Annotated in this window: 58 protein-coding genes (2 of these 58 only partly in view); 21 read left to right on the forward strand and 37 right to left on the reverse strand. The window is 59.5% G+C overall.

Features of this window, described 5'->3' with window-relative positions:
• A protein-coding gene (locus tag EL257_RS00280) for an ATP-binding protein (RefSeq protein WP_126358830.1) crosses the window boundary here: on the forward strand, nt 1-1,156 show its 3' portion. The gene continues 635 nt to the left of window position 1, outside the view; 1,156 of the gene's 1,791 nt are visible here — the last part of the coding sequence; its start codon lies beyond the left edge, outside the window; its stop codon occupies nt 1,154-1,156.
• A gap of 1 nt (nt 1,157) precedes the next feature.
• Here the strand turns inward: EL257_RS00280 and EL257_RS00285 are convergent, their stop codons facing one another.
• From EL257_RS00285 to EL257_RS00320, 8 genes are all read right to left on the reverse strand, one after another.
• Nucleotides 1,158-2,771: an EAL domain-containing protein gene (locus EL257_RS00285; protein ID WP_126358831.1), complete on the reverse strand. Its 1,614-nt coding sequence runs from the start codon at nt 2,769-2,771 to the stop codon at nt 1,158-1,160.
• Between the two features lie 75 nt (nt 2,772-2,846).
• Nucleotides 2,847-3,629: an N-acetylmuramoyl-L-alanine amidase gene (locus tag EL257_RS00290; protein ID WP_126358832.1), complete on the reverse strand. Its 783-nt coding sequence runs from the start codon at nt 3,627-3,629 to the stop codon at nt 2,847-2,849.
• A 101-nt stretch (nt 3,630-3,730) separates the two neighbouring features.
• Complete coding sequence (locus EL257_RS00295) at nt 3,731-5,791, reverse strand: GGDEF domain-containing protein (protein WP_126358833.1); 2,061 nt, start codon at nt 5,789-5,791, stop codon at nt 3,731-3,733.
• The gene (locus tag EL257_RS00300; RefSeq protein WP_126358834.1) at nt 5,788-6,666 is read right to left on the reverse strand and encodes an endonuclease/exonuclease/phosphatase family protein; all 879 of its coding nucleotides are present in this window, start codon (nt 6,664-6,666) and stop codon (nt 5,788-5,790) included. Before EL257_RS00300 ends, EL257_RS00295 begins: the two co-directional genes overlap by 4 nt.
• Before the next feature lie 14 nt (nt 6,667-6,680).
• A complete protein-coding gene (locus tag EL257_RS00305) occupies nt 6,681-7,322 on the reverse strand; it encodes a thiol:disulfide interchange protein DsbA/DsbL (RefSeq protein ID WP_126358835.1) in 642 nt (213 codons plus the stop codon).
• A gap of 3 nt (nt 7,323-7,325) precedes the next feature.
• Entirely contained in the window at nt 7,326-7,556 is a 231-nt protein-coding gene (locus EL257_RS00310; RefSeq protein WP_126358836.1) for a hypothetical protein, read from the reverse strand.
• A 21-nt stretch (nt 7,557-7,577) separates the two neighbouring features.
• Nucleotides 7,578-8,189 (reverse strand): c-type cytochrome, encoded by a 612-nt coding sequence (locus EL257_RS00315; protein WP_126358837.1) that lies wholly within the window; start codon nt 8,187-8,189, stop codon nt 7,578-7,580.
• A gap of 43 nt (nt 8,190-8,232) precedes the next feature.
• Nucleotides 8,233-8,523 carry a c-type cytochrome gene (locus EL257_RS00320; RefSeq protein ID WP_126358838.1) on the reverse strand — a complete coding sequence of 97 codons (291 nt, stop codon included), beginning with the start codon at nt 8,521-8,523 and terminating at the stop codon, nt 8,233-8,235.
• A 191-nt stretch (nt 8,524-8,714) separates the two neighbouring features.
• On the opposite strand from EL257_RS00320, the gene yihA reads away from it, so the two are divergent.
• The gene (yihA, locus tag EL257_RS00325) at nt 8,715-9,359 is read left to right on the forward strand and encodes a ribosome biogenesis GTP-binding protein YihA/YsxC (protein WP_126358839.1); all 645 of its coding nucleotides are present in this window, start codon (nt 8,715-8,717) and stop codon (nt 9,357-9,359) included.
• A gap of 282 nt (nt 9,360-9,641) precedes the next feature.
• Here the strand turns inward: yihA and polA are convergent, their stop codons facing one another.
• Nucleotides 9,642-12,446: a DNA polymerase I gene (gene polA, locus EL257_RS00330; RefSeq protein ID WP_126358840.1), complete on the reverse strand. Its 2,805-nt coding sequence runs from the start codon at nt 12,444-12,446 to the stop codon at nt 9,642-9,644.
• Between the two features lie 74 nt (nt 12,447-12,520).
• Between polA and EL257_RS00335 the strand changes: the two genes are divergently transcribed.
• Complete coding sequence (locus EL257_RS00335; protein WP_126358841.1) at nt 12,521-12,811, forward strand: DUF2782 domain-containing protein; 291 nt, start codon at nt 12,521-12,523, stop codon at nt 12,809-12,811.
• Nucleotides 12,812-12,864: 53 nt separating this feature from the next.
• Complete coding sequence (locus tag EL257_RS00340; RefSeq protein ID WP_126358842.1) at nt 12,865-13,818, forward strand: homoserine kinase; 954 nt, start codon at nt 12,865-12,867, stop codon at nt 13,816-13,818.
• A gap of 80 nt (nt 13,819-13,898) precedes the next feature.
• On the opposite strand, the gene znuA is transcribed toward EL257_RS00340, so the two are convergent.
• Nucleotides 13,899-14,828, reverse strand: coding sequence for a zinc ABC transporter substrate-binding protein ZnuA (gene znuA, locus EL257_RS00345; RefSeq protein ID WP_232013055.1), 930 nt, complete (start codon nt 14,826-14,828; stop codon nt 13,899-13,901).
• Between the two features lie 57 nt (nt 14,829-14,885).
• Here znuA and EL257_RS00350 point away from each other — a divergent pair, with 57 nt between their 5' ends.
• From EL257_RS00350 to EL257_RS00365, 4 genes are read left to right on the forward strand one after another with little or no spacing between them, the layout of a single operon-like run.
• On the forward strand, nt 14,886-15,368 hold the full coding sequence (locus EL257_RS00350; RefSeq protein ID WP_126358844.1) for a Fur family transcriptional regulator: 483 nt from the start codon (nt 14,886-14,888) through the stop codon (nt 15,366-15,368).
• Nucleotides 15,368-16,153, forward strand: a complete 786-nt coding sequence (znuC, locus tag EL257_RS00355) for a zinc ABC transporter ATP-binding protein ZnuC (RefSeq protein ID WP_126358845.1) — start codon at nt 15,368-15,370, stop codon at nt 16,151-16,153. The genes EL257_RS00350 and znuC overlap by 1 nt, the downstream gene beginning before the upstream one ends.
• A complete protein-coding gene (gene znuB, locus EL257_RS00360) occupies nt 16,146-16,934 on the forward strand; it encodes a zinc ABC transporter permease subunit ZnuB (RefSeq protein WP_126358846.1) in 789 nt (262 codons plus the stop codon). The genes znuC and znuB overlap by 8 nt, the downstream gene beginning before the upstream one ends.
• 37 nt (nt 16,935-16,971) lie before the next feature.
• Nucleotides 16,972-17,685: a PA5502 family lipoprotein gene (locus tag EL257_RS00365; protein ID WP_126358847.1), complete on the forward strand. Its 714-nt coding sequence runs from the start codon at nt 16,972-16,974 to the stop codon at nt 17,683-17,685.
• A gap of 110 nt (nt 17,686-17,795) precedes the next feature.
• On the opposite strand, the gene katE is transcribed toward EL257_RS00365, so the two are convergent.
• Nucleotides 17,796-19,937 carry a catalase HPII gene (katE, locus tag EL257_RS00370; RefSeq protein ID WP_126358848.1) on the reverse strand — a complete coding sequence of 714 codons (2,142 nt, stop codon included), beginning with the start codon at nt 19,935-19,937 and terminating at the stop codon, nt 17,796-17,798.
• A gap of 262 nt (nt 19,938-20,199) precedes the next feature.
• Between katE and EL257_RS00375 the strand changes: the two genes are divergently transcribed.
• The 3 genes from EL257_RS00375 to EL257_RS00385 all read left to right on the forward strand — a co-directional run bounded on the left by EL257_RS00375 (nt 20,200) and on the right by EL257_RS00385 (nt 22,719).
• Nucleotides 20,200-21,207, forward strand: a complete 1,008-nt coding sequence (locus EL257_RS00375; RefSeq protein WP_126358849.1) for a methionine ABC transporter ATP-binding protein — start codon at nt 20,200-20,202, stop codon at nt 21,205-21,207.
• The gene (locus EL257_RS00380) at nt 21,207-21,881 is read left to right on the forward strand and encodes a methionine ABC transporter permease (RefSeq protein WP_126358850.1); all 675 of its coding nucleotides are present in this window, start codon (nt 21,207-21,209) and stop codon (nt 21,879-21,881) included. The genes EL257_RS00375 and EL257_RS00380 overlap by 1 nt, the downstream gene beginning before the upstream one ends.
• 67 nt (nt 21,882-21,948) lie before the next feature.
• Nucleotides 21,949-22,719 carry a MetQ/NlpA family ABC transporter substrate-binding protein gene (locus tag EL257_RS00385; protein WP_126358851.1) on the forward strand — a complete coding sequence of 257 codons (771 nt, stop codon included), beginning with the start codon at nt 21,949-21,951 and terminating at the stop codon, nt 22,717-22,719.
• A gap of 585 nt (nt 22,720-23,304) precedes the next feature.
• Here the strand turns inward: EL257_RS00385 and EL257_RS00390 are convergent.
• From EL257_RS00390 to EL257_RS00410, 5 genes are read right to left on the reverse strand one after another with little or no spacing between them, the layout of a single operon-like run.
• Complete coding sequence (locus EL257_RS00390) at nt 23,305-23,940, reverse strand: SCO family protein (RefSeq protein ID WP_126358852.1); 636 nt, start codon at nt 23,938-23,940, stop codon at nt 23,305-23,307.
• Nucleotides 23,937-24,836, reverse strand: a complete 900-nt coding sequence (cyoE, locus tag EL257_RS00395) for a heme o synthase (RefSeq protein ID WP_126358853.1) — start codon at nt 24,834-24,836, stop codon at nt 23,937-23,939. The genes EL257_RS00390 and cyoE overlap by 4 nt, the downstream gene beginning before the upstream one ends.
• Nucleotides 24,824-25,903: a COX15/CtaA family protein gene (locus EL257_RS00400; RefSeq protein WP_126358854.1), complete on the reverse strand. Its 1,080-nt coding sequence runs from the start codon at nt 25,901-25,903 to the stop codon at nt 24,824-24,826. The genes cyoE and EL257_RS00400 overlap by 13 nt, the downstream gene beginning before the upstream one ends.
• A gap of 10 nt (nt 25,904-25,913) precedes the next feature.
• Nucleotides 25,914-26,507, reverse strand: a complete 594-nt coding sequence (locus tag EL257_RS00405; RefSeq protein ID WP_126358855.1) for a hypothetical protein — start codon at nt 26,505-26,507, stop codon at nt 25,914-25,916.
• Nucleotides 26,473-27,213, reverse strand: a complete 741-nt coding sequence (locus EL257_RS00410) for an SURF1 family protein (protein ID WP_126358856.1) — start codon at nt 27,211-27,213, stop codon at nt 26,473-26,475. The genes EL257_RS00405 and EL257_RS00410 overlap by 35 nt, the downstream gene beginning before the upstream one ends.
• A 70-nt stretch (nt 27,214-27,283) precedes the next feature.
• On the opposite strand from EL257_RS00410, the gene EL257_RS00415 reads away from it, so the two are divergent.
• Nucleotides 27,284-27,487: a twin transmembrane helix small protein gene (locus tag EL257_RS00415; protein WP_126358857.1), complete on the forward strand. Its 204-nt coding sequence runs from the start codon at nt 27,284-27,286 to the stop codon at nt 27,485-27,487.
• 83 nt (nt 27,488-27,570) lie between these two features.
• Here the strand turns inward: EL257_RS00415 and EL257_RS00420 are convergent, their stop codons facing one another.
• From EL257_RS00420 to coxB, 4 genes are all read right to left on the reverse strand, one after another.
• A complete protein-coding gene (locus EL257_RS00420) occupies nt 27,571-28,458 on the reverse strand; it encodes a cytochrome c oxidase subunit 3 (protein ID WP_126358858.1) in 888 nt (295 codons plus the stop codon).
• A gap of 25 nt (nt 28,459-28,483) precedes the next feature.
• A complete protein-coding gene (locus tag EL257_RS00425; protein WP_126358859.1) occupies nt 28,484-29,035 on the reverse strand; it encodes a cytochrome c oxidase assembly protein in 552 nt (183 codons plus the stop codon).
• Nucleotides 29,036-29,161: 126 nt separating this feature from the next.
• Nucleotides 29,162-30,748 (reverse strand): cytochrome c oxidase subunit I, encoded by a 1,587-nt coding sequence (ctaD, locus tag EL257_RS00430; protein ID WP_126358860.1) that lies wholly within the window; start codon nt 30,746-30,748, stop codon nt 29,162-29,164.
• Nucleotides 30,749-30,830: 82 nt separating this feature from the next.
• The gene (gene coxB, locus EL257_RS00435) at nt 30,831-31,958 is read right to left on the reverse strand and encodes a cytochrome c oxidase subunit II (protein ID WP_126358861.1); all 1,128 of its coding nucleotides are present in this window, start codon (nt 31,956-31,958) and stop codon (nt 30,831-30,833) included.
• A 370-nt stretch (nt 31,959-32,328) separates the two neighbouring features.
• On the opposite strand from coxB, the gene EL257_RS00440 reads away from it, so the two are divergent.
• Nucleotides 32,329-32,979 (forward strand): hypothetical protein, encoded by a 651-nt coding sequence (locus EL257_RS00440; protein ID WP_126358862.1) that lies wholly within the window; start codon nt 32,329-32,331, stop codon nt 32,977-32,979.
• 119 nt (nt 32,980-33,098) lie between these two features.
• On the opposite strand, the gene EL257_RS00445 is transcribed toward EL257_RS00440, so the two are convergent.
• The 8 genes from EL257_RS00445 to EL257_RS00480 all read right to left on the reverse strand — a co-directional run bounded on the left by EL257_RS00445 (nt 33,099) and on the right by EL257_RS00480 (nt 42,377).
• Nucleotides 33,099-34,625, reverse strand: coding sequence for a SulP family inorganic anion transporter (locus EL257_RS00445; RefSeq protein WP_126358863.1), 1,527 nt, complete (start codon nt 34,623-34,625; stop codon nt 33,099-33,101).
• Between the two features lie 90 nt (nt 34,626-34,715).
• On the reverse strand, nt 34,716-35,444 hold the full coding sequence (locus tag EL257_RS00450) for a carbonic anhydrase (RefSeq protein ID WP_126358864.1): 729 nt from the start codon (nt 35,442-35,444) through the stop codon (nt 34,716-34,718).
• Between the two features lie 236 nt (nt 35,445-35,680).
• The gene (locus EL257_RS00455) at nt 35,681-36,739 is read right to left on the reverse strand and encodes a PA0069 family radical SAM protein (RefSeq protein ID WP_126358865.1); all 1,059 of its coding nucleotides are present in this window, start codon (nt 36,737-36,739) and stop codon (nt 35,681-35,683) included.
• Between the two features lie 175 nt (nt 36,740-36,914).
• The gene (locus EL257_RS00460) at nt 36,915-37,157 is read right to left on the reverse strand and encodes a pyocin S6 family toxin immunity protein (protein ID WP_126358866.1); all 243 of its coding nucleotides are present in this window, start codon (nt 37,155-37,157) and stop codon (nt 36,915-36,917) included.
• A 14-nt stretch (nt 37,158-37,171) separates the two neighbouring features.
• The gene (locus tag EL257_RS00465) at nt 37,172-38,224 is read right to left on the reverse strand and encodes a colicin E3/pyocin S6 family cytotoxin (RefSeq protein WP_419866636.1); all 1,053 of its coding nucleotides are present in this window, start codon (nt 38,222-38,224) and stop codon (nt 37,172-37,174) included.
• A gap of 299 nt (nt 38,225-38,523) precedes the next feature.
• The gene (locus EL257_RS00470) at nt 38,524-39,825 is read right to left on the reverse strand and encodes a cytochrome c (protein ID WP_126358867.1); all 1,302 of its coding nucleotides are present in this window, start codon (nt 39,823-39,825) and stop codon (nt 38,524-38,526) included.
• A gap of 12 nt (nt 39,826-39,837) precedes the next feature.
• Nucleotides 39,838-41,622 (reverse strand): GMC family oxidoreductase, encoded by a 1,785-nt coding sequence (locus EL257_RS00475; protein ID WP_126358868.1) that lies wholly within the window; start codon nt 41,620-41,622, stop codon nt 39,838-39,840.
• Between the two features lie 2 nt (nt 41,623-41,624).
• A complete protein-coding gene (locus tag EL257_RS00480; protein WP_126358869.1) occupies nt 41,625-42,377 on the reverse strand; it encodes a gluconate 2-dehydrogenase subunit 3 family protein in 753 nt (250 codons plus the stop codon).
• Between the two features lie 307 nt (nt 42,378-42,684).
• Between EL257_RS00480 and EL257_RS00485 the strand changes: the two genes are divergently transcribed.
• Nucleotides 42,685-43,329 carry a tyrosine-protein phosphatase gene (locus EL257_RS00485; protein WP_126358870.1) on the forward strand — a complete coding sequence of 215 codons (645 nt, stop codon included), beginning with the start codon at nt 42,685-42,687 and terminating at the stop codon, nt 43,327-43,329.
• On the opposite strand, the gene EL257_RS00490 is transcribed toward EL257_RS00485, so the two are convergent.
• The 3 genes from EL257_RS00490 to prlC all read right to left on the reverse strand — a co-directional run bounded on the left by EL257_RS00490 (nt 43,312) and on the right by prlC (nt 47,823).
• Complete coding sequence (locus EL257_RS00490; protein WP_126358871.1) at nt 43,312-45,369, reverse strand: M3 family metallopeptidase; 2,058 nt, start codon at nt 45,367-45,369, stop codon at nt 43,312-43,314. The genes EL257_RS00485 and EL257_RS00490 overlap by 18 nt on opposite strands.
• Nucleotides 45,370-45,481: 112 nt before the next feature.
• Nucleotides 45,482-45,775 carry a YheV family putative zinc ribbon protein gene (locus EL257_RS00495; protein WP_126358872.1) on the reverse strand — a complete coding sequence of 98 codons (294 nt, stop codon included), beginning with the start codon at nt 45,773-45,775 and terminating at the stop codon, nt 45,482-45,484.
• Entirely contained in the window at nt 45,772-47,823 is a 2,052-nt protein-coding gene (gene prlC, locus EL257_RS00500; protein ID WP_126358873.1) for an oligopeptidase A, read from the reverse strand. Before prlC ends, EL257_RS00495 begins: the two co-directional genes overlap by 4 nt.
• Nucleotides 47,824-47,911: 88 nt before the next feature.
• On the opposite strand from prlC, the gene EL257_RS00505 reads away from it, so the two are divergent.
• The gene (locus EL257_RS00505) at nt 47,912-48,457 is read left to right on the forward strand and encodes a gamma carbonic anhydrase family protein (RefSeq protein ID WP_126358874.1); all 546 of its coding nucleotides are present in this window, start codon (nt 47,912-47,914) and stop codon (nt 48,455-48,457) included.
• Between the two features lie 29 nt (nt 48,458-48,486).
• Entirely contained in the window at nt 48,487-49,137 is a 651-nt protein-coding gene (locus EL257_RS00510; RefSeq protein ID WP_126358875.1) for an HAD family hydrolase, read from the forward strand.
• A gap of 115 nt (nt 49,138-49,252) precedes the next feature.
• Here the strand turns inward: EL257_RS00510 and EL257_RS00515 are convergent, their stop codons facing one another.
• Nucleotides 49,253-50,329 (reverse strand): aminopeptidase, encoded by a 1,077-nt coding sequence (locus EL257_RS00515; protein ID WP_126358876.1) that lies wholly within the window; start codon nt 50,327-50,329, stop codon nt 49,253-49,255.
• A gap of 58 nt (nt 50,330-50,387) precedes the next feature.
• Here EL257_RS00515 and EL257_RS00520 point away from each other — a divergent pair, with 58 nt between their 5' ends.
• Nucleotides 50,388-50,810 (forward strand): hypothetical protein, encoded by a 423-nt coding sequence (locus tag EL257_RS00520; RefSeq protein ID WP_126358877.1) that lies wholly within the window; start codon nt 50,388-50,390, stop codon nt 50,808-50,810.
• A gap of 40 nt (nt 50,811-50,850) precedes the next feature.
• Nucleotides 50,851-51,270, forward strand: coding sequence for a hypothetical protein (locus EL257_RS00525; protein ID WP_126358878.1), 420 nt, complete (start codon nt 50,851-50,853; stop codon nt 51,268-51,270).
• 6 nt (nt 51,271-51,276) lie between these two features.
• Here EL257_RS00525 and EL257_RS00530 read toward each other — a convergent pair whose 3' ends face one another.
• Both EL257_RS00530 and EL257_RS00535 read right to left on the reverse strand, forming a co-directional pair.
• On the reverse strand, nt 51,277-51,516 hold the full coding sequence (locus EL257_RS00530) for a DUF1161 domain-containing protein (RefSeq protein WP_126358879.1): 240 nt from the start codon (nt 51,514-51,516) through the stop codon (nt 51,277-51,279).
• Nucleotides 51,517-51,751: 235 nt separating this feature from the next.
• Entirely contained in the window at nt 51,752-52,183 is a 432-nt protein-coding gene (locus EL257_RS00535) for an OsmC family protein (protein ID WP_016772308.1), read from the reverse strand.
• A 240-nt stretch (nt 52,184-52,423) separates the two neighbouring features.
• On the opposite strand from EL257_RS00535, the gene EL257_RS00540 reads away from it, so the two are divergent.
• Complete coding sequence (locus EL257_RS00540) at nt 52,424-53,425, forward strand: LLM class flavin-dependent oxidoreductase (RefSeq protein ID WP_126358880.1); 1,002 nt, start codon at nt 52,424-52,426, stop codon at nt 53,423-53,425.
• A gap of 158 nt (nt 53,426-53,583) precedes the next feature.
• Here the strand turns inward: EL257_RS00540 and EL257_RS00545 are convergent, their stop codons facing one another.
• Nucleotides 53,584-53,808, reverse strand: coding sequence for a DUF1161 domain-containing protein (locus tag EL257_RS00545; RefSeq protein ID WP_126358882.1), 225 nt, complete (start codon nt 53,806-53,808; stop codon nt 53,584-53,586).
• A 129-nt stretch (nt 53,809-53,937) separates the two neighbouring features.
• Nucleotides 53,938-54,153: a dodecin gene (locus tag EL257_RS00550; protein ID WP_126358884.1), complete on the reverse strand. Its 216-nt coding sequence runs from the start codon at nt 54,151-54,153 to the stop codon at nt 53,938-53,940.
• 165 nt (nt 54,154-54,318) lie between these two features.
• Between EL257_RS00550 and EL257_RS00555 the strand changes: the two genes are divergently transcribed.
• Complete coding sequence (locus EL257_RS00555) at nt 54,319-54,645, forward strand: DUF883 family protein (RefSeq protein ID WP_126358886.1); 327 nt, start codon at nt 54,319-54,321, stop codon at nt 54,643-54,645.
• Here the strand turns inward: EL257_RS00555 and EL257_RS00560 are convergent.
• Complete coding sequence (locus EL257_RS00560) at nt 54,618-55,535, reverse strand: LysR family transcriptional regulator (protein ID WP_126358888.1); 918 nt, start codon at nt 55,533-55,535, stop codon at nt 54,618-54,620. The genes EL257_RS00555 and EL257_RS00560 overlap by 28 nt on opposite strands.
• A gap of 114 nt (nt 55,536-55,649) precedes the next feature.
• Between EL257_RS00560 and trpB the strand changes: the two genes are divergently transcribed.
• Nucleotides 55,650-55,858, forward strand: partial view of a tryptophan synthase subunit beta gene (gene trpB, locus EL257_RS00565; protein WP_126358890.1) — the 5' portion only. It continues 1,039 nt past the right edge of the window; 209 of the gene's 1,248 nt are visible here — the first part of the coding sequence; its start codon is at nt 55,650-55,652; its stop codon lies off the right edge, out of view.

Here is a 55,858-nt window from a genome sequence, read left to right on the forward strand (position 1 = left end):
CGGCCAAGGCAATTATGAAGTGACGCTGCCGATTTCCTCGGCCATGGAAGTCAATCTGCTGTCCCGCCGTTTCGGCTTGATGGCTGAAGCCCTGCGTGAGCATCAGGCTACCAATGTCGATGAACTGCTCGCCGGCCAGCAGCGCCTGCAAGCCGTGCTCGACAGCATCGACGATGGATTGTTGATGATCGACCGCCAGGGTCATCTCGAGCACCTCAACCCTGTGGCCCAACGCCAATTAGGCTGGGAGAACGATCGCCTCGGCCAAGGGTTGGGCGCCGCACTCGAACGCCCGGAACTCGATGCGCAACTGCATCTCGTGTTGCGTGGCGGCACGCTTGAGCGGGCGCCGGACGACCTGAGCATCGAGGTCGATGGCGAATCACGCTTGCTGACCTACAGCCTGACACCGGTCAGCCACACTCAGGGGCACATCCTCGGTGCGGTGATGGTGTTGCACGACGTGACCGAGCAGCGTGCCTTCGAGCGCGTGCGCAGTGAGTTCGTTTTGCGTGCCTCTCATGAACTGCGTACGCCGGTTACCGGCATGCACATGGCGTTCGGGCTGTTCCGTGAACGGGCGAAATTTCCTGCAGAGTCTCGCGAGGCTGACTTGCTCGATACCGTGAACGAAGAGATGCAGCGCCTGATGCAGTTGATCAACGACTTGCTCAACTTCTCGCGCTACCAGAACGGCTTGCAAAAGCTGACGCTGGCGCCGTGTTCCATCGAGGATCTGTTGGAGCAGGCGCGGCTGCGGTTTGTCGATTGCGCAGTAGCCAAGGGCATCACCCTGAATGTCGAAATTCAAGGGCCGTTGCCGCGGTTGCAGGCTGACCAGGCGCAACTCGACCGAGTGCTCGACAACCTTATCGACAATGCCTTGCGGCACACCGCCCGCGATGGCCAGATCCGTCTGCAGGCGCGGCGCCATGGCGAACGGGTGATCATCAGCGTCGAAGACAATGGCGAAGGCATTGCCTACGGCCAACAGGGACGCATTTTCGAGCCGTTCGTGCAGGTCGGGCGCAAGAAGGGCGGGGCCGGATTGGGATTGGCTCTGTGCAAGGAAATTGTCCAGTTGCACGGCGGGCGGATGGGGGTCTATTCGCGGCCGGGACAGGGCACGCAGTTTTACATGGCGCTGACGGTTTAGCTCAGGCTTCGTCGTCCATGCGTCGTCCGGCGAGACGCCGCCCACGGGTGATCAATTCAATGAATTGCACGGCGCTGAGGGCGTGGGCGAACAGCCAGCCCTGACCAAATTTGACGCCCTCACTGCTGAGCAATTTGGCTTGGGATTCCAGCTCGATGCCTTCGGCAATTACCTTGAGGTCCAGTGCCTGCGCCATATGAATGATGTGCGGCGCCACGCCACTGCTGGCGGCGTCATGGCCGAGCGCGTCGATAAACGCTTTGTCGATTTTCAAGCAGTCTACCGGCAGGGTTTGCAGGTAAGCGAGGCTGCAATAGCCGGTGCCGAAATCATCGATCAGCACCTGATGACCGACGTCACGCAAGGCTTGCAGGTTTTCCCGTGCCACCACCACGTCGATCAGCCCTCGTTCCGTCACCTCGAAGGCAATCTGCCGTGCGGCGACCCGGTGCAAGGTCAGCAACCGCGCCATCACTTCGCCGACACGCGGCACCATCACGTCGCACGCCGCGAGGTTCACCGAGATGTACAACTGCGGATTGGCGCGCAGTAACTGGCCCAGTTGTTCCAGCAAACGCTGGAGAACGAAGTCGGTCATCTGGCGGATCTGCCCGGTGTTTTCCGCCATCGGAATGAACAGGTCGGGACTGGTCAGCGTACCGTCCGGTCGGCGCCAGCGCAGCAAGGCCTCGGCGCCGACGCAATTACGGCTGTCGAGATCGAAGATCGGTTGATAAAGCACCTGCAACTCGCCACGCCGGATCGCGCCGTGCAACTCGGCGTCCAGCGACTGGCGCTGGCGTACCAGCAAAAGCACCATAAACCCGACGATCGCACCGCCCACCAGACAAGCCGGAATCATCCACCACCAGATGGCGGGCATGTGCAGGCCGCTGCGCGGTGTGATCAACACCAGCTGATATTCAGGGTTATCGGTCGGCATGCGGTAGATCAGCCGCGTTTGCGTGACCTGCAAGGCGTCGCGGCTTTTCGGTGGCCAGTGTTCGGTGGGCGGCCAGGTCTGTTCGGTGCCCAGCACCGGGATCGCTCGGCTGCCGTGATCCAGCACCACCAGCAGGCTGCTGCCTGGCGACAAATCGACCATGTCGGTCAAGTGACCGCGCGAGGTGGCTACGCGAAAATCACCGCGCCCCAGCATCAACGCGGCGCGGTTCTCATCGGGTTCAGTGGTGGTGTTCAGCCAATAGCTGTAGGTGGGGCCTGTGATATCTGGCGGGCGCACGACAGGCAGGCTTCCCTGACGTGGTCGGTTGGAACAGATCCGCGTACCGTCGCTGTAGGCGGCTTCATAGACGAAGCGATAATTGAAGGTGACTTGCTGCAGCGTTGCGATCATTTCGTCATCGCAACTGCGCAAGGGTTGCGCTTCCAGATCATCGAGACTTTCGCGCAGTTGGCCGAACAATTGTTCGAGGCGGGCCAGAAACCGCTCTCCTTGAGCGTTCATAGCCTGGCTTTCGTTGTACTCCACCTGACGCATCGCCGCGAACATACCTCCGGCGATCAGCAGCGCTGCGCTGAGCACAGCCGCGATCGTCGCCAAAAACCAAGGGCGATAGAAACCGCTACGCAGCGTCTCTCGGGTAGCAACCATATGGAATATCCGAAGAATTACCAATGAGTTATAGCTGCTGATTACGATTTCGCCCTGACCGTCGGGCGGGCGTCATTATTTTGTCTGGTTGAGAACCAGTAACAGCGCTGCGGTTTGCGTGTCGGGCGTGCCGTCGAATCGCGAAGGGCGGTAGTGCATCTGGAATGCAGCAAGGACATGACGAGTCGCAACGTCCAATTCGCCGGTTTGCGGTGTTTCATAGCCCAAGCGCGCCAGTTGCGCCTGGAACCAACTGATTTCCGGCAGCGTGTTGCGGTTGAACAGTGCTTGTTGGCGCGCCACGGCTTGTTCGTCTGGCCACAGTCCCAGACCTTCTGCGGCGAGACGTTTCCATGGAAACAGTGGCCCCGGATCCAGCTTGCGCAGTGGCGCGATGTCGCTGTGGCCGATGATATGGCGCGGACTAATGCCGTTGCGCTTGCTGATGTCCTTGAGCAGGGCTATCAGCGATTGAATCTGCGCTTCGCTGTACGGATACCACAGGCGCCCGGTTGGTGTGTCCTTGAAGCCTGGATTGACGATTTCGATGCCGATGGAACTGGAATTGAGCCACGTACGCCCTTGCCATTGGCTTTCACCGGCATGCCAGGCGCGCTGGTTTTCTTCCACGAGCTTGTAGACAGTGCCGCCCTTGTCATCGCCGATCAGGTAATGGCTGCTGACTTCGCCGTGGGTCAGCAATTGCAGTGAGCGCTCCAGTGATGCGGAGGTGTAATGAACCACTACAAATTGAATACGGCTGTCGTAATTGGCCGAAGGGTGGCTGGTGTCGTAGCGCGGACCGCTGGCGCAACCGGCGAGAATGAGCACTGAGGCAACAAGGGCGAAAATTTTCATGGCAGCGGACGGCACGCAAAAGACGATAATGCAACAGTGTAACGTACGGATTTGCCGGCCGATGCTTGACGAGTCGAATTAAACAAAATGGAACAATTGCGTCAGCCGAGCTCCACCCGATTGCGTCCTGCATTTTTCGCCCGATACAGCGCCTGATCGGCTCTCTTGAGCACAAGATCGCTGTGTTCTCCCGGCTTGAACGCTGCGAGGCCCATGGAAATAGTGATCGTCACGCGCTCGCCCTTGAAATGAAACGGGCACGCCTCGATTGCCGCGCGCAGAGTCTCCAACAGTTTCGCGCCTACGGATTGCGGGGTCGCAGGCAGTAACAGAACGAACTCTTCACCGCCGAAGCGGGCGATGAAATCCGAGACGCGCAGGCGTTTGCGGAGCACCGTGGCGATGATCTTCAGCACTTTATCGCCAGCCAGGTGACCGTAGTTGTCGTTGATCCTTTTGAAGTGATCAAGGTCGAGCATGGCCAGGCTCAGGGTGTTGCCGTGTTGCTGCCATTGGCTGATCTCATGTTCGAGTCGTTCGCTCCATGCAGCCCGATTGGGCAAGCCGGTGAGAGGGTCGATCATGGCTTTCTGGCGTTGCACTTCGAGGTTTTCCCGGAAGCCCTGGGCTTCCTGTTCCATGTGTGCGACGCGTTCGGAAAGAATTTTGAGTCTTGTCGCGACTTCCTGCTCGCGAGCATCACGCTGCTTTTGATGCTGATCCATGGTGCCGAGCAGGCCTTCGAGGTGGTTTTCCAGCACTTGCTTGAGGTCGTCCAGATCCGCCGCTTCCTGGACGCTGGTCTGCAAACCGTCGACTTGCTCGCGGATCTGCGAGTCCATTGCCCGCGCTGCCGAGCTGTTGTCGGCATGGCCTTCACTGGCGGCTTGCAGATTGCTCTGGAATGTTTCGAGGCGTTCGTTGAGTTGCTGCAGATACGCTTCGAATTCGTGCTGACCGCTGTCGGTAATCGCCAGCATCAACGTGGCGAGGTCATCGAGGATCGGCAGTAATTCGTACCAGTTCAAACCATGTTTCAGGCGCTCGCGCATCGCTTCGGCTTGCGGGCGGTGGCGCTCCGGCAGAGTCAGATCGTCGAGCAGACCGATCAGGGTGTCTTCGATATGCCGGGCCACCGAGCTGTACGACGGCTCCGGGGAATCCGGCAGGGCAAAAAGACTTTCTTGCTCGAACTGCTCCGGATCGATGGCAGCCACGGCCTGCGCGATGGGTTCGGGCAGTGGCAGGCTGGCAAAGGGCGGCGGGGTTGGATCACCGGGCTGCAGCAACTCGTCGGGGTTGAAGGCAACTGCAGCCACCGGTGGCGGGGTGATTTGCGCGACGAACTCGGGCGCAGCCTCAACGGGAGCAACGTCGGCTTCGAGCGGATCGCCTATGGCTTCGCTGACCGGCGTCGGTGGCACAACAACCGCGGCTGGCTGCGCCTGTTGAATTTCAGAGGGCGGCGCTGTCTCGATGGGCAGCGTGGGTGCTTGAACTTCGACAGCGGCCGGTGCCGGTGCTGGTTCAGAGGCTGCGACAGGAGCCGTTTTCGGTTTTTCCGTTTCGTCCTGCGCCGCCGCAGCGGCAGGCTCGGCTTCAACGATTCCCGGAGACTCAACCGGCGCGTCTTCTTGATCACGGCTGCCGAACAAGCGCTGCAACAAACCCGGGCGTCCCGGCTCGGCAGGCGTGTCCAACTGGCTCAAGGCCTTGCCCTGCAAGCCACTGAGCTCACTCAACAGCAGCGGCATTTCCCGCGCCGAACTGACGCGTGCGTCCAGTTGTTTGGCAAATTTCTTCAGCGGTTGCGCGACTTCGCGTGGCAGCGGCAACGCTTGCAGTTGCGTGACCAGCGCCGTCAGTGCCGAGCTGACCTGATCGATGCGGGTTTCCCGGCGCTGCTCGGAGTCGAGCACGGCTTTTTCCAGGCGTGGCAGCAGCGCGGCGAGGCCGGCGTCCATGTCGTCGGTGCGCACCACCTCGCGCATCTCTTTCATGCACTGGTCAACGGCTTTGTCGGTGCCCTCAGCGGCCAGCGTGCTGCGCACCAGACCGCGACGCAGCAGGTCGAGTCGTGCAGCCCAGCGTCGTTCGAGTTTGTCCTGCTGTTCGATGCTCTTGAGGTACTTTTCTTTCCAGCGCTGGGCTTCGTCGCTCATTCAGGGGTTCCGCGAAGGGCAGGACTCAACGCGGGCAATGCATCGGCCGTGAGCGAACCCGGCAGACGAATCTCTACCGCGACCGGCAGGTGATCGGAAATCGGTTGCGCCAGCACTTCGACCTTTTCCAGCGTCAGGGTCGGGCTGAGCAAAATATGATCAAGGCAGCGCTGTGGGCGCCAGCTGGGGAAAGTCGCTTCCACCTGCGGGGCCAGCAAGCCGAGATCGCGTAACGGTGAATCTTGTAGCAGATCGCTGGCATGGGTGTTCATGTCACCCATCAATACTTGATGTTTGTAGCCGCCGATCAAATCGCGAATGTAGGCCAGTTGCAGGCTGCGCGTTCGCGCTCCGAGCGCGAGATGCATCATGACCACTACCAGCGCTTCCGGACCTTCGCCGAAACGCAGCAGGATCGCGCCGCGTCCTTTCGGGCCGGGCAGCGGGTGATCCTCGATCGCCCACGGTTTCAGGCGACTGAGCACGCCATTGCTGTGCTGGGCCAGTCGACCGAGATTGCGATTGAGTTGTTGATACCAGTAGGGGAACGCGCCGAGATGGGCGAGGTGTTCGACCTGATTGACGTAGCCCGAACGCAGGCTGCCGCCGTCGGCTTCCTGCAGGGCGACCAGATCGAAGTCGCCAAGCAGGTCGCCGATCTTTTGCAGGTTGCCTGAGCGCCCGGTGTGCGGCAGCAGATGCTGCCAGCTACGGGTCAGGTAATGGCGATAGCGCTCGGTGCTGATGCCGACCTGGATGTTGAAACTGAGCAAACGCAGACGCTGGTCCGCAGGCAGGCCTGTGGCCGCCAAATGATGTTCGTTGACCTGCGGGTCATGCAGGCCAACGACGCGTGCGGATTTCCAGCCGCGCATGGCAGTCGCCGCGCTTAGTTGGCAGCAGCCTTGGTTGCCGCTCGCTCTTTGGCGACCAGTTGGTCAGCCAGTTGCAACGCTTGCTCGGCACCACCGGCGGAGCCGATGTCGAAGCGGTACTTGCCATTGACGATCATGGTTGGCACGCCAGTGATCTCGTATTTCTTGGCCAGCTCGCGAGCCTTGATGATCTGGCCTTTGATCGCGAAGGAATCGAAGGTGGCGAGGAACTTGTCCTTGTCCACGCCTTGGGTGGCGAGGAAGTCAGCCATATCGTTTTTATCGGTCAGCTTCTTGTGTTCTTTCTGGATCGCGTTGAATACCGCGGCATGCACCTTGTGCTCGACGCCCATTGCTTCCAGCGTCAGGAACATCTGGCCGTGAGCATCCCACGGGCCGCCGAACATGGCAGGAATGCGCACGAAGTTGACGTCGGAAGGCAGTTTTTCAACCCATGGATTGATCACCGGCTCAAAGGCATAGCAATGCGGGCAGCCGTACCAGAAGAGCTCGACCACTTCGATCTTGCCAGGCTCTGCCACCGGCACCGGGTTGGCCAGTTCGACGTAAGGTGCGGCAGGGGCTTCGGCGGCCTGAGCGGTGACGCCGAACAGGCTGGCAGCGACGAGGGCGGCGCTGATGATCAGATTACGCATGCTTTACTCCTGGACAATTTTGGTCGCCTCGCGCGACCTGTTTTCAGACAGATCCTGGCGGGCATGAGTGCTGTAGTGTAACGGCAGCGGCCACAAAAAAGGGCGGCCAAAGCCACCCTTTTTATACTTGCTGCGACGGATTAATCGAGCGTTAACGTTGCGCTCTTGCATTAAATCACGTAACTCCCTGCAGGAGCTGCCGAAGGCTGCGATCTTTTGATCTTCAGCCTTCATCCAGCGCTCGCCCCGGCGCGCTTAGTGCAGACCCTGAATGTAACTGGAGACTGCAGCAATGTCCTCGTCGCTCAGCTTGCGCGCGATGGTGCGCATGGTCATCGCGTCGCCGTCATTGGTGCGTCCAGCCTCTTCCTTGCGGAAGTCGGTGAGTTGCTTGGCGATGTATTGAGCGTGTTGGCCACCCAGATGCGGGAAACCGGCAGGGGCGTTGCCGGCGCCATTTGGCGAGTGGCAACCGGTGCAGGCTGGCAGGCCTTTTTCCAGATTGCCGCCGCGGAACAGCGCTTCACCGCGAGCGACGATCTTCGGATCGGCGGCGCCGACGCTGCCTTTCTGGCTGGCGAAGTAAGCGGAGATGTCGGCCAGATCCTGATCATTCAGGTTGGTCAGCAGCCCGGTCATTTCGAGAACGACGCGCTTGCCCGACTTGATGTCGTGCAATTGCTTGTTCAGGTAGCGTTCACCCTGACCCGCCAGTTTCGGAAAGTTTGGCGCCATGCTGTTCCCGTCCGGGCCATGGCAGGCTCCGCAGACGGCGGCTTTCGCCTGGCCTGCTGCGGCATCCCCGGCAGCATGCGCGAAGCCTGAGATTCCCACGGTCAACAGCAGACTCACGATCAATTTCTTCATCAGCTAATCCAACTACGGCTAAGGGTTAAGTTATGGACCGGGTTTACTCGCTCATCCAAAGGATGATGGCTTGGTAATCCTCGGCACTGCAGTCCATGCACAAACCACGCGGCGGCATCGCCTTGAAACCCTGGGTCACGTGTTGCACCAGCGTCCCCATACCTTTCGCCAACCTCGGCGTCCAAGCTTCCTGATCGCCTCTTTTGGGCGCCATGGGCAGTTGGCCAGAATGACAGGCAGCACAAACACGGTTGTACACTGCTTCCGGATCCTGTGTAGCCTGTGCGCTGTAAAGCGGCATCAAGACTCCGGCAGCCAGCAGCCATTTCGTCATAAAACGACCTATTCAGGGTTGAGAGCGTTCTGCGTTCTGATGCGCAATCAAGGTCTGTCGCTCTCGTGAACTTCATCCTTCGCTGGGACAAAGCACACACAAAATCTGCGGCATTATATACTGGCGTCACTGAAACGGAAGCGACACCGCGTTCCGCGCCCAATCCCGGCGCCGCCCACATCGGAAATCCCATGCAACTCAAGAATCCCATCCTCGGCCTGTGCCAACAGTCCACATTCATGCTCAGTGCCGCCAAAGTCGATCAATGCCCTGACGACGAAGGCTTCGAAGTGGCATTTGCCGGGCGTTCCAACGCTGGCAAATCCAGCGCCCTGAACACCCTGACTCACGCCAGCCTGGCGCGCACCTCGAAAACTCCGGGTCGCACACAGCTGTTGAACTTCTTCAAGCTAGACGAAGATCGCCGTCTGGTCGACCTGCCGGGCTACGGTTATGCAAAAGTACCGATCCCGCTGAAGATGCACTGGCAGCGTCACCTTGAGGCCTACCTCGGTGGCCGCGAGAGTTTGAAAGGGCTGATCCTGATGATGGACATCCGTCATCCAATGACCGACTTCGACCTGTTGATGCTCGACTGGGCCGTCGCCGCCGGAATGCCGATGCACATTCTTCTGACCAAGGCCGACAAGCTGACCTACGGCGCCGCCAAGAACACTCTACTCAAAGTGCAGTCGGAAATTCGCAAGGGTTGGGGTGATCTGGTCACCATCCAGCTTTTTTCGGCGCCAAAACGCATGGGCCTGGAAGAGGCCTACACTGTGTTGGCGAACTGGATGGAGCTGGCGGACAAAGGCGCTGAATTGCCTGCTGAGTAAATCGCAGGCAAAAAAAGCCCCGGGATTCATTGGGGAGGGAGAATTCCGGGGTTTAAGTTCCGAACCGCTAGGGCGGGGTTCAGATATCTGCCAACACTTAACACAACATAGGAGCATCGAAGGGCTTCACCAGCCATTCAGTACCTCTGAGTGTTCGCTTGCCAGATTAGTTCAGATTTTTTTAAAAAAGCTTTGGAATAGTCTTTAGCGCTTTTTGAAATAAGCCGGTGGCATCGGCATTGCCGCGACTTCCAGCCGCGGCAATGCCGGTTTCAAATGGGCTCAGTGCGCCTCATCCCAGTTATTGCCTACACCCACTTCAACCAGCAGCGGCACGTCCAGCTTCGCCGCTTCGCTCATGTGCAGGCGAATCTCGGCGCTAACCTGTTCGACCAGATCCTCGCGAACCTCCAGCACCAGTTCGTCGTGCACCTGCAGGATGACGCGGGCATCCAGCCCGGACGTCGCCAGCCAGTTATCCACAGCCACCATGGCTTTTTTGATGATGTCCGCTGCCGTGCCCTGCATGGGGGCGTTGATCGCCGTGCGCTCGGCGGCGGCGCGTTCCTGCGGTTTGTTGGAATTGATTTCCGGCAAGTACAGGCGACGCCCGAAGAATGTCTCGACATAGCCCTGATCCGCCGCCTGCGCGCGGGTTCGGTCCATATACTCGCGAACCCCCGGATAACGGGCGAAGTAAGTGTCGATATAGGCCTTGGCGGTCTTGGTGTCGACGCCGATGTCCTTGCCCAGCTTCTGTGCGCCCATGCCGTAGATCAGGCCGAAGTTGATCGCCTTGGCGCTGCGGCGCTGATCCGACGTCACTTCATTGAGTTCGACCTTGAACACTTCGGCAGCGGTCGCGGTGTGCACGTCGAGATTGTTGCGGAACGCATTCATCAGGCCTTCGTCTTTGGACAGGTGGGCCATGATCCGCAGTTCGATCTGCGAATAGTCCGCCGCCAGCAGTTTGTAGCCTTTCGGCGCTACGAAGGCCTGACGAATGCGCCGGCCTTCAGCGGTTCGCACCGGAATGTTCTGCAGGTTCGGATCGCTGGAGGACAAGCGCCCGGTCGAGGCCACGGCTTGATGATACGAAGTGTGGATGCGCCCGGTACGCGGGTTGATCTGCTCGGGCAAGCGATCGGTGTAGGTGCTTTTCAACTTGCTCATCGAACGATGCTCCATCAGCACCTTCGGCAAGCGGTGATCTTCTTCGGCGAGCTTCGCCAGAACTTCTTCGGCGGTGGACGGCTGGCCTTTGGCGGTTTTCTTCAGCACCGGCAAGCCGAGCTTTTCGTAAAGAATCACGCCCAATTGCTTCGGCGAGCCGAGGTTGAACTCTTCCCCGGCGATCTCGAACGCTTCGCGCTCCAGAGCAACCATTTTGTTGCCCAGCTCGATGCTCTGGATGCCCAGCAGTTCGGCGTCAACGAACGCGCCTTGGCGTTCGATACGCGCCAGCACTGGCACCAGCGGAATCTCGATATCGGTCAGCACGCTGGCCAGACTCGGAATTGCGTTGAGTTTTTCAAACAACGTCTGGTGCAAACGCAGGGTGATGTCTGCGTCTTCGGCAGCGTACGGGCCGGCCTGTTCGAGGGCGATCTGATCGAACGTAAGTTGCTTGGCGCCTTTGCCGGCGATGTCCTGGAAGCTCACCGTAGTGTGATCGAGGTACTTTTGCGCGAGGCTGTCCATATCGTGACGAGTGGCAGTGGAGTTGAGCACGTAAGACTCGAGCATGGTATCGAAAGCGATGCCGCGCACCGTGATGCCTTGGCTCTGGTCGCCGCCGATGGCGCAGTTGGCCAGGATATTCATGTCGAACTTGGCGTGCTGGCCGACTTTGAGCTTGTTCGCATCTTCGAGGATCGGTTTGAGCGCGCGCAGCACGGTGTCGCGATCCAGTTGCTCCGGCACGCCGATGTAGGAGTGAGTCAACGGGATATACGCCGCTTCGTTGGCCTGCACCGCAAACGACAGGCCGACCAGTTGCGCCTGCTGCGCGTCGATGCCGGTGGTTTCCGTGTCGAAGGCGATCAGCTTGGCGTTGTTGAGCTTTTCCAGCCAGACATCGAAGCGCGCCTGATCAAGGATGGTTTCGTACGCGGCTTCAATCGGGGCGGCGGGCGCTTGCTCCGCTGGCGCGTCGAACAGATCGCCGGCCGGCGCAGGCTCGGCGGCGGCGCTCAGTTCCAGACGCTTGGCGTCGCGATCCAGATCGTTGATCCAGCTTTTGAATTCCAGCAGGGTGTACAGCTCGTAGAGCTTGGCCTGGTCTTCGGCGCCCATCTGCAGATCGTCGAGTTCGATGTCCAGCGGCACGTCGATTTTGATCGTCGCCAGTTGATAGGAAAGGAACGCCATTTCCTTGTGCTCTTCGAGCTTGGCCGGCAGGTTTTTCGCGCCACGAATCGGCAGCGTCGGCACGATGTGCAGATTCTCGTACAACTCTTTCAGGCCACCATTGACGCCGACCAGCAGGCCGGACGCAGTCTTCGGGCCGATGCCCGGAACGCCCGGGATGTTGTCGGACGAATCGCCCATCAGCGCCAGATAATCGATGATCTGCTCCGGTGCGACGCCGAATTTCTCCTTCACGCCTTCCACGTCCATCGAACTACCGGACATGGTGTTGACCAAGGTAATGTGACCGTCGACCAGTTGCGCCATGTCCTTGTCGCCGGTGGAGATGATCACCGGGCGGTCCGCCGCCGCGCTGCTGCGCGCAAGGGTGCCGATCACGTCGTCAGCCTCGACGCCGTCGACGCACAACAACGGGAAGCCGAGGGCGATCACGCTTTGGTGCAGCGGTTCGATCTGCACGCGCATGTCGTCCGGCATGCTCGGGCGATTGGCTTTGTATTCGGCGTACATCTCATCGCGAAATGTCCCACCCTTGGCATCGAACACGACGGCGAACGGGCTGTCCGGGTACTGCTTGCGCAGACTCTTGAGCATGTTCAGCACGCCTTTGACCGCACCGGTCGGCAGGCCTTTGGACGTGGTCAGTGGTGGCAATGCATGGAAGGCGCGGTACAGGTAAGACGAACCGTCCACCAGGACGAGGGGGGCTTGGCTCATGAGCAGGATCAACCTTTTCGGCGGGTCCGGCGCTAGAATAGCGGGACCGTTGACGACAAAGGGATAAGGTTATCATGCGTACGTTAAATCGCTTGCTGCTGGTCGGTTTGATCGCTGTCTCACCACTGGCTGCGATGGCGGCGGATGATGCGCCGGGCGGCGACCCTGAAGTCACCATCCGCACGGAGGGCGACAAGACCATTCAGGAGTACCGACAAAACGGTTTCCTGTATGCGATCAAGGTCACGCCGAAGGGCGCGCCGCCGTACTTTCTCGTGCGTGCCGACGGGACGGATGCCAACTTCATCCGCTCGGATCAGCCGGATATGCTGATTCCGTCATGGAGGATTTTCGAATGGAAGTAAGTGTTCAATTCACCCGGCGTCGCCGTTGCGGCGCCCGTACTGGCAGTTAAGACATGTCTGTGTTCACTCCCCTGGCTCGGCCTGAGCTGGAAACCTTTCTCGCCCCATACGGGCTCGGCCGCCTGCTTGATTTCCAGGGGATCGCCGCTGGTAGCGAAAACACCAATTTCTTCATCAGCCTGGAGCAGGGCGAATTCGTCCTGACCCTTGTCGAGCGCGGCTCGGTGGAGGAGATGCCGTTCTTCATCGATCTGCTCGATGTGCTGCACGAAGCTGATCTGCCGGTGCCTTACGCCCTGCGCACCACTGAGGGCGTGGCGTTGCGTGAACTCAAAGGCAAACCGGCGCTGTTGCAACCGCGCCTGTCCGGCAAACACATCAAGGTCGCCAACGCCCAGCATTGCGCGCAGGTTGGCGAGTTGCAGGCGCATCTGCACCTGGCGACTCAGGGCGAACGCATGATCAAGCGCAAGACCGATCGTGGTCTGGACTGGATGCTGGAGGAGGGCACTGAGTTTCTCTCGCACCTGAGCGATGAACCGCGCGCTTTGCTGCAAAAGGCGCTGAACGAAATCAGCGAACGCAAGGACAAGATCCTCGCATTGCCGCGAGCGAACATTCACGCCGACCTGTTCCGCGATAACGCGATGTTCGAAGGCACGCACCTGACCGGGTTGATCGACTTCTATAACGCTTGCTCGGGGCCGATGCTGTACGACGTGGCGATTGCCTTGAATGACTGGTGTTCGGACGAGGAGGGCGTGATCAATGGCCCGCGTGCCCGGGCATTTCTCGGCGCATACGCGGCGCTGCGGCCGTTCACCGCGGCGGAGGCGGAGTTGTGGCCAACGATGTTGCGCGTGGCCTGTGTGCGGTTCTGGTTGTCACGCTTGATTGCCGCCGAACAGTTCGCCGGGCAAGACGTGCTGATTCACGATCCGCAGGAGTTCGAACAGCGCTTGGCGCAGCGGCAGCAGATTCATACACCGTTGCCTTTTGCCCTTTAAGATCAAAAGATCGCAGCCTGCTGCAGCTCCTACAGAGGTCACATGTAGGAGCTGCAGCAGGCTGCGATCTTTTCTATGGGCTACAACGATTCCAGGCAGCCGGCCAGATCATTGCCCAGCTTTTCCAGCACCTGCTCATACCCCTGAGCCGTCGCCGGGGTGTATCCGCCCAACGCATCCAGCTCAGCCAGTTTCACCGGCAGGCCTGCGACGAGGGTTTCCGCCAAACGCGGGCGCAGTGGTGGCTCGCTGAACACGCAGGTCTTGCCCACTTCCTGCAAGCGTTGGCGCATCGCCGCGACGTGCTGCGCGCCCGGCTGCACTTCGGCGGCCACGGCAAACACCCCGGCGTGCTTCAAGCCGTAAGCGTCCTCGAAATAATCAAACGCCTCGTGAAACACGAAGTACGGCTTGCCTTCTACGCCGGCCAGACGCTTCTTCAAGCGTTGATCCAGTGCGTCGAGGCGCTCATCAAAGGCTTTGGCGTTGCTCTGATAGCGTTCGGCATTGGCCGGATCGGCGGCGCTAAGATCGGCGGCCATTTTGTCGGCGATCACCCGTGCATTGACCGGTGACAGCCACAAGTGCGCGTCGAGCGAGCCTGGGCGATGATCGTGATCGTGCTCGTCGGCCTCTTCGGCGTGGGAATGGTTGTCTTCACCAAAGTGGCGCAACTTGAGCCCCGGCAGATCCTGCACCGCGACGCTTGGCTGCGTGCGACCATTCAGCACCCGTGGCAGAAAACCTTCCATGTCCGGACCGATCCAGTAGAGCAGGTCCACCGATTGCACCTTCCGTACGTCGGATGGGCGCAGGGCGTAATTATGCGGCGAAGCACCCGGCGGCAGCAGTACCTCGGGAATCGCCACACCGTCCTGCACAGCCGCCGCAATCAGCTGCAACGGTTTGATGCTGGTAAGGACTTTGACCTCGGCCTGAGCCGTACCGATCAGCAGAAAACTGGCAACAAAAGCCACAAAAACAGAAAAAAGTCGGGACACGATGACCACTCAATGAGGCGAGAACGGGTAACATAATAACGTCTCTATCAAATCTCGTCGCCGCCAATGCCTATTACACCGATCGCCAGCCGTCCCCACGACCACTCACATTGCGTGCACAGCGCATTGTCCGAGGCCGATACCTTGTGCGCGCAGAAAGGCTTGCGCCTGACCGCTCTGCGCCGCCGGGTGCTGGAATTGGTCTGGCAGAGTCACAAGCCGCTGGGCGCCTACGACATTCTCGCGGTGTTGAGCGAGCAGGATGGCCGCCGTGCTGCGCCGCCTACCGTGTACCGCGCGCTGGATTTCCTTCTGGAAAACGGTCTGGTGCATCGCATCTCATCGCTTAACGCTTTTGTCGGTTGCGTTCACCCTGAGCACGCGCATCAGGGCCAGTTCCTGATCTGCCGCACCTGCCACGCGGCTATCGAACTTGAGCAAAAAGTGATCAGCGACGCGATCATCAACAGCGCCAAAGACGTCGGTTTCATCGTCGAAGCGCAGACCGTCGAAGTCGTCGGCCTGTGCTCCGGTTGCCAGGGGGCCTGATGAGCAATGCGCTGATCCGTCTGGAACAGGTCGCAGTCACGTTTGCCGGGCAGACCGTGCTGGACAATATCGAGCTGAGTGTCGAGCCGGGGCAGATCGTCACCCTGATCGGCCCCAACGGCGCGGGCAAGACCACTCTGGTTCGCGCCGTGCTTGGCCTGTTGAAGCCGAACAGCGGCAGCGTCTGGCGCAAGCCGAAACTGCGCGTCGGCTATATGCCGCAAAAATTGCACGTCGATCCGACACTGCCGCTGTCGGTGCTGCGCTTTCTGCGCCTGGTCCCCGGCGTTGATCGCCCGCGCGCCCTGGCCGCGTTGAAAGAAGTTGGCGCCGAACACGTCATCGACAGCCCGGTGCAAAGTGTTTCCGGCGGCGAAATGCAGCGTGTGCTGCTGGCCCGGGCACTGCTGCGTGAGCCAGAGTTGCTGGTACTCGACGAGCCGGTGCAAGGCGTTGACGTCGCTGGCCAAGCCGAGCTGTACAGCCTGATCACGCGTCTGCGCGACCGTCACGGTTGCGGCGTGCTGATGGTCTCCCACGATTTGCATCTGGTGATGAGCACCACCGATCAGGTGGTCTGCCTCAACCGTCACGTCTGCTGCTCCGGACATCCCGAGCAGGTCAGCGGCGATCCGGCATTTGTCGAGCTGTTCGGCAAGAACGCGCCGAGCCTGGCGATCTATCATCACCATCACGACCACGCTCATGACCTGCACGGTTCGGTGGTCAAAGGCCCGGTGAGCGGGCAACCTCACGTTCATGGAGACGGCTGCAAGCATGGCTGATTTTCTGTTGTATGCCCTGCTTGCAGGTCTGGCGCTGGCGCTGGTGGCCGGGCCGCTCGGTTCGTTCGTGGTCTGGCGGCGAATGGCGTATTTCGGCGACACCTTGTCCCATGCCGCGCTGCTCGGTGTGGCACTGGGCTTTCTGCTGGATGTCAGCCCGACAGTTGCGGTCACGGTCGGCTGCCTGCTGTTGGCGGTGTTGCTTGTGACGTTGCAACAGCGCCAGCCACTGGCGTCTGACACGCTTTTGGGAATTCTCGCGCCGAGCACGCTCTCTCTCGGCCTGGTGGTACTAAGCTTCATGCATGAAGTGCGGATCGACCTGATGGCCTATCTGTTCGGTGACCTGCTGGCGATCAGTCCGAGCGACCTGGCGTGGATTCTCGGCGGAACCGCTGCAGTGCTGGTGTTGCTGGTGACGCTGTGGCGACCACTGCTCGCGGTCACCGTGCACGAGGAATTGGCCCGGGTCGAGGGCTTGCCGGTGGCCGGTTTGCGTCTGGCGCTGATGCTGTTGATCGCCGTGGTGATCGCGGTGGCGATGAAAATCGTCGGTGTGTTGCTGATTACTTCGCTGTTGATCATCCCGGCGGCTGCGGCACAGCGTCACGCCCGCTCGCCGGAGCAGATGGCGCTGGGCGCGAGCCTGCTGGGCATGCTCGCGGTGTGCGGCGGGCTGGCGATGTCGTGGTTCAAGGACACCCCGGCGGGGCCGTCAATCGTAGTGACGGCGGCCGCACTGTTTCTGTTGAGTTTTGTTCTGCCCCGTCGTGGGGTGTAGACTTGGCCGCTTTTTGCGCAAATAGAGAGTCGCAGGAATGAAGCCGTTCGCCTCCCGTTATCTGCTCCTTGTCGCATTTTCAGTGCTGCTGGGTGCCTGCCAGAGTACCCCGCCGGTGGCTGAAGTCCCCGATGCGCGGGCTACGGCCATCGCACAGCTGGAGCAAAGCTTGGCCACCAGTGAACTGGCCACTGCCGAAGACCAGTTGGCCACGTTGCAAGCCCAAACCCCTAACGATCAATCCCTTGAGCAGTACCAGCGGCAATTGGCCGAGGCGTATTTGCGCCGCAGCCAGATTGTCCTGCAGAAAGGCGATGTGAACGCTGCCGCCACTGCATTGAGCCGCGCCCGGGCCCTGATGCCCAAGGCGCCGGCGCTGACCGGTGGCGTCAACGGTGCCATCACCGAAGCGCGCAAGGCCGAGCTGGAAAAGGCTGAAGCCGCATTGATGGCTGCCGAAGCCCGGCCGAAAGCCAAGGTGATCGACCCGACGGCCGAAAGCACCACGGTTGCGTTGAATATCGCTGATATCCATAAGCTGCAGCGACAGCTCGATGCGATCGCTGCCGATGTGGTGAATTATGAATGCGCTGTCAGCATTCAGGCCCCGCGCACCGCGGATTATCCGTGGCTGGCGACCCTGCTGACCAAGCGAGTCAAAAAGCTCAATCCTGATTTTGATTTGCAGATTGAGAAGCAGATCTTGCGCACAGTGCCGGCGCAGATGGTTTTAAGCCCGCGTAAGCCGTAAAAAAGATCGTCCAAACGCGGCCCGAGCCTCCGGCAGCTCCTACATGGGATCGAGTACATCCTGTAGGAGCTGCCGAAGGCTCGGGCCGCGTTTCGGACGATCTTTTGCTTTTACGCTGGAATCGCCTTGGCCTTAGGCTCCCGCGCCCAAACCCGATGCTCGCCAATCGCGGCGAAGAACGGCTTGGTCAACGCGGTGACATCCTTGCCTTGCAGCAACCCCGCATCAGCGTCGAGTTTCAGCAGATCCTGCAGTTGCTTGGCCTCACCCTGCAGCGCAATCGCCTTCAGGTGCTTGTACGCCTCCAGCAGGTAGTGCAACGCCACGCCATCACCGCTGAGCGCCGTGATCGACGCCGCGCCGCCCGGCACAAATACCGCGTCAAAGGCAATCGACGGCATGCCTTCCATCGACGCATCCACCGGCAACGCCTTGCCATCAGCGGTTTTCACCGGAGCCGAGGTCGGGCCGAGCACTTTGGCGTGAGCACCTTCGGCTTCCAGGGCTTTCTTCATCGCATCAATGGCCGCACCGTCAACCCCATTGGCAGCGAGAATCGCCACTTTGCGCGTCTTGATGTCGCCGGGCAGCAGGTTGGCCTGGCTCAGCGCCGGCGAGCGTTCCAGTGAGGTCTTGCGCACTTCGACCGTGCCTTTGGCTGGCGCTGGCAAACCGAGGTTTTCCGCAACGCGTTTGGCCAGGGTCAGGTCGATATTCGCCAGAATCTCGTTCACTTCACGGGCACGAATGAATTCCCGCTCGACCTTGCCCAGCTCGAAACTGTAAGCGGCGATGATGTGCTCTTTCTCGTGGTCGCTCATGCTGTTGAAGAACAGCCGCGCTTGGGAGAAGTGATCGCTGAACGACTCGCTGCGCTGACGGATCTTCGCCGCGTCGATGCGCTCCGGATAGCTTTCGAACCCACCGTCCTGTGCTGCCGGCGGGGTTTCTTTCGGCCAGCCGCCGTCAATCGAATTAGGCTCGTAAGAAGCGCGGCCCTTGTCGATGGTGGTGCGATGTTGGGCATCGCGTTGACCGTTGTGGAACGGTGCAACTGGGCGGTTGATCGGCAGCTCATGGAAGTTCGGCCCACCGAGTCGGCTGATTTGCGTGTCAGTGTAGGAAAACAGCCGACCTTGCAGCAGCGGGTCGTTGGAGAAGTCGATGCCCGGCACGATGTGGCCAGGGCAGAACGCGACCTGCTCGGTTTCGGCGAAAAAATTGTCCGGGTTGCGGTTGAGGGTCATTTTGCCCAGCGGCGTGATCGGCACGATTTCTTCGGGGATGATCTTGGTCGGGTCGAGAATGTCGAAATCGAAGTCGTGTTCGTTTTCCTCTTCGACGATCTGCACGCCCAATTCCCATTCCGGGTAGTCGCCCATCTCGATCGCTTCCCACAGGTCACGACGGTGGTAGTCGGTGTCCTTGCCGGCGAGTTTCTGCGCCTCGTCCCAAACCAGCGAGCAGGTGCCGGCAGTCGGGCGCCAGTGGAATTTGACGAAGCGCGATTTGCCCTCGGCATTGATCAGGCGGAAGGTGTGCACGCCGAAGCCCTGCATGCTGCGCAGGCTTTTCGGGATCGCCCGGTCGGACATCGCCCAAATCACCATGTGCGCCGATTCCGGCACCAGCGAAACAAAGTCCCAGAAGGTGTCGTGCGCCGAGCCGCCGGTAGGAATTTCGTTGTGCGGCTCGGGTTTTACCGCGTGTACGAAATCGGGAAACTTGATTGCGTCCTGAATGAAGAACACTGGCATGTTGTTGCCGACCAGGTCGAAGTTGCCCTCGTCGGTGAAGAACTTCACCGCAAAGCCACGGACGTCACGCACGGTATCGCCGGAACCGCGTGGGCCCTGCACGGTGGAAAAGCGCACGAACACCGGGGTTTTCTTGCCCGGATCCTGTAGGAAACCAGCCTTGGTCAGCGCCGCATGGTTCTCATAAGCCTGAAAGAAACCGTGCGCGCCGGTGCCACGGGCGTGGACGATGCGCTCCGGAATCCGCTCATGGTCAAAATGCGTGATCTTTTCACGCATGATGAAATCTTCCAGCAGCGACGGGCCACGGGGTCCGGCCTTGAGCGTGTTCTGGTTGTCGGCAATCTTCACACCCTGATTGGTGCGCAGCGCCTGACCGGTAGCGTCAGAGCGGAATTTTTCCAGGCTGTCGAGCTTGGTATTGGTGTTGGCGCGATCCTGGGTATCGGTCCCGGCCATCTCGCTTTTATCAGGTGCAGGCTTTTTGATGCTCATCAGACGTAAACTCCTCGTTTGGCCCCGGATGCCTTCCGAAGACCCTTGAGTGATTCCCGGGCACGGCACCCAGGGTTTCAAGTCGCTTACTTAGTGACTGATGAGAGTTTTAGCCGTTCCGTTTATCTGACCTTTGATCGCGTTATTGCCAAATTGAAGGTTAATTGCGAAATAAATGCTAAGAACCTCTATACGGACAGGCTAAAATGCGCGCCCGGCTAACCGCTGATCCTTTTCTAACGCGCCCCACAAGGTTCGCTACGTGATCGAGTTTCAAAACGTCCACAAAACTTACCGCGTCGCCGGTAAGGATATTCCCGCGCTGCACCCGACCAGTCTCGCCATCGAGAATGGCCAGGTGTTCGGCCTGATTGGCCATTCCGGTGCGGGAAAAAGTACCCTGCTGCGTCTGATCAATCGCCTGGAAGACTCCAGTGGCGGCAAGATCATCGTCGACGGCGAAGAAGTCACCGCACTGGACGCCAACGGCCTGCGCCGTTTCCGCCAGCAGGTCGGGATGATTTTCCAGCACTTCAATCTGCTCGCCTCCAAGACCGTGGCCGACAACGTTGCCTTGCCGCTGACGCTGGCCGGTGAGCTGTCGGGCAGTGACATCGACAAGCGCGTGGCTGAATTGCTGGCGCGGGTCGGTCTGTCTGACCACGCGAAGAAATACCCGGCGCAATTGTCCGGCGGCCAGAAGCAGCGCGTCGGCATCGCCCGTGCACTGGCGACCAAGCCGAAAATTCTGCTGTGCGACGAGGCCACCAGTGCTCTCGACCCGCAGACCACGGCGTCGGTCCTGCAATTGCTGGCCGAGATCAACCGCGAGCTGAAACTGACCATCGTCCTGATCACCCACGAGATGGATGTGATCCGTCGCGTCTGCGATCAGGTCGCGGTGATGGATGCCGGCGTGATCGTCGAGCAAGGTTCGGTGGCCGAGGTGTTCCTGCATCCGAAGCATCCGACTACCAAGCGTTTCGTTCAGGAAAGCGAGCAGATCGACGAAAGCGAGCAGCGTGACGATTTTGCACACGTGCCGGGGCGCATCGTGCGTCTGACCTTCCAGGGCGAAGCGACCTACGCGCCGTTGCTCGGCACCGTCGCCCGGGAAACCGGCGTCGACTACAGCATCCTCGCCGGTCGTATCGACCGCATCAAAGACATTCCGTACGGGCAACTGACCCTCGCCGTCACCGGTGGCGACATGGAAGCGGCGTTCGCCCGCTTCACCGCCGCTGACGTTCACATGGAGGTGTTGCGCTGATGGAAGACCTGATGAGTTTCTTCACCAATATCGACTGGTACGAAATCTGGCTGGCCACCGGCGACACCATGCTCATGCTCGGTGGTTCGCTGCTGTTTACGGTGTTGCTCGGGTTGCCGCTGGGTGTGTTGCTGTTTTTGTGCAGCCCACGTCAATTGCTGGAAAACCGTGGCCTCTACGCGGTGATGTCGCTGGCGGTGAACATTCTGCGCTCGCTGCCGTTCATTATCCTGTTGATCGTGATGATCCCGTTCACCGTGCTGATCACCGGCACCTCGTTGGGCGTGGCCGGTGCGATTCCGCCGCTGGTGGTCGGCGCCACACCGTTCTTCGCGCGTCTGGTGGAAACTGCACTGCGTGAAGTCGATCGCGGCATCATCGAAGCGACCCAGTCGATGGGCGCGACTACGCGGCAGATCATCATGAACGCCTTGCTGCCGGAAGCCCGTCCAGGCATTTTCGCAGCGATTACGGTGACAGCGATTACACTGGTGTCCTACACGGCGATGGCTGGTGTGGTGGGCGCCGGTGGTCTCGGTGACTTGGCGATCCGTTTCGGTTACCAGCGTTTCCAGACTGACGTCATGATCGTCACCGTGGTGTTGCTGTTGATCCTGGTGCAAGTGCTGCAAATGGTCGGCGACCGTCTGGTCGTGCATTTCTCGCGCAAATAACTGGTTTCGATCATCGAGAGAGGCGCTGGCCATAAGCTGGCGAGCGCCCTGAAAAGGAGTTAGCTGAATGAAAAAACTGATCGCTGCTTTTGCTGCCGTTGCGGCATTCTCGGCCCACGCCGAAACCCTGACCGTTGCTGCTACCCCGGTGCCGCACGCGGAAATCCTCGAGTTCGTGAAGCCTGCCCTGGCCAAGGAAGGCGTGGACCTGAAGGTCAAAGTCTTCACCGACTACATTCAGCCGAACGTGCAGGTCGCCGAAAAGCGCCTCGACGCCAACTTCTTCCAGCACCAGCCGTATCTGGATGAGTTCAACAAAGCCAAGGGCACCAGCCTCGTTGCGGTGACCGGCGTGCATCTGGAGCCGCTGGGCGCTTACTCGAGCAAGTTGAAGGATCTGAAAGAGCTGCCAAGCGGTGCCAACGTGGTCATCCCGAACGACGCCACCAATGGCGGACGTGCGCTGTTGCTGCTGGCCAAGGCGGGCGTGATTACCCTGAAGGATCCGACCAACATCCTGGCGACCATCAAAGACATCGCGCAGAACCCGAAAGACCTGAAATTCCGTGAACTGGAAGCCGCGACCATCCCGCGCGTGCTGACCCAGGTCGATCTGGCACTGATCAACACCAACTACGCGCTGGAAGCCAAGCTCGATCCATCCAAGGATGCGCTGGTGATCGAAGGCAACGACTCGCCTTACGTGAACATCCTCGTGTCCCGCGCGGACAACAAGGACAGCGACGCGATGAAGAAACTGGCCGCTGCGCTGCACAGCCCGGAAGTGAAGCAGTTCATCACCGAGAAGTACAAAGGTGCGGTATTGCCGGCGTTCTGATTCCGGTTGCTGCAATGAAAAAGGGGACGCCATGTGCGTCCCCTTTTTTGTGCCCGGTGTTCGGCTTTGGACCTGCTGTGAAGCTTCCCCTCACCCCAGCCCTCTCCCGCGGGAGAGGGAGCCGACCGAGGTGTCTGGCGCCATGCATCGACCTGAAAGGTCTTGGCGATTCTGGATTCAATGCAGCACGTTCAATTCGATGTAGCTCCCCAACTTTCCCCATTCAGTCCCCTCTCCCTCTGGGAGAGGGCTAGGGTGAGGGGCTTTCAAGGGGCCGACCGAGGTGTCTGGCGCCATACATCGACCTGAAAGATCCAGGCGATTCTGGATTCAATGCAGCACGTTCAATCCGATGTAGCTCCCCAATATTCCCCATTCAGTTCCCTCTCCCTCCGGGAGAGGGCTAGGGTGAGGGGCTTTCAAAGGGCGACCGAGGTGTCTGGCGCCATACACGACCTGAAAGATCCAGGCGATTCTGGATTCAATGCAGCACGTTCAATTCGATGTAGCTCCCCAATATTCCCCATTCAGTCCCCTCTCCCTCTGGGAGAGGGCTAGGGTGAGGGGCTTTTCGCTCTTCAGCTTTTATTTGCGCTCAAGCATCCCCGGCAACTGCGCAACCAGCTTGGCATTGTTCAATGGCGCTCGGATAAACCCGCGCTGCGTGCCATCCGGGCCGATCACCGCGAGGTTGCCGCTGTGATCCACCGTGTAATTCGGCTTGCTCGTATCCGCCGGAATAAACGGAATGCTCACCGCGTTCGCGACCTTCTGCAGCTCTTCAATCGAGGTCGGCGTCAGGCCGATGAACTGCGGATCAAAGTAGCCCAGATATTGTTTCAACTGCTTCGGCGTATCGCGGTTGGGGTCAACGCTGACCAGCACGATCTGCAACTTGTCCACAGACTCCTTGGGCAGTTCGCTCTTGATCTGCCGCAGTTGCGCCAACGTCGTTGGACAAATGTCCGGACAGAAGGTGTAGCCGAAAAACAGCAGGCTCCACTTGCCTTTCAGCTCATCGATAGCGACCGGTTTACCGTCTTGATCGGTCATCGTCACGTCGGGCAGGTTGCGGCTCTGTGGCAGCAGGATAATGCCGGCGTCGATCAGTGCAGTGGGGTCGCCCTGGCCTTTGCCGCTCAGCACTTTGTTGACGGTGAGCCCGAGGATCAACGCGATCACGGCGACGAGGATGAAAACGGTTTTCTGGGTTCGGGTCATAGGTTCAACAGTAAGTAGTGGTCTACGAGCAGGGCGATAAACAACAGGAACAAGTACCAAATAGAGTACTTGAAGGTGTTGATCGCCGCGTGCGGCCGAGTGCCACGGTACAGCACCACAGCCCATTGCAGAAACCTCGCGCCCAAGGCCAGCGCGCAGATCAGATAGAGAACGCCGCTCATATGAATCACATACGGGAGCAGACTCACCGCGAGCAGCGCGAAGGTGTACAGCAAAATGTGCACTTTGGTGTAGTGCTCGCCGTGGGTGACCGGCAACATCGGTATGTCGGCCTTGGCGTATTCCTCCTTGCGATGGATGGCCAGTGCCCAGAAATGCGGCGGTGTCCAGGCGAAGATGATCAGCACCAGCAGCAACGGTTCGGCGCTGACGTGACCGGTCGCAGCGGTCCAGCCCAGCAGCGGCGGAGCGGCGCCGGCGAGGCCACCGATGACGATATTCTGCGGTGTCGCACGTTTGAGAAACCCGGTGTAGACCACCGCGTAGCCAAGCAGCGAGGCCAGCGTCAGCCATGCCGTCAGCGGATTGGTGAACGTCAGCAACAAGGCCTGCCCGAGTAGCGCCAGCACCAGTGCAAACGTCAGCGCCGCCGCAGGCGAAACCCGACCTTCGGCCAGCGGCCGCTTGTGGGTGCGCGCCATGACCGCATCGATGCGCCGATCGACCACATGGTTCACAGCGGCCGCGCCACCGGCGCACAGCGCGATGCCCAGATTGCCGAACACCAGCACTGTCCATGGCACGCCGGCACGGGTCGCGAGAAACATGCCGACCAGCGAGGTGATCAGCATCAGCACCACGACTTTCGGTTTGGTCAACTCCAGGTAATCACGCCACAGCGCTTGCGTCGGACGCTCGCCGATCAGACTCGCCATGGCGTTTCTCCTTTTAGAGCGATGGGCGCGATGACAGGTTTATTCGCACCAAAGCGCCAGCGCGCATGGGCCGGCCGGGTCGCCCGGACCAGGCCGGTGCGCGCGTGATAGTTGACCAGCACCAGCGTCAGTAACAGCGCCGCGCCGCCCGCGTTATGCGCAACAGCCACCGGCAGCGGCAGGTGAAACAACACGTTGCTGACGCCGAGGGTGATTTGCGCGGCGAGGGCAATCAGCACCAATCCCGCCAGACGTGTCATGCCGACGACTTTCAACTGCCAGGCCAGCCCGAGCAGCACCAACGTCACCAGCAATGCGCCGATGCGATGGGTAAGGTGGATCGCCGTGCGTGCATCGCTGTCGAGCTGTCCGCCGAGATAATTCGGGCCGATGTGTTGGGTCAGATGAAAGCCGTTGGCGAAATCCGCTGGCGGCAACCATTGGCCGTGGCAAGTCGGGAAATCGATGCAGGCCACTGCCGCGTAATTGGAACTGACCCAGCCACCCAAGGCGATCTGACCAATGACCAGCAACAGGCCCGCCGTCGCCCAATACTGCAAGCGCTTGGGCACGGTCAGCGCCGGCAGCACGCCGGACAATCGCAACGTCAGCAAAAACAGCAGACTCAACGTAGCGAAACCGCCGAGCAAATGCCCGGTCACCACCTGCGGCCAGAGCTTGAGCGTCACCGTCCACATGCCGAACGCCGCTTGGGCGATCACCACCGCCAGCAGAAACAGCGGCAGCTTCAGCGGCAATCCCGGATGACGCCGATTAACCCATGCGCGACCGGCCAATACCGAGATCAGCAGGCCCAGGGTGCCGGCGAAATAGCGATGGATCATCTCGTTCCAGCCTTTGTGCGCCTCTACCGGTGAGTCGGGGTAATGCAGTTCGGCATGGGCCAGTTGCGCCTCGCTTTTCGGCACGCTGATAAACCCGTAGCAGCCCGGCCAGTCCGGGCAGCCGAGGCCGGCGTGGGTCAGGCGCGTGTAAGCGCCGAGCAGTACGACAATCAATGCCAGCAGGGTGGCAAACAGCGCGAGGCGAAATCCAGGTTTGGCCATGACGATGCCCTTATCCGATGTTCGACAGTTTCAGCAGGTGACGCAGGTCGTTAAGCAGATCCTTGCCCTTCACGTTCGGCTCGTAGCGCAGCACCAGATTGCCGTGCGGGTCGATGATCCACAGCTGCGGCGTGGCGTGGTCGGCCGCCGTCTTGCTGAAGGCACCGGCATCCAGGGGATACCGTTGCAGTTGTGGGTATTCGCGATCGAGTTTGGCGGCGTAATCGGCGGTTAATGGTTGCGCAGCAGCGAGCGCGTGGCTGGCGCGCCCGGCCTCGCGTCCGAGACCGATCTGAATCTGCCGCGCCAGGTACACCAGCTGCTGGCAATCCACTGCGCATTCCTTCGGCGCGGTCACCAGCATCTGCCAGCGTGTTTCATCTGCCTGCACACCGAGATCGGCGCGGGTCTGGCCGTTGCCGAGCAGTTCGCCGTGGTAACTGCGCCCCTCCGGCACCCAGAACTGCAATTTGTACATGCCGGTGGCGAGCAGCATCGGCCCGACCACGCCCAGCACAATCAGCAGCAACTGAATGCGCCCGCGACGGCGACTTGGGGCCGGTTTGGCCTCAGACATGCTGGGTGGATTCATGGCGTTTCCCATGGCGGTTCTCCTTTGCGTTGTGCCAGCCCAAATAGATGTAGAGCCCGAGCAAAGCCGTGGCCATGGCGAACCATTGCACGGCGTAGCCGAGGTGTTTTTCCGGACCCATCGCGACCACCGGCCAATCGGTCTGATAGCTGGCCGGGCCGGGTTCGGCGCGCAGTTCGTAAGCGAAGCCGTCGCGCTCCAGGCTTCGCCACAACTTGGCTGGTTCGACAGCGGTGATGGTTTGCGGCCAGTGGTCGCTGACCGGATCGGCATGCAGCTGGAAGGTCGCACCCGGCGCAACGTAGACCCAGGCGTCGAGATTCAGCGTCTGCGTCGGCGTGGTGAATTGCGGCGGTACCCGGCGATCCGGCCATGGCAGCCAGCCGCGATTGATCAGCAACCATAAGCCGGTGCGTTGGTCCTGAAACGCTTGCAGCAGCTCGACGCCGACCTTGCCGTCACGCTGGCGGTTATCCAGCAACAGGCTGTGATCGGCGTCGAACTGGCCGTACAGGTGCACACGGCGATAAGCCGGATCGGTGCTGTTCAGCAGCTCGGTGCTGGCCATCGGCTCGGCGACTCGACGCTCTGCATAATTGGCCAGCAGCGCGGTTTTCTCCGCAGCGCGACCCAATTGCCAGAAACCCAGCGCGACCATCAACGGCAGCAACAACGCGACCACCACCGTCGGGATCACCCCGGGGCGAAAGCGCTTCATGGCCGCGCCAAAAGGTCAGTCGTGGTGATCGCTATACTCAATTGCATCGCCTGTCCCCCGGAGTCTTCCCATGTTCAAAGCAGCGATCGTCCTGATGCTGATTGCCACGGTGATCAGCCTGTTCAGCGGCCTGTTTTTCCTGGTCAAGGACGACAGCAGCTCCAATCGTCTGGTCATCGCCTTGAGTGTTCGGGTGGCATTGGCCGTGGTCACCGTCGGCCTGATGGCCTGGGGTTTCTACAGCGGCCAATTGGTGTCCCACGTCACGTGGTAGCGGCAAGCGGTCAGCTGCAAGCTACAAGTCAGAAGCGGTACCGCTTTGACTTGAAGCTTGCAGCTAGCAACTTGCAGCTGTTTTCAGAGCACATAAACGAAGAAGAACAAGCCGATCCACACCACGTCGACGAAGTGCCAATACCAGCTCGCCGCTTCGAAACCGAACTGGTGCTCGTTGTCGAAGTGGCCCTTCATGATGCGCATCAACATCACGAACAGAATGATCGTGCCGATGGTGACGTGGGCGCCGTGGAAACCGGTGAGCATGAAGAACGTTGCGCCGTAGATGCCGGACCCGAGGGTCAGGCCCAATTCTTTATAGGCGTGGATGTATTCCTCGGCCTGGAAGCCGAGGAACGCGATGCCCAGCAGCACCGTGATCGCCAGCCACAGTTTCAACGCGCCGCGATGACCTTTCTTCAGCGCGTGGTGGGCGATGGTGATGGTCACGCTGGAGCTGACCAGCAGAATCGTATTGATCAGCGGCAGGCCCCACGGACTGATGACTTCCTTCGCGGGCGGGAACAGTTTCGGATCAGGCGTGTTCAGCAGCGGCCAGACAAATTCGAAATTCGGCCAGAGCATGTGCGCGATACCTTTCGGCCCTTCGCCGCCCAGCGCCGGCCCGGACACGTGGCGCACGTAGAACAGCGCGCCGAAAAAGGCGACGAAGAACATCACCTCGGAAAAGATGAACCAGCTCATGCCCCAGCGGAACGAGCGGTCCAGTTGCGGGCTGTACAGCCCCGCGCGACTCTCCTTGATCACTGCCCCGAACCAGCCGAACAGCATGTAAGCCAGCAACAGGCCGCCGACGAAAAAGATCAGCGGGCCGTGGGAATCCGGGCGTGCGGCCTTCAGATCGTTGAACCAGGTCGCCAGGCCGTACACGGTGACGAACATCCCGACTGTGGCGACGATCGGCCATTTGCTCTGGGCCGGGACGTAATAGTGCTCATGAGTTGCCATTTATTGTTCTCCTTATCGGGCACGCTCAACCGCCAGTGTTAACAGCCACCGGAGGATGTCGGGCGGTGATATCGAACAGCGTGTAGGACAGCGTCAGGTGCTTCACTTCCTTGGGCATGTCGCGGTCAACGATGAAACGCACGGGCATCTCGATCTGTTCACCGGGCTGCAGCACCTGCTGGGTAAAACAAAAACATTCGGTCTTGTGGAAAAACGCTGCCGCGTTGCTCGGCGCGATGCTCGGCACCGCTTGCGCGCTCATCGGTTTGTCGGTGGGATTGCGCGCGATGAACACCATCTCGTTGACCGCGCCGGGGTTGGCGGTCAGCTCGTCGTGCTTGGGGTAAAAGTCCCATGGCATGTCGGCGGTGTTGGTCGACAAGAACTGCACGCGCACCTGGCGCGAGGTGTCGACCACTTGCTCGCCCGCGTATTGCCCGCCGGTCTTGCCGTTGATGCCGAAGGCTTTGCACATCACGTCGTAGAGCGGCACCAGGGCAAAACCAAAGACAAACATCGCCACCACCACCAGCAACAGGCGGGTGACGAGTTTCTTCAGCGAGATCGAGTCAGCCATGGTTCATGCCTCCCCCGAGAACCCCTGTGGGAGCGAGCCTGCTCGCGAAGCAGACGCCGCGGTGCGTCAGACACACCGCGTCATCGTTCTTCGCGAGCAGGCTCGCTCCCACAAAGAGATCCGTGTTCATTTCACTTCCGGCGGTGTGGTGAAGGTGTGATACGGCGCCGGTGACGGCACGCTCCATTCCAGTCCTTCGGCGCCATCCCACGGTTTGGCCGGTGCCGGTGGGCCGCCACGGATGGTCTTGATCACAATGAACAGGAAGAAAATCTGCGTGGCGCCGAACATGAACGCGCCGATCGACGAGACCATGTTGAAGTCGGCGAACTGCAGGTTGTAGTCCGGAATCCGTCGCGGCATGCCCGCCAGCCCAACGAAGTGCATGGGAAAGAAGGTCAGGTTCATACCGACGAACGACAGCCAGAAATGCAGCTTGCCGAGGGTTTCGTCGTACATGTGCCCGGTCCACTTCGGCAGCCAGTAATAGGCCGAGGCGAAGATGCCGAAAATCGCTCCCGGCACCAGCACATAGTGGAAGTGCGCGACCACAAAGTAGGTGTCCTGATACTGGAAGTCCGCCGGGGCGATAGCCAGCATCAACCCGGAAAAGCCGCCAATGGAAAACAGGATGACGAACGCCACCGCAAACAGCATCGGCGTCTCGAAGGTCATCGAGCCTTGCCACATGGTGCTGGCCCAGTTGAACACTTTCACCCCGGTCGGCACGGCGATCAGCATGGTCGCGTACATGAAGAACAACTCGCCCACCAGCGGGATGCCGACCACGAACATGTGGTGCGCCCAGACGATGAACGACAGGAAGGCGATGCTCGCGGTGGCGTAGACCATCGAGGTGTAGCCGAACAACGGCTTGCGCGCGAAGGTCGGGATGATCTGGCTGACCGCGCCGAAGGCCGGCAGGATCATGATGTACACCTCGGGATGCCCGAAGAACCAGAACACATGCTGGAACAGCACCGGATCACCGCCGCCGGCCGCGCTGAAGAAACTGGTGCCGAAGTGGATGTCCATCAGCATCATCGTCACGCACCCGGCCAGCACAGGCATCACCGCGATCAACAGGAACGCGGTGATCAGCCAGGTCCAGACGAACAGCGGCATTTTCATCAGGGTCATGCCGGGGGCGCGCAGGTTGAGGATGGTTGCGACCACGTTGATCGCGCCCATGATCGAACTGATGCCCATCAAGTGAATGGCAAAAATGAAAAACGTCACGCTTTCCGGCGCATAGGTCGTCGACAGCGGCGCATAGAACGTCCAGCCGAAATTCGGCCCGCCACCGGGTGTGAACAACGTCGACACCAGCAGCAGGAACGCGGCCGGTAACAGCCAGAAGCTGAAGTTGTTCATCCGTGGCAGGGCCATGTCCGGCGCGCCGACCATCAGCGGGATCATCCAGTTGGCGAGGCCGACGAACGCCGGCATCACCGCGCCGAAGACCATCACCAGGCCATGCATGGTAGTCATCTGGTTGAAGAACGCCGGCTCGACGATCTGCAGCCCGGGTTGGAACAGCTCGGCGCGAATCACCATGGCGAACGAGCCGCCGAGGAGGAACATGCAGAACGCAAACCACAGATACAGCGTGCCGATGTCCTTGTGGTTGGTGGTCAGCACCCAGCGCATCAGGCCTTTGGCCGGACCGTGGGCGTGGTCGGCGTGACCGTGGTCATCGATGACAGCGCTCATGGCCGGTCTCCTTCACGTGAGTGGACGGGGCAGGCCGGTGCGCGGGGCGCCGACCGATTCACGAAGTACGCAATTGACCGGCTCATTTGCTTTCCGCCTGTTTCAGCTCCAGCACTTCTTTTGGCGTGACCATGTCGCCCTTGTTATTGCCCCAGGCGTTACGTTCGTAAGTCACGACCGCTGCGATATCGACTTCCGACAGCTGCTTGCCGAACGCCGCCATGGCGGTGCCGGGCTTGCCGTGGAAGACAATGCTCAGGTGACCTTCTTTCGGCCCGGTGGCGATTTTCGAGCCTTTCAGTGCCGGGAACATCGGCGGCAGGCCCTGGCCTTCGGCCTGGTGACAGGCCACGCACGTGATGTGGTAGACCTTGTCGCCGCGCTCCTTGAGCTCGTCGAGGGTCCATTCCTTACTGGTCAGTTCTTTGAGCTGCGCCGCTTCGGCTTTGCGCTCGGCGAGCCATTTTTCGTAGTCGGCCTTTTCCTTGACCTCGACCACGATCGGCATGAAGCCATGATCCTTGCCGCACAGTTCGGCGCACTGGCCACGGTAGAGGCCGGGCTTGTCGATGCGCGTCCAGGCTTCATTGACGAAGCCCGGAATCGCATCGCGCTTGACCGCAAAGGCTGGCACCCACCACGAGTGGATGACGTCAGCCGAGGTCACCAGAAAGCGCACCTTGGCGCCAACAGGCAGCACCAGCGGCTTGTCGACTTCGAGCAGGTAATGCTCGCCCTTGGCTTGCTGGTTGTGAATCTGTTCGGCGGGGGTGGCCAGGTTGCTGAAAAACTCGACGTCCTGGCCCAGGTATTTGTAGTGCCATTTCCATTGATAGCCGGTGACCTGGATATCGATGTCCGGCTCGCTGGTGTCGTACATCTTGATCAGCGTCGCGGTGGCAGGGACGGCCATGGCTACCAGAATCAGCAGCGGCACGATCGTCCACATGATTTCGACGCCGGTGCTTTCATGGAATTTTGCGGCGACCTGCCCGGTGGAACGGCGATGTACCATCATCGACCAGAACATGGCGCCGAAGACGATGACCCCGATCACCACACAGATCCAGAAAATGGTCATGTGCAGGTCGAATACTGCGTGACTGATTTCAGTCGCTCCAGGCGCCATATTCACAGTCCAGGCCGCGTTGGCCTGGCTGAAAATCGACCACAACAGGAGGCCCATCCAGACGTGTGGATGTCGCATCATTGCGGGTTCCCCTTATCGTTCTTGTTATCCCGCCGGCTTTCGCCTGCGGCAAGGGAGCGGCTGCATCAGACTACGAACTTGAATCGCCGGGCCTTGCTGCGGGTGCAGTCGGGCGTCATCAGCTAACTCCATTCATTGGCGAGTATAGACAGCGGCTGGGAATTGCAACCTGCGAACGTAAATGAGCTGAAACAGCTGCGACTTGCGTTCAAGGGCAGGAATGGAGAAGGATGCAGACGAGTGGTGGCAAATCGATATAACGCAGGCGCATCAAGGATGAAATAATTATGACAAATGCGTCTTAGCATTTTTCGTAAGCCAGCTAAGTTATGTCTTTCCTATTTCCCTGCCTTTGTTAACTGGAGTTTTCATGAACACCGCCGCATTGCGCGAGCAGATCCAAAAAGCCCAACAGCACGAAAAAGACACCGGCCTGCTGACCCGTCAGCTGGAAAGCAAGCTGCCTCACCTGCACCCGGCGATTCAATTGCCGGAAGCCGACGCCCAAGGCGTGTTGACGCGTTTTGTCGCCGCCTATATCGATGAAGTGCCAGACCTGCTGGATGCAGCCAACGAAGTCGCCAGGGAAGCGGGAATCGAATCGCAGATCAAACCGGTGCTGAAAATCGCCGAGCAGTATTTCCTCCAGCCGCCGGCGATCATGGCCGGGCACGTTGGTCTGGACAGCCTGCTGGACGAAGCCTATCTGGCGCACCGTTTTGTCGAAGAGGTCAACGACCTGTACATCAAGCATTTCGGCCAGCCACTGATCCCCTTGGACATGACGGTCGCCAACTTGATTGCTCATCAACTGATCGGTGAGGAATTTGCCAACCAACTGGACGAAGCGGTGCATCACGCGATTGACGAGATGCTCAACGACGAGAGTTTTGCCCTGGAATCGGTGGAAGCCTACCGCGACAAACTCAGTAGCCCGGACACCGGTGCCGCATGGAAACGCTGGCCATGCATGAGCCGCCGGTTGGGCGTAGGCCTGGACCTCGATCAGCCTGCTGCCTGAGTTACACACAATCCAATGTAGGAGCTGCCGCGTGCTGCGATCTTTTGATCCTTTACGATCAAAATCAAAAGATCGCAGCCTGCGGCAGCTCCTACAGGGGTTGATTTCAATCGGGAGATTTAACCGGCCGCGCCGATCCCTGTGGTGGTGCGAATCCGCCCTTCAAGCCTGCGCTTCAACCCCCTCGACTCGATCAACAGCTTCGACCCCTTCGCCGCACTTGCGCGTCCCCATTCTTCCAGTAATTCCAGACACGAATGGTCGATATAGCTGAGGTTGTTCAGCGGCACATGCACTGTCGTCCCGTGCGGAATACTGCCCAGTACTTGCGTCAGCGCCGGCACCTTGAGAAACGTCGCCGCACCGACCAGACGCAACTCCATCTCGCCGTCCTGCGGCAAATCGATCAGGCTGATTTTCAGGCGCGAAGCCTTGAACGCCAGCTTCAACATCGTCAGGCCGAATCCGATCAACACGCCCGTGAGCAAGTCAGTAAAGATGATCGCCAGCGCCGTGGCGGCGTAGGTGAACATCGGCATCCGCCCGTAACGACTCAGACCGCGGAAGGCTTTCAGGTCGACCAGTTTGAAACCGGTATACACCAGCACTCCCGCCAGACTCGCCACCGGGATGCTTTGCAGCACGCTCGACAGCAGCAGCACGAACGCCAGCAGCCACAGACCATGGAAAATCGTCGAGTAACGCGTGGTCGCACCGGCCTGGACGTTGGCCGAACTGCGTACGATCACCCCGGTCATCGGCAACGCCCCGACCAGACCGCAAAGCATATTGCCGACGCCTTGCGCTGACAGTTCACGGTCGAAATCCGAACGCACGCCGCTGTGCATGCGATCCACCGCAGCGGCGGACAGAAGCGTTTCGGCGCTGGCGATAAACGCCACGGCGAAGGCCGCGATCAGTAGCGTTGGATCGGCCAGGCTGAGCAGGTCTGCCGGCTTCAACCAATCGATGGCTTCGGCCAGATTCGCGGGCACTTCAACCCGTTTGACCTGCAACGCCAGCAGCAGACTTGCTGCCGTCGCCAGACCCACGCCAAGCAGTGCGCCGGGCACGAAGCGCAACGAGTGCGGACGGAATTTTTCCCACAGCCACATCACCGCAATCGTCGACAGCCCGAGCAGCCCGGCTTGCCAGCCGAACGATGGCAGAGCTTGTGCCACCGCTGCCGGGAACGCCGTGAGGTTATCCAGCCCGGACGGTTTCGGCGATGCATCAAGCATCACGTGCACCTGCGACAGCACGATCAATACGCCAATTCCCGCCAGCATGCCGTACACCACGGCTGGCGCCGTGACCCGGAACCAGCAACCCAGCTTCAAGCGGCCGGCCACCAGTTGCAGAAACCCGGCGAGCAGCAGGATCGGACCGAGCATCTCGATGCCGTGCTGGCGCACCAGTTCGAAGACCAACACCGCCAGCCCCGCTGCGGGCCCGCTGACCTGCAGCGGCGAACCCGCCAGCCAACCCACCACCAGACCGCCGATAATGCCGGTAATCAGACCTTTGGCCGGCGGCAGCCCGGAAGCAATGGCAATACCCATGCACAGCGGCAAGGCGACCAGAAACACAACCACGGAGGCCAGCAGCTCCCGTGGTAACACAGCTTTCAATTGAGCCGCACGCATGGCGATTCTCCCGAAGTTTTCTTCAGGCGTGGCGAGGCCGGACCGCTGAATCAGCGGCCGGCGTCAAACCACACAGATGTTTAGGAAGATTTAGAAGCGCGCTTTGGGCGTCGCCACAGGAATCGGATGGCTGCCATCGAGTGGCAGGAATCGACCCTGATCCGCGTCGTACGCTTTGATTTCGCTGGTTTCGATGTTGTAGACCCAGCCATGGATGAACAGATGACCGTTCGCCATGCGCGAGGCTACCGAAGGATGGGTACGCAAGTGCTGCAATTGGGCGATGACGTTTTCCTCGGTGAGGATCGGCATGCTTTCTTTTTCGTCGGCGCAGTGACAGTTGTCGTGCACCATGGTTTTCGCCACTTCGGCGTGACGCAGCCAGGCTTTGACCGTCGGCATTTTTTCCAGGCTGTCGGGGTTGAGCACCGCACGCATGGCGCCGCAATCGGAGTGACCGCAAATGATGATGTGTTGCACGCCCAGTGCCAGCACTGCGTATTCGATCGCAGTGGAAACGCCGCCGTTCATCTGGCCGTAAGGCGGAACCACGTTGCCGACGTTACGGGTAACGAACAGATCGCCCGGCGAGCTCTGGGTAATCAGCTCTGGAACGATGCGCGAGTCAGCGCAGGTGATGAACATCGCCTTGGGCGCCTGGGCCGTGGCGAGTTTCTTGAAGAGTTCTTCCTGCTGGGGAAAAACGTCATGATGAAAGCGTAAAAAGCCATCAACGATCTGTCGCAGTGCTGCATCGGCGGATTCCGCTTCAGGGCTTTGCGCCGAGGCAGCCAACGACTGTTTATCCTTGTCACTCATGATTCATCCTCTTAGGCGGATTCAGGGAGTCTTCCCCGGTATTCCGGTATGAAGCCAGTGGCTGTTTAAACTATCAAGGTCATCCCGACCCGTCAGTCACTCGATGAACAAGGTAGCCGCCGAAACTTAACTCAAACTGAATCAAACGCTCTAGAACGTGTGTTCCAGGTCACAAAAAACGTGACTGTCGGTTTCGGCGGAAGGACTCCAACCCGTCAACCCTAAGCCAATTGTCGCTAAATCAGCGACATCTGGCGACCCGGCGGACAGAAGGCTGTGCAATCGAGGTCATAGCCTTCGCGGTAATTTAAACCGAGGCGTTTAATCGCCTTGGCGAAGCGTTGCGCGAGCAGGTCGGCGAACGGCCCCTCACCACGCATGCGCGCGCCAAAACGGCTGTCGTAAAGCTCGCCGCCACGGCTCTGACGAATGAGGCTCAGCACATGCGCGGCGCGTTGCGGATAGTGCGCAGCCAGCCATTCCTCGAACAGCGGCGCGACTTCCAGCGGCAGGCGCAGCATCATGTAGGCGGCGCTTTGCGCTCCGGCTGCGTGGGCCTCAGTGAGCAGGCTTTCGATTTCGCTGTCGTTGATCATCGGAATCATCGGTGAACACAGCACGCCGACCGGAATCCCGGCTTCACGCATCACCCGAATGGCCCGCAGGCGTGCCTTGGGCGCGGCGGCGCGTGGCTCAAGGATGCGTTTGAGCTCATCATCCAGGGTGGTCAGGCTGATCATCACTTTCACCAAGCGTTGCTCGGCCAACTCGGTCAGCAGGTCGAGATCGCGCAGAATCAGCGAACCTTTGGTAACGATGGTCACCGGATGGCGATAGCGCAGGAGCACTTCGAGAATCTGCCGGGTGATTTTGTGTTCGCGTTCGATCGGCTGATACGGATCGGTGTTGGACCCCAGATTGATCGGCGCGCATTGATAACCGCGCTTGCTCAATTGCTCTTCCAGCACCTGAGCCGCGTTGGTCTTGGCGATCAGCTTCGTTTCGAAATCCAGTCCCGGCGACATGTCCCAATAAGCATGGCTGGGTCGCGCATAACAATAGATGCAACCGTGTTCGCAACCGCGATAAGGGTTGATCGAGCGGTCGAAGGGCAGGTCCGGCGAAGCGTTGCGGCTGATGATCGATTTGGCGTTTTCGAAGATCACTTCGGTGTCTTGCGTCTCCGGCACTTCCTGATACCAGCCGTCGTCCTCGGCCACCGAACGGCTGGGGGCGAAGCGGTTGTGCGGGTTGGTCGCGGTCCCGCGCCCGCGAGGTGGCAGTGATATAGACATGAAAGCGTCCTGATACTGTATATGCGCACAGTACAGCGGCTTGAGTCAGTATTCCAGCACCGCCGGGCGCTTCAATCAAATGTTGACGACAGTCATGATCTACTCCGTGACTCTATTGAGTCTCAGTGAGACAAAGCTCGCTGGAGCTATACACATGTCACATGCGTTTGACCAACTACGCGAAAACGCTGATACAGAGCTCAAGTTCGCTCGGCATTGGTTCTCCAAGAATGTCCGACACTCTCTGAACTTGCTCTTCTGTTAAATCCATAATGCCGTACTCCACGCCATCTTGAAGAGACTTCCAGCCAACGAGTTCAAGGACCGACTCATTGAATTCCGGTGCGATGTCAAACTCAAATTGCAGAGTTTGATCTTCGTGACCGTTTTGAAAAAAACCTTCGATACATAAAAACATAGGCCGCCTCTTGTTTATTTCGGAGTCGTTCGTCCCGGCTTGGCAGGTTTAGTCTGCTCCCCGGTTTCAGGGTTGTACTCGCCCAGATGCCTACCTTGCTTGTCATATATTTCAACCGCGCCATGCTGGCGGTCCCATTCGTAAATCCTCCCTGAACTATCGATCCAACGATGCCGTTTACCTCCCCCTCCTTGAACTGATGCTTTCTGTTTGGCTCGTTTAGCATCCGGAGAAGCCGTTAATCCTTTCGGCGCCGGATGATATCGATGGTCTCCCGTAACACTCAGCGAAATATAGATCGGCTGAATGCCGGTATCGGGGAACGTGATGATTGCGTCTTGATAGTCGGGCGGATGTTGCGGGTTGACCAGCATCTTGTCCGCCTGCTCGGTCGGCGGATACACCCACGCAGGGGATAGCGGTGGGGCGCCTTCCAATGCGGGAATACCCAGTACACCTTCAGGACTTGCCGCGGGCGTCCAAATGAGGCCAATGCCGTTACCGATGTCAGCAACGTAGTTCTCGCCTTCTTTTACGGCTCTTATGACGGGAACATTTTCCCAGTCCGGTTTGCCGCCCGTGTAGAACCCATAAATGCTTACTGATCCATCCGTTAAGGTTTTCGTATTGACACGAACGCGTGTGCGACCAGCATCCAGCGTTGCGTACTGATCGTTCGTGTAGAAAGCACTGTCTGGTGAAATGCTGGTGTTCGGAATCAGTAGCGCAACCGTGCCCACTGCCGCGCTCGCGGATAACGCGACTGAGCCCTTAAGCAACCTCAGCGCAAGTGAACCACCAAGACGTGCAGCAATTGCGCCGCCAGCCGCAGAGCCCCCCATCCATTGCAACGGGGCGCCTTGTGCGGTAATTGCTTTAGCGGTACCCATCACGGCCCAGAGACCGTAGTCAGCCAATTTCTCGACAGGCACGAATCCAGCTGGATTGTGGTGATTGATTACGCCGTCGGGAAGATTGCAGCTTTTGGCGAATACGCAGCCGTACATTGGCGCGTTTGCCGCAGGGGGTTTTCCAACCTGGTTACGTCTGGCTTCATCGCGAGCCAATCCTTGCTCATACCGAAGGATGTCCGCTTGTTGGCGACGAATGTCGTCCAATGTAGGTTTGCGAGGTCTGCAAATGGGACAGCTGCACATTGCACTACGGCCATACTTCGATAAAGGATGGCCAGCCTAATGCAGGCTTCAAAAGTTGAGTTGTAGGAAGGGTCCTTAAAACCACGTCGAACATTCTCTATATTCCGTAACCTCCGCCGGACGCCAACAAGGCGCGATGTCAGTGAAAAGTATGCCGCTCCTTTGTCAGCACGAACCCCTGCATGAGTGCATCATGCAGGGGTTTGATTTTAGTTGTGATTGGTGACTTGTCCGAGGTCATCACCCGAAGTGCTTTGCATATCTTCACTGCGCAGATGCGCAACGTTTTTGGCGCTGACCGGTGCACCGTTGTTACCCCAGCTCCCCCGAATGAAACTCACCACATCTGCCACTTCCTGATCCGACAAGCGCCAGGCAAACCCGGGCATGGTGAAGGTCGATGGTGCCGTGTGCGTCGCCGGCAATGTACCGCCCTTGAGCACGATGTGAATCAGCGAGGTCGGATCGTCGGTCTGCACTACCGGGTTGCCCGCCAGCGCCGGGAAGACCCGGGTATAGCCATGGCCGTCGGTGCGATGGCATGCCGCGCAGTTGTCGATGTACACCGACGCGCCGCGCTGAGTATCGTCGCCGTTCCACAGGGCTTTGGCGGCTTTCGCGTCGTACTGGTGCGGTTGATCGTTCGGATCAGCGGCCGGCAATGATTTGAGGTAGCGCGCAATCGCCGTCAGGTCGGCGTCGGTCATGTACTGCATGCTGTGGGTGACCACATCGCTCATGCCGCCGAACACCGCACTGCGGTCACTGCGCCCGGTCCTGAGGAACTGCACCAGTTGCTCCTCGCTCCAGCTGCCGAGGCCATCCTTGTGATCGCCGCGCAGGCTCTTGGCAATCCACCCTTCGAGCGGCGCACTGCCAGCGAGAAACTCGCTGCCATCGGCGGCGCTCAAGGATTTTTCCTGCATGGTCAGGGCGCGTGGCGTGTGGCAGGCGCCGCAATGGCCGAGGCCTTCGACCAGATAGGCGCCACGGTTGATGATCGCGTCGTCAGCCGTCGCCTTGTAATCCTCGACCTTCGGCGCGAACAGCCAGCGCCAGCCCATCAGCGGCCAGCGCATGCTCAACGGCCACGGAATGTCGCTGGCCTTGTTCTCCTGCACTACCGGTTCGACGCCTTGCATGAAATAGGCATACAGCGCTTTCATATCGGCTTCGCTGACGCGGGCGTAGGACGGATACGGCATCGCCGGGTATAACGTGCTGCCGTTTTTGACGACGCCGTGGCGCACGGCCTGATCGAAGTCCTCGAAGCTATAGTCGCCGACGCCGGTCTTCTCCGGGGTGATGTTGGTTGAATAGATTGTGCCGATCGGTGTTTCCATCGGCAGGCCGCCGGCGAACGGCTTGCCACCCTTGGCGGTGTGGCACGCCACGCAGTCGCCGGCGCGCGCCAGATATTCGCCTTGCTTGATCAGATTCTGATCGACTTCAGCGGCATGAATCGAGGCGCTGCCGAGCAGGGCGAGGGTCGCGATAACGAAATTTTTCATGGTCATCGCTCCTTAGGCCTGCACCAGCGGGCCGGGGTTCTTCAGGTATTGCTCACGAATAGCCTTCGCCGACCAATAAGTCAGCGCCGCGACCAGCCCTGTCGGGTTGTAGCCCAGGCCCTGTGGGAATGCCGAGGCGCCCGGCACGAATACGTTGTGCACGTCCCAGCTCTGCAGATAGCGGTTCAGGGCGCTGGTCTTTGGATCGGTGCCCATGATCGCGCCACCGTTGAGGTGGGTGGTCTGGTACGACGCCGTGTTGAAGTGATCGCCGACTTTCTTGCTGATCACCGCAATGGCTTTCGGGCCCATGGCTTCGGCAATCTTGCTCATTTTCTCGACCATGAAGCGGTTCATTTTGATGTCGTTTTCCTGCCAGTCGAAGGTCATGCGCAGCAGCGGCAAGCCGTAGGCATCGCGGTACACCGGGTCGAGATCGAGGTAGTTGCCGCGGTAGGATTGATGCGCACCGTGGGCGTCCATCGACACCTGATGGGTGTAGTAATCGGCGGTCGCGCGCTTCCACGCGCTCCCCCAGGCCGGGGTGCCCGGCGGGTTTGACGTACCGGCAATCGGTCGGCTGCCGGCCTGGTTGACCCACATTGGCGACCCGCCGACGAAGCCGTGCGGGCCATGGTCGAAGTTGTCGGCGTTGAAATCATCCACCGCCACGCCGTTACCGCCGGCGCCGATGAAGTTGTTGGTGTGGGTGTCTTTGTCGAAGAACGCTTTGATCGTCGCCATGTTCTGGTAAGCGAAGTTTCGTCCGACCACGCCTTCGCCAGTGATCGGGTCGTAGGGTTTGCCGATCCCGGAAAGCAGCATCAGGCGCACGTTGTGCAACTGGAACGCGCCGAGGATCACCAGATCCGCCGGTTGCTCGACCTCACGGCCCTGACCATCGACATAGGTGACGCCGGTGGCTTTGCTTTTCGTGCTGTCGAGGTTGATCCGCAGCACATGGGAGTTGGGCCGCAGTTCGAAATTCGGCAGCGGCTTGAGCGCCGGCAGAATGTTCACGTTCGGCGAGGCCTTGGAATACATGTAGCAGACATAGCCGCTGCAGAAGCCGCAGAAATTGCACGGCCCCATCTGTGCGCCGTAGGGATTGGTGTACGGCCCCGAGGTATTCGCCGAAGGCAGATTGTAGGGTTTGTACCCGACTTCTGTGGCTGCTTTGCCGAACAGCTGTGCGGACACGGTGTTTTTCTGCGCTTCAAGCGGGAACGGATTCGAGCGATCCGCCGCGTAAGGGTTGCCGCCCTTGCCTTGGCCGACCAGTTGGCCTTTCACCGTCCAGGCCTGGCCGGAGGTGCCGAAGACCTTTTCCGCGAAATCGAAAAACGGCTCCAGCTCTTCATAACTGACGCCGAAGTCCTGAATGGTCATGTCTTTGGGGATGAAGCTTTTGCCATAACGCGCTTCGTAATGGCTGCGCATACGCAATTCGATCGGATCAACCCGGAAGTGCACGCCAGACCAATGCAGGCCGGCACCGCCGACACCGTTGCCTGGCAGGAACGCGCCGAGCTGGCGGTTGGGCAGGGCGATGTCGTTAACGCTGTGGCGAATGGTCACCGTCTCTTTGGAGATGTCCTGAAAGAGTTTTTTTCGCACGCTGTAGGTCAGTTCGTCGATGACCTGCGGATAATTGCCGTCGGGGTAAGTGTCCTGCATCGGCCCGCGCTCCAGCGCCAGCACGTTGAGACCCGCCTCGGTGAGTTCCTTGGCCATGATCGCCCCGGTCCAGCCGAAACCGACGATCACCGCGTCAACCTTCTTCATTACCGTTGCCATGCTTACGCCCTCTCGCCGCGAATCGAAACTGCCGGGAAGGGGTATTGCTCGTTGCGTTCAACCCAATCCATGAAATCGGCGCGGGCGCCGGGGAAGCCGATCATGGTCCAGCCGACCATGCCTTTGTTGCCGCCATGGATCGGGTCGCAGAAGAAACCTTCCTTGGTGTTTTGCAGCAGCAGATTGAAGAAAATCTTCGCCGGTACTGCATCGAATTGCGCCTTGCCAGCTTCCAGTTGCTTGAGCAAATCGTCTCGGGTAGCGCTGTCTTGCTCAGCAAATACTTTACCGTTGAGGGATTTTGCCCACTGATCCGTGGCGGCGATGCCGAGACGATAGATTTCCTTGGGCACCAGTTTGCTTTGCCATCCCATTTCCGGCGCAGCGTCAGCGTTGAACGGACCTTGCATGTACCACAGCGCTCCGGCGGCATACGGCGTGTTCATCTGACGATCGATATATTCCGGCACACCGGCTTCCAATGCGCCCGGGCCTTGAGCATCGTTGGGAATCAATTGCGCGACGGCGGCATTGATGAACGCCCATTCTTCGGCGGTGAAATAGCTCGGCTGGTAAACGCTGGCATCAGCACGCACCGGTTGTGCGGGCGGGGTAACGGGTGCGGCTGCGGCTGCGGGTGCCGCTTGCAGCACGCTGCTGCCCAGTCCGGTTCCGGCCAGGGTGACCACGGGAATCAGCGTCAGGGATTTGCGCAAGAACTCACGCCGCGGGTTGTCTCGATCTTGATCAGACATGGTGGATGTACCTCATCAGGCATCAATGGTGGTCAGCTGCTTCTGCGGACAGCTCTAGGAATTTCTTGTCGCGACAGGACCGGAAAACACCCGGCGGAGAAGACGTGTCTGCAACATCATGTGACAAATGGTAGCAGGCTAAGCATCGGCATGACCCGGTTCAGTTGAAAAAAGACCGGTTTTTTGTGGGTAAAACTTTGAAACGGCGCCGATTCACGTTTCTTTGACGAGCGGCTCACAGGCCTTTGACCGCCCGACGCCGAAGCTGCGCATCTCTCACTGAAACCTCCGATACGGTCAACCCAGCATGTTCCGAGTGCGTTTGTTTCCCGCGTTGTATTTATCGCTCATCGCTCTTCTGCACAGTTTCCCGGCTATGGCTGGCGGCACAACCAGCGTTCGCCCCGCAGAGTGGGCGCAGCCGGTGGAAGTGCAATACAACCTGTTCCGGATGTCGCCAACGCTTTACCGCAGCGCCTTGCCCGATGGCGGCGCGGTGCCGCTGCTGAAAAATCTCAAGGTCGCCACGGTGATCAATTTTCTGCCGGAAGCTGACAGCGATTGGCTGTCGGAGCCGGGCATCCATCAGCTGCAGTTGCCTTATCGAACCAATCATGTCGACGATGCTGACGTGCTCAAAGCCCTGCGCGCCATTCAAGCCGCCGAGGCCGTTGGCCCGGTGCTGATGCATTGCAAACATGGCTCTGACCGCACCGGACTGATGGCGGCGATGTACCGAGTGGTCGTACAGGGCTGGAGCAAGGAGGACGCCTTGAGCGAGATGACCCAAGGCGGTTTTGGTGAGAGCGGCCATTTTCGTGACGGCGTGCGCTATGTAATGCAGGCGGATACCGACAAATTGCGCACTGCGCTGGCCAACGGTGATTGCAGCACCAGCGCGTTCGCCACCTGCTCGATGAAAAGCTGGTTGCAGTCAGTCAATCTCAACTGATCGGTTGGTTTCGGTGGGCGTAGGCCGAGCGAAAAGCGCATCGGCCGGATGCCCGAGAAAGGCCTGCACTTTGCTCAGCAGCGATTGCGCGTCCCCCGGCGAAAAGAAGATCTCCCGAAACTCCCGGCCGGTTTTCGGGTTAAACACCCAATCCTGCTCAAACCGTTTGAACACCTCGGTCGCCAGCACGCCGGACCACAGATAGGCGTACACCATGGCCTCATAGCCGGTCACCACGTAATCAAAACCGTTGGCGAGCCGAGCGGTGCCCGGCAATTTCAACTGCGGAATTTCTTTCTGCACGTCTTGAAACACCTGCTCGACATTCCGCCCATCACCGTGGGTTGCGTGCAATTCGAAATCCAGCAAGGCCAGCGTCAATTGGATCGCGGTTTGCCGGCTCGCCTGGGTTTGCAGGGCTGCCAATACGGCGTCAACCCGTGTCTCGCTCAATCGCTCGCCAGTTGCATGATGGGCGCCCAGCCACAGCAGAAATTCTCTGGATTGACACCACCCCTCGAACAGCTGACCGGCGAATTCTGCCGTCGGGCGCGGTAGTTGGGTGATGCCGGAGAGGACGTGATGCGGTGAGCGGGTGAGGATGTGTTGCAGGCAATGGCCGAACTCATGGAACAACACCCGCAGATCCAGGTGTTCGAGCAGGCACGGCTGATCTTCCGCCGGCAGTGTGAAATTGCACGACATCAGAGCGATCGGCAGTACCGGCCGTCCTTCGGCGGTGATCCGGCGATTGCGCAGCGTAAACGTGCTGGCGAAATCCAGAGATTTGTTGACCTTGAACGGGTCAAGGTAGAGATAACCAAGCGTTTGCCCGTTTTCCCTGACTTCGAATAGGCGCAAGTGCTCGTGCCAGCGCTCGAACTCACGCAATTCGACGATTTCCACGCCAAACATGCGTTCGCTGAACAGGCAAAGTCGGCGCAGGGTGCCATCAAGTGGCAAGTAGCTGCGCAGCTCCTTCAGAGCGTCACCGAAATGGTGCTCGCGTAGCTGCTCGACGAGGTATTCCTGATCCCAGCCCTGCACCTCGAGGATGCCACGTTCAACGGCGAAAGCTTTGACCGCGTCGGTGTCGCTGATTCGCGCCGGTTTGCTCGCCGCAATGTGCTGCTCGATAAACGCTTTGACCTGCGCAGTCGATCCATCGGACACCGAGGCTTGAATCAGTTCGGCAAAGTTGGCGAAGCCCAGTAATCGGGCTTTGCGGTGACGCAGTGCCAGCAGAGTTTCCAGCACCGGAGCGTTGTTGTATTGACCGGAATGTGGGCCTTGATCGGAGGCGCGAGTGAAGTACGCGAGGAAGTGTTCTTCGCGCAATGCGCGGTTATGCGCGTACATCATGATCTGCTGGTGAGTATTGAGGTCCAGCGGGATCAACCAGCCGCCATGACCGGCCGCTTCGGCCAACTGCGCGAAACGCTGTTGCAGCGCCGCGGGCAGACCTCCCAGCAGGGTGATGTCATCGATGGGTTTGTGCCATCTGGCGCTGTCGTTTTCCAGGTTGTTCAGGAATTGTTCTTCCAGCTGTCTGATCCGACCATTCAATTCGGTCAGTTCCTGTTGGCCCTCAACGGGCAGTTCAATCCCGGAAAGTTGAAACTCTCGGAGGATTTTTGCCAGTGCTGCTTGGCGAGGTGCATCGAAGCTGCGAGCGATCGAACTCTGTTCGAGGTTCTGATAGGCATTGAACAACTCCCGGTGCGCCATCTTCCATGCCCGGTATTCCTCGACCGATGTACTGCACGCCGTGACAGCACTCTGCCAGTCGTTGTCATGGTTTTTGACCACCGTTAGCACATCAATGATTGAGATAGCGTCCGCGAGGCGCGCATCGATTTCATCGACCGCCAGCACCAGATCATCCCAGTTGGGGGTCTCGGCCTGACTGACGACAATGTCGCTGATGACTTGCCGGTTGCTGGCAAGAATGGAAGTGATCGCGGGCACCAGATGTTCGGCGCGCACGGAGGACCAGGGCGGCAAGTCCCAGTTTTGCAATAAAGGATTTGAATCAGGCATGGCGTCTTCCTTGGCGTCTGGCAAAAGAAACCAGAATAAGCAGGAAGTCCGCAGTGATGGCGGTAGCTGGATACCACCTTCCATCAACTCAAAGATGGAAGGTGGGACTGACTCAGTGTGACTCGTCGGGCTTTTTCTTCAGCTTCGGGTTCGGGAAGAACTGCACCGCCTGGACGTTCTTGTCCGGGGCCGGTTTGTCGAGCGCGCTGGTATTCACCCGCGTGCCCAGTTCTTTCGGCACGGACAAGCCTTGTGCGTTCAGCGTGTCGGCGTAACCGCACGCGACACATTCACGGTGCGGAACATCGTCTTCGCTCCACATCATCAATTTGTCCGGCTCGCTGCACGCCGGGCAGACCGCCCCGGCGATAAAGCGCTTCTTGGTGATTACTGGCCCGTCACTCATGCTGCCGCGTCCTCGCTCAGGCCGCTGTGACGCAGCAGTGCATCGATGGAAGGCTCACGGCCACGGAAGTCGACGAACAGCACCATCGGTGCTTGCGAGCCGCCCCGCGCCAGAATCGCTTCGCGGAAGGCGCGACCGGTTTCGGCGTTGAGTACGCCGTCCTCTTCGAATTTGGAGAAGGCATCGGCGGACAGTACTTCAGCCCATTTGTAGCTGTAATAACCCGCCGCATAACCGCCCGCGAAGATATGCGCGAAGCTGTTGGGGAAGCGGTTGTAGGCCGGCGGACGCATCACCGACACTTCGTCACGCACGCCTTCAAGCACCTGGGCAACGCTGCGACCGTCACCGTGGGTGGCGTGCAATTCAAAGTCGAACAGCGAGAATTCCAGTTGGCGCACCATCATCAGGCCGGACTGGAAATTTTTCGCCGCGAGCATTTTTTCCAACAGGTCCTGCGGCAGCGGCTCGCCGGTTTCGTAGTGACCGGAGATCAGCGCCAGGCCTTCCGGCTCCCAGCACCAGTTTTCCATGAACTGGCTCGGCAGCTCGACTGCGTCCCACGCCACGCCGTTGATACCGGACACACCGGCATGCTCAACGCGGGTCAGCAAGTGATGCAGGCCATGGCCGAACTCGTGGAACAGCGTGGTCACTTCATCGTGGGTCAACAGCGCCGGTTTGCCGCTGTCGGCCGGGGTGAAATTGCACACCAGATTGGCCACGGGGCTCTGCAGCACGCCGTCGATGGTGCGGCGACGGTCACGGGCGCCGTCCATCCATGCACCGCCACGCTTGTTGGCGCGAGCATAAAGGTCGAAGAAGAAACGACCGACGTGCTGGCCGTTTTCCTTGATTTCGAACAGGCGCACGTCCGGGTGCCAGGTGTCGAAACCTTTCTGCTCGGCAATCTCGATGCCGTACAGGCGCTGGACGATGGCGAACAGACCGCTCAGGACTTTGTCGATCGGGAAGTAGGCACGCAGGGTTTCCTGGGCGACGCTGTAGCGCTGCTCGCGGAGTTTTTCACCATAGAAACCACTGTCCCAGCTCTGCAGGTCGGCGCAGCCTTGTTCGGCGGCGTAAGCGCGCAACTGTTGCAGATCCTGGGCAGCGAACGGTTTGCTGCGCTTGGCCAGATCGCGCAGAAAGCTCAATACCTGATCGCTGGATTCGGCCATTTTGGTCGCCAGGCTCAGCTCGGAGAAACTGGCGAAGCCCAACAGTTTTGCCAATTCCTGGCGCAGGTCGAGGATTTCTTCCATCACCGGGCCATTGTCGTTCTGGCCGGCGTTCGGGCCTTGATCGGAGGCGCGGGTGCAGTAGGCGGCATAGACTTCTTCACGCAGCGCTCGGTCTTGCGCGTAAGTCATCACCGCGTAATAGCTTGGGAATTCCAGGGTGATCAGCCAGCCATCGAGGCCTTTGGCCTGCGCGGCAGCAGCCATCTGCGCCTTGGCCGAATCGGTCAGGCCGGCGAGGGCGGTTTCGTCGGTAACGTGCTTGGTCCAGGCCTGGGTCGCGTCAAGCAGTTGGTTGGAGAAGCGGCTGCCCAGCTCGGACAGCTTGCTTTGCACCTCGGCGTAGCGCTTCTGTTCGGCTTCCGGCAGGTCGATACCCGACAAACGGAAGTCGCGCAGGGCATGTTCCAGAATAGTCTTTTGCGCCACATCGAAATTCGCCGCTTCCGGGCTGTTGGCCAGCGCTTCATAAGCCTGGAACAATTCGCGGTTCTGGCCCATCTCGGTGGAATAGGCGCTCAACGCCGGCAGGCATGACTCGTAAGCTTCGCGCAGTTCGGCACTGTTGCACACGGCGTTAAGATGGCTGACCGGGCTCCATGCGGCGCCGAGGCGGTCATTGAGTTCGTCCATCGCCAACACCAGGCCAGCCCAGGTTGGGTTCTGACCTTGGGTTTTGAGAATCTCGGCGATGGCCGCGCGGTTGTCCGCGAGAATGCTTTCGATGGCGGGCAGGACGTGTTCGGCACGGATCGTGGAGAACGGAGGCAGATCGTAGGACTGCAGAAGAGGGTTGTTCACGCTCACGGTTGGCACCTTGGCTGGGGAAACATGCAACCATCTTAATTACAATCGCCACTCACCGCAGCTATCGGCGACAGAGAGAGAAATTATCGTGTCCCTACGCAAGTATCAGAATCACACCCCTCGCTTGAGCAAAGGCGCGTTTGTCGACAGCTCGGCGGTGGTGATCGGCGACGTTGAAATCGGCGAGGACAGCTCCGTCTGGCCGCTGACTGTGATCCGTGGCGACATGCACCGTATCCGCATCGGTGCGCGCACCAGCGTGCAGGACGGCTGCGTGCTGCACATTACCCACGCCGGCCCGTTCAACCCCGACGGTTTTCCATTGCTGATCGGCGATGATGTGACCATCGCGCACAAAGTCATGCTCCACGGCTGCAGCGTTGGCAGCCGCGTATTGATCGGCATGGGCAGCATCGTCATGGACGGCGCAGTGGTCGAAGACGATGTGATCATCGGCGCCGGCAGTCTGGTACCGCCGGGCAAGCGTCTGCAAAGCGGTTTTCTGTATGTCGGCAGTCCGGTGAAACAGGTGCGCCCGTTGACTGACAAGGAAAATGCGTTCTTCACTTACAGCGCGGCGAATTACGTGAAGCTCAAGGATCTGCACTTGGCCGAAGGCTACGACACACTCTGAATCGAATTCGCGACCGCTCAGGAATATTCATGCACTACCAGACCGTACTGTTCGACCTTGATGGCACCTTGACCGACCCGCGTGAAGGCATCACCCGCTCTATCCAGTTCGCCTTGGCCAGGCTCGGTATTGATGAGCCGGATCTGACCCGGCTCGAATATTTCATCGGCCCGCCGTTGTTGCAAGCGTTCATGCAGTTCTACGCTTTCGACGAGGCCAAGGCCTGGGAAGCGGTGAATTTCTATCGCGAGCGCTTCAAAGTGACGGGCCTATACGAAAATCGCGTTTTCGAGGGCGTTACGCCGCTGCTGGAAACCCTGACCGGACAGGGGCGGCAGCTCTATATCGCGACGTCCAAGCCGTGGGAATTTGCCCGCGAGATTGCTCGGCATTTTGATTTCGGCCATCACTTCAAAGTGATCTATGGCAGCGAGCTTGATGGTACGCGCACCAATAAAGTCGAGCTGATCGCGCATTTACTCAAGGAAGAAGGGCTGGATCCGGCTGAAACATTGATGATCGGCGACCGCAAGCATGATTTGATTGGCGCGCGCAGCAATGGGCTGGATGCGGCGGCGGTGGGTTATGGCTTTGGCAGTTTTGAAGAATTGAGCGCCGAAGCACCGGCTTATCACTTTGAGACACTGGAAGAGTTGCATCAGGCGTTTTTGCAGCGCTGATCAGTACGCCATCGCTGGCTTGCCAGCTCCCACAGGTGAGCGATGTACTCAGGTTCACCGCTGTCCCTGTGGGAGCTGGCGTGCCAGCGATGAGGCAAATTCAGTCACTGATGTCTCAAGCGGCGGCCAAGGCTTTCAACGCCGCCTTGCGCTCATCAACCGGCAACTTCCCCAACCTCTCAACCTCGGCATAAAACCTCCCCCAATCCCCGCCGACCTGCCTGAACACCGCCGCAAACGCCGGCACCCACTGGTCATACAGCCCGAACGGCAACAGCCGCGCATTGTTCAGCGGCGCATTGACCCAAGCGTCATAGCGTTTGTCCCCGGCCCACTGGCTGTCTCTCATCGCGCGATAATCCCGACGAAACCGTTCGAACTCGGCCGCTTTGCGTTCGCGCATCTGCTCTGGCGGCAATGGCAGCGCGTACAGCTTTTCCAGGCGGGAGCGGGTATCGAGGATCAACTCGATGAACTGGTCGCGTTGCCTGAGTCGTGAATCATTCTCCGCTGGCAATCCGCGAAACGCCCGCCACTGCCGGGTGCCCTCCTGTTCGACGAACGTAGCGAAGGACTCATTGAACTCAGTGTCGTCCTTCACGTAAAAGCGCTGGTGCGCCAGTTCGTGAAAGATCAGCGTGGCCAGGCGTTCATCGCCCCAGCCCATCATTGAATTGAGAATCGGATCGTTGAACCAGCCCAGTGTCGAATACGCCTCGACGCCGCCAATCGACACGTCCATGCCCTGCAGTCGCTGGATCGCCGCTTCGCCACGCGCCGCACTCTGGCTGTAATAGCCGCGATACGCCACGCACCCGGCGATCGGGAAACAGTGGTTCTGCGGGGTCAGGGAAAATTCTTGGGTGGCAAACACATTCCAGACGACGAATGGCCGGCCAATGTCGGCGTACAGCCGGTAGCTCTGGTTGTCTGGCAAATGCAGATGCTGGCTGGCGAAGGCGCGTGCCTTTTGGGACTGCGCCAGGTGTGTACGCAAGTTTGCATCGCGGTTCGGGTCGGCGATGACGTTCTCCACCGGCTCGCGCGCCCGCAACAATTGCAGTTGGCCGCTGGCTAACTGGCCGTAATAGCTGACGCTGGCGCAACCGTTGAGCAACAAAAACAACACACCCGGAAACAAAATCGGAAAAACGCGATCAAGTAACCCAAGGCTTGAGAACGGCCTGATCAAAATAAGAAATCCCCCGGAGAGTCTGCCGCAAGACTATCCCGCCTTAAGGAGCACCGCTATGCGCATGTTGATGCTGACAGGGGGCCTGCTGACGCTGGCCGGTTGTGCCAATTTCGGCATGCCCGACCCCGATCCTTCACAAGCCTGGATCGATCTCGACGCTCGGCAACAGGATACGGCGCTACAAGCGCTGCAAGTCGACACTCAAACCACTGTCGACAAACGTTATTTCGAAGTGGAGCCCGGTAGCCACGAACTGAAGGTGCGTTATCAGTTTCCCGTGGACGCGAGCAATATCGGCCCCACTGCCGAGCCACTGTGGCGCGATTGCCAGATGCGGGTGAAATTCAACGACTTCAACGCCGGTCAGCGCTATCAATTGCAGGCGGGCAGTATCGGTTTCCGTCCGTGGGCGAAACTCTATGATGAGCAGCGCAAAGTCGTCGGGCAGGGCACACCGGCCGGCTGTCAGAGCAGCTGATCGGCGCTATGCTGAAGGTCCAGACCTGTGGATAGTTTTCATGCGCAAGTTGCCCTTGTTGTTTGTTGCCACGCTGATGGCGGGTTGTCAGACGCCTTTGCCTGCGGTTGACCCGCAAATGGCTTGGGTCGATTTTTCGACGCCAAGCCCTGGTGGCAAATTGTTGATGGCCGAGCGCCTCGACAATCAGCGCCTGAACGACGGGCGTTATTTTCAGGTCACCCCCGGCAGCCATGAATTGCGCGTGCGGTTCGATTTCGAAGTATTCGGCGGCGGTGGCGCCTTGCTGACCGGACCAGTCGAGCGGTTGTGCTACCTGTACATTCGCTACGACCACTTCGAAGCCGGGCAGCGCTATGTGCTGGAGGGGCGTTCGCTGGCGTTCACCCCGAGTGCCCGGCTTTACAACGCCAAGCGCGAAATCGTCGCCGAGGATCACGACTACAACTGCATAATCTGAAGTGACTCAGTTTTCGTTCTTTTGATAGATGATTCGCTTGGTGCCGTTTTCGCACGCCCCGACGATCATGGCTGAGTCGTGCTGCTTCGCTTCTTCCGCAGTGATGATTTCCAGGGTGTACGAGGGGATTGCCTTCGCCTGAATCTTGATTTCGATTTCCTTTCTGAGCTCTTCACAGTCTTTGGGTGCCGCAACAACCGAGGTGGCCAGTGCACTGCAGAGGATCGCCAAGCCAATACGTTTCATCGATGAAACTCCCTGAGGCAGCGCGCACGGGCGTGCGCTGAAGCTGCTATGGCATATTCGACCACATTTTTGCAGCGGCGGTTCTGACTTCGCTCACACCTTTGGATTTGCGTGATGCCGGGATTCTTATCGCGAGCAGGCTCACTCCTACAAGGGATCGCATTTATTCAGTTGGAATGCGATCAACTGTAGGAGTGAGCCTGCTCACGATAGCGTCAGCCCGGCAAACGCCGAATCAGCTAACCAGCGAAGCCTCCAGCGTGATCTTCGCATTCAGCACTTTGGATACCGGGCAACCTTCCTTGGCCTTGTTGCTCAACTCCTCAAACTGCTGCTGAGTCGCGCCCGGAATTTTCGCTTTGAGAATCAGTTTTACTGCGGTGATCGCGAATCCGCCGTCGACCTGATCGAGCGTGACTTCGGCATTGGTGTCGATGCTGTCCGCCTTCAGGCCCGCATCGCCGAGAATCATCGAAAAAGCCATGGAAAAGCAGCCGGCGTGCGCCGCGCCGATCAGTTCTTCCGGATTGGTGCCCTTGCCGCCTTCAAAGCGTGCCTTGAAACCATACGGTGCTTCTCTGAGCACGCCGGTTTCCGTGGAAATCGAGCCGAGACCGGTTTTCAGGTCGCCTTCCCAATGCGCGGATGCCTTTTTCACGATAGCCATGTCTGCCTCCTCAAATGTGGCGCGGAACGCCGCGCCGACGTGGTTTTTACTTGCAAGGCTTCTGAGGATAGACGGCGGATCAAAGTTCAGCCTGGGTGAATCGTTGACTTTTTTAGTAGGAAATTTCTTCGCTGCTATTGAATCTCGGGTATATGCCCTCATTCCATGAAACACGCTTATGGATACGGCAGGTTTTCGTTCGCAAGAAAAACCTGCCTCCTCATTCGGAGACGCAGGTTTATGAAACAACTGTCCGACGTTAAATTTTCCACACTCGATCTGGTGCCAGTGCGCGAAAACGGCAGCCCGGCGCAATCACTGCGCAATTCGCTGGACTTGGCGCAGCATGCCGAGAAATTCGGCTACACGCGCTTCTGGGTCGCGGAACACCACAATATGGATGGCATCGCCAGCTCGGCGACTTCGGTGCTGCTCGGCTATCTGGCAGGCGGGACGTCGACCATTCGGGTCGGCTCCGGCGGCGTCATGCTGCCCAACCACGCGCCGTTGGTGATCGCCGAGCAGTTCGGCACGCTGGAAAGTCTGTATCCGGGGCGCATCGATCTTGGCCTGGGCCGCGCGCCCGGCTCCGATCAGATGACGGCACGCGCGCTGCGCCGTGAACGTTCTGGCAGTGCCGATGACTTCCCCGAAGACGTGGCCGAACTGGTGCGCTATTTGGGCCCACGCACTCCGGATCAGCGCGTGATCGCCATGCCGGGCACCGGCACCAATGTGCCGATCTGGTTGCTCGGCTCCAGCCTCTTCAGTGCGCAACTGGCCGGTGAGCGTGGTTTGCCGTACGCCTTCGCTTCGCACTTCGCACCGCGCTTCATGCACGAGGCGATTCGCGTCTATCGCAATCACTTCAAACCATCGGCAGTGCTCGACAAGCCCTATGTGATGCTCGGTGTGCCGCTGGTAGCGGCGGATACCGACGAGCAAGCCGATTATCTGGCGACGTCGGTGTACCAACGCATTCTGGCCCTGATGCGTGGGCAGAGCCTGGTGCAGCGCCCGCCGGTCAAAACCATGGACGGCTTGTGGCTGCCCCATGAGCGTGAAGCGGTCGGAGACTTCCTCGGCCTGGCAATGGTCGGCGGCCCGCAGAAGATTTGTGCCAAATTGGAGGTTTTAATCGAGCAGACCCAGGCCGATGAGCTGATTTTCACCAGTGATCTTTATGAACACGCCGATCGCATTCATTCCTACGAATTGCTCGCCCAAGTCATGAAACGATAACGCGGACCCTGTAGGAGCTGCCGAGTGCAACGAGGCTGCGATCTTTTGATCCTGTCTTTAAGGGCCAAGATCGCAGCGTGCCGCAGCTCCTACACAGAAAAATCAGCGCCCATAAAAAAGCCGACGCATTCGCGTCGGCTTTTGTGTTTCAGGCGCAATCAACCGCGCTTGTAGACAATTTCCTTGCTGCCGCCTTCACAGGTGCCAACGACATTGCCGTCAGCCGCTGCGCCCTTGTCAACAACTTCCAGCGAATAACCGGAAACACCTTTGGCATCCAGCTTCGCTGCGATCTCGCTTTTCAGCTCTTCACATGGCTTGCCGGCTGCAAACGCACCACCCGCAAGGCTCAACAAACCTACTGCCAACATGAACTTCTTCATCGGTCGCACTCCCTGGTCGGATTGAAAGAGGCGGGCATCAGGTCATCCGCCCGATGCGCTCACCTTGTAGCGCTTTGCCATTCCCTATGGCACTCGGCCAGCGCGCAAGTTCAGAAGACTAGACCAAACTCAGCTGGCGGCAATCTTGAAGCCGACTTTCAGTGTCACCTGAAAATGCGCCACTTGGCCGTTTTCGATGTGGCCACGAGTTTCGGTCACTTCAAACCATTCAAGATTACGCAGGGTTTTGTTGGCTTCAGCCAATGCGTTATTGATGGCTTCTTCGATGCTCGTGGTGGACGAACCGACCAGCTCGACTTTTTTGTACGTGTGATGCTCACTCATGACGATCTCCTGGGTTGGAACGACGTGTGAAATTCAGCCTAGCAGGCAATTGCACTGTTGATTTCGTTGCCGCTGCGCTGCCGAAGTTCAGAATTTCTGCACTTTCTCGAAGTGCTGAAGTCCCAACCAACACACGCCACTCATCACCAATGCAGGAGAGCCACCATGGCCAACACCTCTTTACGTAAAGCCTCGTTGCAAAGCATGGAAGCCGAGATCGAGAGTCTGCTCAAGTCGCTGGAAGGCTTGAAAGGCGATGCTTCCGACGAGTCGCGCAAAACCCTCAAGGCGCTGAAAAGCAATGCTGAAAGTGCGCTGAAACATTCGCGCCACTTGCTCAGCGACGCCTATGAAGAAGTCAAAGTGAAAACCCGCGAAACCGGGATCGCTACCCGTGATTACGCGCAGGAACACCCATGGACCACGGCCGGCGTGGCTGTCGGTGCAATCGGTCTGCTGGCTGCTTACTTTTTGTTCAAACGCGGCGAGTGATCAGTCTGGCGCAGCTCGTTCTTGAGCCACTGCGCCAGTTGCCGGGCGCGCCCATCCGCGGCGCGCTTGGGTAGCCACAACGCCAGTTGCGCCGAGGTTTCACAAAACCCCCACGGCGCAACCAGGCGACCCGCCTTCAGATCTTCCGCGACCAGCGGCTCCGGCGCGATCGCCACGCCGAGACCAGCCACCGCTGCTTCCAGCAAATAATACAAATGCTCGAAACCTTGCCCGAGCTTCAACGCCTTGGTGTCGAGGTCATTCTGCTGCGCCCAGCTCGGCCACGCCTGTGGACGGGAAGTGGTGTGCAACAAGGGCTCGGCGAGCAATTCTGCTGCCGCCGCAGCGCGCAGCGTCTGGTAGCCGCTGAACAACGGGCTCATCACTGGGCCGATACGTTCCGCCGCCAGTTCGTAGACCTGCATATCGGCCGGCCACGGTGGCTCGGCGAACAGCAACAGCGCGTCGAGTCCCGGACGGCGAGGATCGAGATCGCCTTCACCGGCAGACAGGTGCAGACGCAAATCCGGCAGGTCGGCATTCAGTCGCCCCAGGCGCGGAATAAACCAACGCGCCAGCAGACTCCCCGAACAACCCAGCACGAACGGCGCATCCGCTGTGCTTTGCATGAGTTCGGCGCAAACGCTGCGCAGCCGATCGAACGCTTCACCGCTGGCATCACGCAGACGCGCGCCGGCATCTGTGAGTTTCAAGCCGCGTCCGTCCTTGACGAACAGGCTCACGCCGAGATGTTCTTCAAGTGTTTTCAGCTGGCGGCTGACCGCGCCGTGAGTGACATGCAGCTGTTCGGCAGCCTGACTTACGCTGTTAAGGCGAGCGGTGGCCTCGAAGGCGCGCAAGGCATTTAGCGGGGGAAGGTCATGGCTCATGGTATCTGTGAGTTTTCCTGACAGGTTGTGGCGATCTTATCGGTTTTCAGCCTGGATCGGCAGGGGTAGAGTGGTCGTCATTGTCTTTCGACGCGAATTCACCTGGAGCACCCCATGACCCAGACTTCGAACACTTCTGATCTGCGCAACGGCCCTGACGTCAACGGCCTGTTCGGCGCGTTCGGTGGCCGCTATGTGGCCGAAACCCTGATGCCGTTGATCCTCGACCTGGCCCGCGAATATGAAGCGGCCAAGGAAGATCCGGCGTTCAAGAAAGAACTGGCCTACTTCCAGCGTGATTATGTCGGACGTCCGAGCCCGCT

The sequence above is a fragment of the Pseudomonas fluorescens genome, assembly GCF_900636825.1.
GTDB lineage: Bacteria > Pseudomonadota > Gammaproteobacteria > Pseudomonadales > Pseudomonadaceae > Aquipseudomonas > Aquipseudomonas fluorescens_BG.

Coding starts and splice junctions, on each gene's coding strand:
- EL257_RS00285 (WP_126358831.1), bottom strand. CDS start 2,771: ATGGTTGCTACCCGAGAGACGCTGCGTAGCGGTTTCTATCGCCCTTGG.
- EL257_RS00290 (WP_126358832.1), bottom strand. CDS start 3,629: ATGAAAATTTTCGCCCTTGTTGCCTCAGTGCTCATTCTCGCCGGTTGC.
- EL257_RS00295 (WP_126358833.1), bottom strand. CDS start 5,791: ATGAGCGACGAAGCCCAGCGCTGGAAAGAAAAGTACCTCAAGAGCATC.
- EL257_RS00300 (WP_126358834.1), bottom strand. CDS start 6,666: ATGCGCGGCTGGAAATCCGCACGCGTCGTTGGCCTGCATGACCCGCAG.
- EL257_RS00305 (WP_126358835.1), bottom strand. CDS start 7,322: ATGCGTAATCTGATCATCAGCGCCGCCCTCGTCGCTGCCAGCCTGTTC.
- EL257_RS00310 (WP_126358836.1), bottom strand. CDS start 7,556: ATGAAGGCTGAAGATCAAAAGATCGCAGCCTTCGGCAGCTCCTGCAGG.
- EL257_RS00315 (WP_126358837.1), bottom strand. CDS start 8,189: ATGAAGAAATTGATCGTGAGTCTGCTGTTGACCGTGGGAATCTCAGGC.
- EL257_RS00320 (WP_126358838.1), bottom strand. CDS start 8,523: ATGACGAAATGGCTGCTGGCTGCCGGAGTCTTGATGCCGCTTTACAGC.
- yihA (WP_126358839.1), top strand. CDS start 8,715: ATGCAACTCAAGAATCCCATCCTCGGCCTGTGCCAACAGTCCACATTC.
- polA (WP_126358840.1), bottom strand. CDS start 12,446: ATGAGCCAAGCCCCCCTCGTCCTGGTGGACGGTTCGTCTTACCTGTAC.
- EL257_RS00335 (WP_126358841.1), top strand. CDS start 12,521: ATGCGTACGTTAAATCGCTTGCTGCTGGTCGGTTTGATCGCTGTCTCA.
- EL257_RS00340 (WP_126358842.1), top strand. CDS start 12,865: ATGTCTGTGTTCACTCCCCTGGCTCGGCCTGAGCTGGAAACCTTTCTC.
- EL257_RS00350 (WP_126358844.1), top strand. CDS start 14,886: ATGCCTATTACACCGATCGCCAGCCGTCCCCACGACCACTCACATTGC.
- znuC (WP_126358845.1), top strand. CDS start 15,368: ATGAGCAATGCGCTGATCCGTCTGGAACAGGTCGCAGTCACGTTTGCC.
- znuB (WP_126358846.1), top strand. CDS start 16,146: ATGGCTGATTTTCTGTTGTATGCCCTGCTTGCAGGTCTGGCGCTGGCG.
- EL257_RS00365 (WP_126358847.1), top strand. CDS start 16,972: ATGAAGCCGTTCGCCTCCCGTTATCTGCTCCTTGTCGCATTTTCAGTG.
- katE (WP_126358848.1), bottom strand. CDS start 19,937: ATGAGCATCAAAAAGCCTGCACCTGATAAAAGCGAGATGGCCGGGACC.
- EL257_RS00380 (WP_126358850.1), top strand. CDS start 21,207: ATGGAAGACCTGATGAGTTTCTTCACCAATATCGACTGGTACGAAATC.
- EL257_RS00385 (WP_126358851.1), top strand. CDS start 21,949: ATGAAAAAACTGATCGCTGCTTTTGCTGCCGTTGCGGCATTCTCGGCC.
- EL257_RS00390 (WP_126358852.1), bottom strand. CDS start 23,940: ATGACCCGAACCCAGAAAACCGTTTTCATCCTCGTCGCCGTGATCGCG.
- cyoE (WP_126358853.1), bottom strand. CDS start 24,836: ATGGCGAGTCTGATCGGCGAGCGTCCGACGCAAGCGCTGTGGCGTGAT.
- EL257_RS00400 (WP_126358854.1), bottom strand. CDS start 25,903: ATGGCCAAACCTGGATTTCGCCTCGCGCTGTTTGCCACCCTGCTGGCA.
- EL257_RS00405 (WP_126358855.1), bottom strand. CDS start 26,507: ATGGGAAACGCCATGAATCCACCCAGCATGTCTGAGGCCAAACCGGCC.
- EL257_RS00410 (WP_126358856.1), bottom strand. CDS start 27,213: ATGAAGCGCTTTCGCCCCGGGGTGATCCCGACGGTGGTGGTCGCGTTG.
- EL257_RS00415 (WP_126358857.1), top strand. CDS start 27,284: ATGTTCAAAGCAGCGATCGTCCTGATGCTGATTGCCACGGTGATCAGC.
- EL257_RS00420 (WP_126358858.1), bottom strand. CDS start 28,458: ATGGCAACTCATGAGCACTATTACGTCCCGGCCCAGAGCAAATGGCCG.
- EL257_RS00425 (WP_126358859.1), bottom strand. CDS start 29,035: ATGGCTGACTCGATCTCGCTGAAGAAACTCGTCACCCGCCTGTTGCTG.
- ctaD (WP_126358860.1), bottom strand. CDS start 30,748: ATGAGCGCTGTCATCGATGACCACGGTCACGCCGACCACGCCCACGGT.
- coxB (WP_126358861.1), bottom strand. CDS start 31,958: ATGATGCGACATCCACACGTCTGGATGGGCCTCCTGTTGTGGTCGATT.
- EL257_RS00440 (WP_126358862.1), top strand. CDS start 32,329: ATGAACACCGCCGCATTGCGCGAGCAGATCCAAAAAGCCCAACAGCAC.
- EL257_RS00445 (WP_126358863.1), bottom strand. CDS start 34,625: ATGCGTGCGGCTCAATTGAAAGCTGTGTTACCACGGGAGCTGCTGGCC.
- EL257_RS00450 (WP_126358864.1), bottom strand. CDS start 35,444: ATGAGTGACAAGGATAAACAGTCGTTGGCTGCCTCGGCGCAAAGCCCT.
- EL257_RS00455 (WP_126358865.1), bottom strand. CDS start 36,739: ATGTCTATATCACTGCCACCTCGCGGGCGCGGGACCGCGACCAACCCG.
- EL257_RS00460 (WP_126358866.1), bottom strand. CDS start 37,157: ATGTTTTTATGTATCGAAGGTTTTTTTCAAAACGGTCACGAAGATCAA.
- EL257_RS00470 (WP_126358867.1), bottom strand. CDS start 39,825: ATGAAAAATTTCGTTATCGCGACCCTCGCCCTGCTCGGCAGCGCCTCG.
- EL257_RS00475 (WP_126358868.1), bottom strand. CDS start 41,622: ATGGCAACGGTAATGAAGAAGGTTGACGCGGTGATCGTCGGTTTCGGC.
- EL257_RS00480 (WP_126358869.1), bottom strand. CDS start 42,377: ATGTCTGATCAAGATCGAGACAACCCGCGGCGTGAGTTCTTGCGCAAA.
- EL257_RS00485 (WP_126358870.1), top strand. CDS start 42,685: ATGTTCCGAGTGCGTTTGTTTCCCGCGTTGTATTTATCGCTCATCGCT.
- EL257_RS00490 (WP_126358871.1), bottom strand. CDS start 45,369: ATGCCTGATTCAAATCCTTTATTGCAAAACTGGGACTTGCCGCCCTGG.
- EL257_RS00495 (WP_126358872.1), bottom strand. CDS start 45,775: ATGAGTGACGGGCCAGTAATCACCAAGAAGCGCTTTATCGCCGGGGCG.
- EL257_RS00510 (WP_126358875.1), top strand. CDS start 48,487: ATGCACTACCAGACCGTACTGTTCGACCTTGATGGCACCTTGACCGAC.
- EL257_RS00520 (WP_126358877.1), top strand. CDS start 50,388: ATGCGCATGTTGATGCTGACAGGGGGCCTGCTGACGCTGGCCGGTTGT.
- EL257_RS00525 (WP_126358878.1), top strand. CDS start 50,851: ATGCGCAAGTTGCCCTTGTTGTTTGTTGCCACGCTGATGGCGGGTTGT.
- EL257_RS00530 (WP_126358879.1), bottom strand. CDS start 51,516: ATGAAACGTATTGGCTTGGCGATCCTCTGCAGTGCACTGGCCACCTCG.
- EL257_RS00535 (WP_016772308.1), bottom strand. CDS start 52,183: ATGGCTATCGTGAAAAAGGCATCCGCGCATTGGGAAGGCGACCTGAAA.
- EL257_RS00540 (WP_126358880.1), top strand. CDS start 52,424: ATGAAACAACTGTCCGACGTTAAATTTTCCACACTCGATCTGGTGCCA.
- EL257_RS00545 (WP_126358882.1), bottom strand. CDS start 53,808: ATGAAGAAGTTCATGTTGGCAGTAGGTTTGTTGAGCCTTGCGGGTGGT.
- EL257_RS00550 (WP_126358884.1), bottom strand. CDS start 54,153: ATGAGTGAGCATCACACGTACAAAAAAGTCGAGCTGGTCGGTTCGTCC.
- EL257_RS00555 (WP_126358886.1), top strand. CDS start 54,319: ATGGCCAACACCTCTTTACGTAAAGCCTCGTTGCAAAGCATGGAAGCC.
- EL257_RS00560 (WP_126358888.1), bottom strand. CDS start 55,535: ATGAGCCATGACCTTCCCCCGCTAAATGCCTTGCGCGCCTTCGAGGCC.